The 57671-nt window shown below is 35.4% G+C and carries 42 protein-coding genes and 1 pseudogene (2 of these 43 running past the window's edge); 28 read left to right on the top strand and 15 right to left on the bottom strand.

Features of this window, described 5'->3' with window-relative positions; genetic code table 11:
• Together ACFSCX_RS23680 and ACFSCX_RS23685 are read left to right on the top strand one after the other, a co-directional pair.
• Positions 1 to 384, top strand: the 3' portion of a protein-coding gene (locus ACFSCX_RS23680; protein WP_377930726.1) for a glycerate kinase. It extends 753 nt beyond the left edge of the window; 384 of the gene's 1137 nt are visible here — the last part of the coding sequence; its start codon lies beyond the left edge, outside the window; the stop codon is at positions 382 to 384.
• A 1-nt stretch (position 385) separates the two neighbouring features.
• The gene (locus ACFSCX_RS23685; RefSeq protein WP_377930727.1) at positions 386 to 1741 is read left to right on the top strand and encodes a GntP family permease; all 1356 of its coding nucleotides are present in this window, start codon (positions 386 to 388) and stop codon (positions 1739 to 1741) included.
• Positions 1742 to 2008: 267 nt separating this feature from the next.
• On the opposite strand, the gene ACFSCX_RS23690 is transcribed toward ACFSCX_RS23685, so the two are convergent.
• Positions 2009 to 3907, bottom strand: coding sequence for a transglycosylase domain-containing protein (locus tag ACFSCX_RS23690; RefSeq protein ID WP_377930728.1), 1899 nt, complete (start codon positions 3905 to 3907; stop codon positions 2009 to 2011).
• A 514-nt stretch (positions 3908 to 4421) separates the two neighbouring features.
• On the opposite strand from ACFSCX_RS23690, the gene ACFSCX_RS23695 reads away from it, so the two are divergent.
• The 8 genes from ACFSCX_RS23695 (at position 4422) to ACFSCX_RS23730 (ending at position 13903) form a co-directional block, all read left to right on the top strand.
• A complete protein-coding gene (locus ACFSCX_RS23695; protein ID WP_377930729.1) occupies positions 4422 to 5000 on the top strand; it encodes a Uma2 family endonuclease in 579 nt (192 codons plus the stop codon).
• Between the two features lie 318 nt (positions 5001 to 5318).
• The gene (locus tag ACFSCX_RS23700; RefSeq protein ID WP_377930730.1) at positions 5319 to 6479 is read left to right on the top strand and encodes a YecA family protein; all 1161 of its coding nucleotides are present in this window, start codon (positions 5319 to 5321) and stop codon (positions 6477 to 6479) included.
• Between the two features lie 363 nt (positions 6480 to 6842).
• Positions 6843 to 7406 carry a Uma2 family endonuclease gene (locus ACFSCX_RS23705; protein WP_377930731.1) on the top strand — a complete coding sequence of 188 codons (564 nt, stop codon included), beginning with the start codon at positions 6843 to 6845 and terminating at the stop codon, positions 7404 to 7406.
• 478 nt (positions 7407 to 7884) lie between these two features.
• Positions 7885 to 8823 (top strand): EamA family transporter RarD, encoded by a 939-nt coding sequence (rarD, locus tag ACFSCX_RS23710; RefSeq protein ID WP_377930732.1) that lies wholly within the window; start codon positions 7885 to 7887, stop codon positions 8821 to 8823.
• A 938-nt stretch (positions 8824 to 9761) separates the two neighbouring features.
• Entirely contained in the window at positions 9762 to 10286 is a 525-nt protein-coding gene (locus ACFSCX_RS23715; protein WP_377930733.1) for an RNA polymerase sigma factor, read from the top strand.
• On the top strand, positions 10276 to 11616 hold the full coding sequence (locus ACFSCX_RS23720) for a DUF4179 domain-containing protein (protein WP_377930734.1): 1341 nt from the start codon (positions 10276 to 10278) through the stop codon (positions 11614 to 11616). The genes ACFSCX_RS23715 and ACFSCX_RS23720 overlap by 11 nt, the downstream gene beginning before the upstream one ends.
• A gap of 571 nt (positions 11617 to 12187) precedes the next feature.
• A complete protein-coding gene (locus tag ACFSCX_RS23725; RefSeq protein ID WP_377930735.1) occupies positions 12188 to 12412 on the top strand; it encodes a hypothetical protein in 225 nt (74 codons plus the stop codon).
• Between the two features lie 387 nt (positions 12413 to 12799).
• Positions 12800 to 13903, top strand: a complete 1104-nt coding sequence (locus tag ACFSCX_RS23730) for a hypothetical protein (protein ID WP_377930736.1) — start codon at positions 12800 to 12802, stop codon at positions 13901 to 13903.
• 91 nt (positions 13904 to 13994) lie between these two features.
• Here ACFSCX_RS23730 and ACFSCX_RS23735 read toward each other — a convergent pair whose 3' ends face one another.
• Positions 13995 to 14861, bottom strand: a complete 867-nt coding sequence (locus ACFSCX_RS23735) for a DNA-methyltransferase (RefSeq protein WP_377930737.1) — start codon at positions 14859 to 14861, stop codon at positions 13995 to 13997.
• A 512-nt stretch (positions 14862 to 15373) separates the two neighbouring features.
• Between ACFSCX_RS23735 and ACFSCX_RS23740 the strand changes: the two genes are divergently transcribed.
• From ACFSCX_RS23740 to ACFSCX_RS23755, 4 genes are all read left to right on the top strand, one after another.
• Positions 15374 to 15991, top strand: a complete 618-nt coding sequence (locus ACFSCX_RS23740; protein WP_377930738.1) for an EcsC family protein — start codon at positions 15374 to 15376, stop codon at positions 15989 to 15991.
• Positions 15992 to 16472: 481 nt separating this feature from the next.
• A complete protein-coding gene (locus tag ACFSCX_RS23745) occupies positions 16473 to 17018 on the top strand; it encodes a hypothetical protein (RefSeq protein WP_377930739.1) in 546 nt (181 codons plus the stop codon).
• A gap of 458 nt (positions 17019 to 17476) precedes the next feature.
• Positions 17477 to 18721 carry a DNA sulfur modification protein DndB gene (locus ACFSCX_RS23750; RefSeq protein ID WP_377930740.1) on the top strand — a complete coding sequence of 415 codons (1245 nt, stop codon included), beginning with the start codon at positions 17477 to 17479 and terminating at the stop codon, positions 18719 to 18721.
• Entirely contained in the window at positions 18705 to 20021 is a 1317-nt protein-coding gene (locus ACFSCX_RS23755; RefSeq protein WP_377930741.1) for a hypothetical protein, read from the top strand. The genes ACFSCX_RS23750 and ACFSCX_RS23755 overlap by 17 nt, the downstream gene beginning before the upstream one ends.
• A gap of 143 nt (positions 20022 to 20164) precedes the next feature.
• Here the strand turns inward: ACFSCX_RS23755 and ACFSCX_RS23760 are convergent, their stop codons facing one another.
• Genes ACFSCX_RS23760 through dndB form a run of 5 tightly spaced genes read right to left on the bottom strand, consistent with a single transcriptional unit; the run spans position 20165 to position 26360 of the window.
• Positions 20165 to 21283 (bottom strand): cysteine desulfurase family protein, encoded by a 1119-nt coding sequence (locus ACFSCX_RS23760; RefSeq protein WP_377930742.1) that lies wholly within the window; start codon positions 21281 to 21283, stop codon positions 20165 to 20167.
• 10 nt (positions 21284 to 21293) lie between these two features.
• Positions 21294 to 21665 (bottom strand): DNA sulfur modification protein DndE, encoded by a 372-nt coding sequence (gene dndE / locus ACFSCX_RS23765; RefSeq protein ID WP_377930743.1) that lies wholly within the window; start codon positions 21663 to 21665, stop codon positions 21294 to 21296.
• A complete protein-coding gene (dndD, locus tag ACFSCX_RS23770) occupies positions 21662 to 23647 on the bottom strand; it encodes a DNA sulfur modification protein DndD (protein ID WP_377930744.1) in 1986 nt (661 codons plus the stop codon). Before dndD (ACFSCX_RS23770) ends, dndE begins: the two co-directional genes overlap by 4 nt.
• Before the next feature lie 18 nt (positions 23648 to 23665).
• On the bottom strand, positions 23666 to 25261 hold the full coding sequence (gene dndC, locus ACFSCX_RS23775; protein ID WP_377930745.1) for a DNA phosphorothioation system sulfurtransferase DndC: 1596 nt from the start codon (positions 25259 to 25261) through the stop codon (positions 23666 to 23668).
• A gap of 1 nt (position 25262) precedes the next feature.
• A complete protein-coding gene (gene dndB, locus ACFSCX_RS23780; RefSeq protein WP_377930746.1) occupies positions 25263 to 26360 on the bottom strand; it encodes a DNA sulfur modification protein DndB in 1098 nt (365 codons plus the stop codon).
• A 236-nt stretch (positions 26361 to 26596) separates the two neighbouring features.
• On the opposite strand from dndB, the gene dptF reads away from it, so the two are divergent.
• From dptF to dptH, 3 genes are read left to right on the top strand one after another with little or no spacing between them, the layout of a single operon-like run.
• Complete coding sequence (gene dptF / locus ACFSCX_RS23785; protein WP_377930747.1) at positions 26597 to 28927, top strand: DNA phosphorothioation-dependent restriction protein DptF; 2331 nt, start codon at positions 26597 to 26599, stop codon at positions 28925 to 28927.
• A gap of 2 nt (positions 28928 to 28929) precedes the next feature.
• Positions 28930 to 30327, top strand: a complete 1398-nt coding sequence (gene dptG, locus ACFSCX_RS23790) for a DNA phosphorothioation-dependent restriction protein DptG (protein WP_377930748.1) — start codon at positions 28930 to 28932, stop codon at positions 30325 to 30327.
• The gene (dptH, locus tag ACFSCX_RS23795) at positions 30308 to 35512 is read left to right on the top strand and encodes a DNA phosphorothioation-dependent restriction protein DptH (protein WP_377930749.1); all 5205 of its coding nucleotides are present in this window, start codon (positions 30308 to 30310) and stop codon (positions 35510 to 35512) included. Before dptG ends, dptH begins: the two co-directional genes overlap by 20 nt.
• Before the next feature lie 35 nt (positions 35513 to 35547).
• Here the strand turns inward: dptH and ACFSCX_RS23800 are convergent, their stop codons facing one another.
• Genes ACFSCX_RS23800 through ACFSCX_RS23810 form a run of 3 tightly spaced genes read right to left on the bottom strand, consistent with a single transcriptional unit; the run spans position 35548 to position 38129 of the window.
• A complete protein-coding gene (locus tag ACFSCX_RS23800) occupies positions 35548 to 35919 on the bottom strand; it encodes a hypothetical protein (RefSeq protein ID WP_377930750.1) in 372 nt (123 codons plus the stop codon).
• A 3-nt stretch (positions 35920 to 35922) separates the two neighbouring features.
• Positions 35923 to 37932: a DNA sulfur modification protein DndD gene (gene dndD / locus ACFSCX_RS23805; RefSeq protein ID WP_377930751.1), complete on the bottom strand. Its 2010-nt coding sequence runs from the start codon at positions 37930 to 37932 to the stop codon at positions 35923 to 35925.
• Positions 37932 to 38129: a DNA modification system-associated small protein gene (locus tag ACFSCX_RS23810; protein ID WP_377930752.1), complete on the bottom strand. Its 198-nt coding sequence runs from the start codon at positions 38127 to 38129 to the stop codon at positions 37932 to 37934. Before ACFSCX_RS23810 ends, dndD (ACFSCX_RS23805) begins: the two co-directional genes overlap by 1 nt.
• A 205-nt stretch (positions 38130 to 38334) precedes the next feature.
• Here ACFSCX_RS23810 and ACFSCX_RS23815 point away from each other — a divergent pair, with 205 nt between their 5' ends.
• The 5 genes from ACFSCX_RS23815 (at position 38335) to ACFSCX_RS23835 (ending at position 45077) form a co-directional block, all read left to right on the top strand.
• A complete protein-coding gene (locus ACFSCX_RS23815; protein ID WP_377930753.1) occupies positions 38335 to 41487 on the top strand; it encodes a DEAD/DEAH box helicase in 3153 nt (1050 codons plus the stop codon).
• A 266-nt stretch (positions 41488 to 41753) separates the two neighbouring features.
• Positions 41754 to 42014: a helix-turn-helix domain-containing protein gene (locus ACFSCX_RS23820; RefSeq protein WP_377930754.1), complete on the top strand. Its 261-nt coding sequence runs from the start codon at positions 41754 to 41756 to the stop codon at positions 42012 to 42014.
• Positions 42015 to 42147: 133 nt separating this feature from the next.
• Positions 42148 to 42654: a competence protein ComK gene (locus ACFSCX_RS23825; protein ID WP_377930755.1), complete on the top strand. Its 507-nt coding sequence runs from the start codon at positions 42148 to 42150 to the stop codon at positions 42652 to 42654.
• 8 nt (positions 42655 to 42662) lie between these two features.
• A complete protein-coding gene (locus ACFSCX_RS23830) occupies positions 42663 to 43823 on the top strand; it encodes a hypothetical protein (RefSeq protein WP_377930756.1) in 1161 nt (386 codons plus the stop codon).
• 768 nt (positions 43824 to 44591) lie between these two features.
• The gene (locus ACFSCX_RS23835) at positions 44592 to 45077 is read left to right on the top strand and encodes a YehS family protein (protein ID WP_377930757.1); all 486 of its coding nucleotides are present in this window, start codon (positions 44592 to 44594) and stop codon (positions 45075 to 45077) included.
• Between the two features lie 78 nt (positions 45078 to 45155).
• Here the strand turns inward: ACFSCX_RS23835 and ACFSCX_RS23840 are convergent, their stop codons facing one another.
• Positions 45156 to 45620, bottom strand: a complete 465-nt coding sequence (locus tag ACFSCX_RS23840) for an aminoacyl-tRNA deacylase (protein WP_377930759.1) — start codon at positions 45618 to 45620, stop codon at positions 45156 to 45158.
• Between the two features lie 129 nt (positions 45621 to 45749).
• On the opposite strand from ACFSCX_RS23840, the gene ACFSCX_RS23845 reads away from it, so the two are divergent.
• The 4 genes from ACFSCX_RS23845 (at position 45750) to ACFSCX_RS23860 (ending at position 50929) form a co-directional block, all read left to right on the top strand.
• Positions 45750 to 46343, top strand: coding sequence for a hypothetical protein (locus ACFSCX_RS23845; RefSeq protein WP_377930760.1), 594 nt, complete (start codon positions 45750 to 45752; stop codon positions 46341 to 46343).
• 407 nt (positions 46344 to 46750) lie between these two features.
• Positions 46751 to 48709 carry an SEC-C metal-binding domain-containing protein gene (locus tag ACFSCX_RS23850; RefSeq protein WP_377930951.1) on the top strand — a complete coding sequence of 653 codons (1959 nt, stop codon included), beginning with the start codon at positions 46751 to 46753 and terminating at the stop codon, positions 48707 to 48709.
• Positions 48710 to 49183: 474 nt separating this feature from the next.
• On the top strand, positions 49184 to 49384 hold the full coding sequence (locus ACFSCX_RS23855) for a cold-shock protein (RefSeq protein ID WP_377930761.1): 201 nt from the start codon (positions 49184 to 49186) through the stop codon (positions 49382 to 49384).
• Positions 49385 to 49486: 102 nt separating this feature from the next.
• The gene (locus ACFSCX_RS23860; RefSeq protein WP_377930762.1) at positions 49487 to 50929 is read left to right on the top strand and encodes a DEAD/DEAH box helicase; all 1443 of its coding nucleotides are present in this window, start codon (positions 49487 to 49489) and stop codon (positions 50927 to 50929) included.
• Positions 50930 to 50988: 59 nt separating this feature from the next.
• Here the strand turns inward: ACFSCX_RS23860 and lsrB are convergent, their stop codons facing one another.
• From lsrB to ACFSCX_RS23880, 4 genes and pseudogenes are all read right to left on the bottom strand, one after another.
• Complete coding sequence (gene lsrB / locus ACFSCX_RS23865) at positions 50989 to 52029, bottom strand: autoinducer 2 ABC transporter substrate-binding protein LsrB (protein WP_377930763.1); 1041 nt, start codon at positions 52027 to 52029, stop codon at positions 50989 to 50991.
• Between the two features lie 14 nt (positions 52030 to 52043).
• Positions 52044 to 53045, bottom strand: a complete 1002-nt coding sequence (locus ACFSCX_RS23870; protein WP_377930952.1) for an ABC transporter permease — start codon at positions 53043 to 53045, stop codon at positions 52044 to 52046.
• Positions 53046 to 53148: 103 nt separating this feature from the next.
• A pseudogene (locus tag ACFSCX_RS23875) lies at positions 53149 to 54060 on the bottom strand (ABC transporter permease subunit); the annotation flags it as partial.
• Positions 54061 to 54068: 8 nt separating this feature from the next.
• Entirely contained in the window at positions 54069 to 55535 is a 1467-nt protein-coding gene (locus tag ACFSCX_RS23880; RefSeq protein WP_377930953.1) for a sugar ABC transporter ATP-binding protein, read from the bottom strand.
• A gap of 295 nt (positions 55536 to 55830) precedes the next feature.
• Between ACFSCX_RS23880 and ACFSCX_RS23885 the strand changes: the two genes are divergently transcribed.
• A complete protein-coding gene (locus ACFSCX_RS23885; RefSeq protein ID WP_377930764.1) occupies positions 55831 to 56775 on the top strand; it encodes a sugar-binding transcriptional regulator in 945 nt (314 codons plus the stop codon).
• A 1-nt stretch (position 56776) separates the two neighbouring features.
• A protein-coding gene (gene lsrK, locus ACFSCX_RS23890) for an autoinducer-2 kinase (RefSeq protein WP_377930765.1) crosses the window boundary here: on the top strand, positions 56777 to 57671 show its 5' portion. The gene runs 668 nt beyond the window's last position; only the first 895 of its 1563 coding nucleotides appear in the window; its start codon is at positions 56777 to 56779; the stop codon falls past the right edge of the window.

Below are 57671 nucleotides of genomic sequence, written 5' to 3' on the forward strand. Positions count from 1 at the left end.
GGACTCGGATTTGCGTTTCTTACAATTGGGGGAGAAATGATGTCTGGGGCCCAATTAATTGGCGATGCAGCCGGTTTACAAGAAAAGATAAAAAAAGCAGATCTTATTATTACAGGTGAAGGTCAAAGTGACTTTCAGACATTGTTTGGAAAGGTTCCAGGCTATATAGGGAAGTTAGCCGCTGAACATAATGTAAGAGCCCTTTTACTATCTGGCAGCTTAGGTAAAGGGTATGAGGAACTATACAAGTATTTTGTTGGCTGTGATTCTATTGTAACTGGGCCTATGCACTTACAGGAGTGTATTGAAAAAGCTGATACGTTGCTGTATCAAAAAGCAGTGAATATCGCTAGATTGATTAAACATTTTGAAGGGGGAAATTGAAATGGAAGGACCATTATTATTTTTCATTATATTACTCGGAGTCGCATTTATCGTGTTCGCCACGGCGAAATTAAAAATCCATCCGTTTTTATCGTTATTATTTGCTGCATTTCTAGTTGGAATACTAGCAGGTCTCCCATTAAATACAATTGTTGAAGCAGTAAATGGTGGCTTTGGTGGATTAATGGGTTATATTGGGATTGTCATTGTGGCAGGTACAATTATTGGTACGGTTCTAGAAAAATCGGGTGCTGCACTCCGAATGGCTGAAGTTGTTCTTCGTTTAGTAGGAGAAAAACGTCCTCAATTAGCCATGTCACTTATTGGTGCAATTGTAAGTATTCCGGTATTTTGTGATTCAGGCTATGTTATATTATCAAGTTTGAAAAAGTCACTTGCTAGACGTGCAAAGGTTGCCATTGCATCAATGTCAGTCGCACTTGCAACAGGTTTATATGCAACTCATACTTTAGTACCTCCAACTCCAGGTCCGATTGCGGCTGCTGGTAATATCGGTGCAAGTGATTATTTAGGAACGATTATTTTAGTCGGTTTAGTTGTTGCTATTCCTACTATTTTAGTAGGGTACTTTTGGGCAATGAAGGTAGGAACAAAGATTGAGGTGCAGGATGAAGGAGAATTACAGTTTGATTATGATGATATTGTAAAATCGTTTGGTAAGCTACCGTCAACAACAAAGTCATTTGCTCCTATTGTTTTACCTATTCTTTTAATTGGTATAGGTTCGGTCGTGAAATTCCTTCAAATGGAAGGATCATTTGCTAACTTCCTTGTTTTCTTAGGATCTCCTCTTGTCGCCCTTTTAGTGGGTGTAATTGCTTCCTTTTTCTTAATGCCTAAGTTAAATGAAGAAACATTAACAGGTTGGGTTGGCGACGGGTTAAAGGATGCTTCAACCATTCTATTAATTACTGGTGCTGGTGGAGCATTTGGATCAGTCATTAAAGCAACACCAGTAGCAGAATTGATAAAAGGCTTTGCAGATGGTGGATTATTCAGTGGAGCATTCCTTTTAGTAATTCCGTTTATCATTGCGGCAGCATTAAAAACAGCACAAGGATCTTCGACAGCAGCATTAGTCGTAACGTCTACGCTGATTGCACCATTACTACCACAAATGGGAATTGAAGGAGCTTTACCACTAGCGCTTGTTGTCATGGCAATCGGTGCAGGGGCAATGGCAGTAAGCCATGTTAATGATAGTTATTTCTGGGTAGTAAAAGAGTTTAGTGGAATGAAGGTAACAGACGCGTATAAAGCACAAACAATGGCCACTCTATTACAAGGCTTAGTTGCTATTATGACCACGATGTTATTATGGATTATTTTCGTTTAGTAAAATGAGAGATGTCATGAAAACTCGTGATTTTTGAAAACGTTTTTAAAAAAAATACAAGGACTTTTATCTTGCTAGGCAGAACATTTATTGTTGAATGTTTTGTCTAGCTATTTTTTTGGGGGACTTATGAAACGTCATGTGGTTTTTGCTTACATAGTATACTTATTTTTGTGACAAAATCTCTGTCCTATATCATGGGACGTGGGTGCTTGACCCCAATACGTTAATACTTAGTGTATTGGAAATCAGGCACCTTTTCCTCATTTAATCATCTTCATCATTCTTATCTCGCTTACCTTTGCCTTTCCCGTTCCCTTTTCCTCTATCTTTTTTATCTCTATCCTTGTCTCTGTCTTTGCCTCGCCCTTTTTCTTTCTGTCTTTCCTGTTCTTTTTCTTTTAGATACTTACCAACTAACGGTAAGTCGAACTCTTTTTCACCAAGTTCATCCATAGAACCGGAGATAATTTTTTGAAAGATGACGGCAGCAGTGGAGCCACTTGATGATGTTAAGTAGTGATTTTTGTCTGTCTTTTCGTATCCTAACCAAACAGCCCCCACGATTTCGGGTGTATAGCCGACAAACCAGTGGTCCTTTGAGCCACCGTTTGTTCCTTCAAAAGGTACTTGGGTGGTGCCAGTTTTACCGGCAATTTCAATTCCACGAACATTTGCGTTTTTTCCTGTTCCTTGAGAAACGACTCCCTTTAACATGAAGGTCATTTTTTGAGCAACACTTTCATCTGTCACTTTGCTTGCTTTTTCTTCCCAGCTCGTAATGACCTCACCATTGGCATTCTCGATTTTCGTTATGGTATGTGCCTCGATCATCACACCATTGTTGGGGAACGTAGAAAAGGCTTGAGCCATTTTTAATGGGGAGGTTCCCTTATGCAATCCTCCAAGTGCTAAACCATAGGAATGATCTTCTTTTTCTAAAGGAATACCGAATTTCCGGGCGGCCTTTACGCCATTTTCAAGTCCAATCTGGTATAACAACCAAACAGCAGGGATGTTATAGGATTTGACAACGGCTTCGTACATGGACACTTCTCCGCGATAGTTTCCATCATAGTTTTTAGGTTTATATTCTCCGATTCGAATCGGCTTATCTAGGAGTCGATTGGTCATTTCGTAGCCCTGTTCTAAGGCTGAAGTATAGACGGCAAGCGGCTTCATTGTAGACCCCGGTTGTCTTACCAAGTCTGTTGCATAATTAAAGTTTCCGTACGTGAAATCACCTCTACCACCAACTAACGCCACAATTCCACCAGTTTTAGAATCAATTAAGACCGTACCACTTTGGATCAGCTGGTCTGACGTACTCTCCGGAAAATTAGCATCATCGTTGTAGACCGATTCCACTACTTTTTGAATCGCAGGATTTAACTCCGTATAGATTCGAAGCCCGCCAGAGAGAACCTCATTTGCGGTCAGGTTATATTTTTCCGTTGCTTCGCTAATGATTTGATCAACATAATACGGATAGTTCCCCTTATATTTTTCCTGCCCTTTACCAATCAATTCGATAGGCTCAGCTTTTGCCTGTTCCATCTCCGCTTGACTAATATACCCTTCATTTCTCATGAGGGTTAACACCAGGTCTCGTCGTTCCTTGGCCTTCTCCATATTCTTGTAGGGAGATAGTTTAGAAGGAGCCTTAATAAGACCTGCGAGAGTGGCAGATTCTTGTAACGTTAATTCACTTGCATTCTTTCCAAAATAAATCTGAGCGGCACGTTCAATTCCCCAAGCACCTTCACCAAAATAGATTTGGTTTATATAGCGTTCCAGGATTTCATCTTTAGAGTATGTTCTCTCTATTTTCATCGATAAAATTAACTCTTTAAACTTTCGCGAATACGTACGTTCCTGATTAAGAAACGCATTCTTAGAGAGCTGCTGGGTAATGGTACTCCCGCCTGCCACCACTTCGCCCTCTATCGTATTTCGTAAAAACGCACGAGCAATTCCAATCATATCAATCCCATTATGCTTGAAAAAACGCTGGTCCTCTGTTGAGATCACTGCGTTAATGACGTGTTCGGATACTTCTTCCAAGCTAACTCCTTCAATTTTAGAGTTGGAGACCTTACTAGCTAACTCCCCATTTCGGTCAAAAATTAATGTGGGCTGCGGTTCAGGATTTTCTAATTTGCTCACATCCGCAGTCCAGATCATGAAATTTATAACCATGAGACTGACAAGCCCCAGGATGAGGAAGCCAAGGAGTATTTGTCGTTTTCGTTTGTATGTCAGATAACTTTTCCACAAGGAGTTCAATTCCTGTTTTCTTTGTTGTCGTCGTTCCGTTCTGTTCACAGATATTCCACCTTTTTTTCTCGTTAAGGGATCATACAGCTTTGTTTATGACCCTTCTGTTTCAAAGTACCTATATTAGTTCGGATGGTGGGTGGTTTTTTTGGTCGTTGGTTTTCTGAAAAGGTAAGTGTAGAGGCAATTAAAAGATGTGTCGTATTGGGGGTCAGGCACTTTTTTCTACAATTCCGCAGATAGGTCTTTACTTTTATGCCTGACCCCATTACTTTAAAGCGCTGTGAACGTACTACTCTATTAAACGGTGATTGTATGAAAAAATGTTTACATTCATTCTAGTTATTATCAAAGTTCAGGTCCACATGGTACAATTTAGATAAACAGTAGGAGGTTGCTACTAATGACGAGACCAAAGAATCCATCCCATCTGATCAAGGAATCTGGATGGACAGTAGACGATTACTACCAGCTTCCAGAGGACGGAAATCAATACGAAATAATAAACGGTGTGTTAGAATTAAAACCCTCACCGAGTACGACTCACCAACGAATTAGTCATCAGCTTGGAAAAAAGATCACTGATAGCTGCGATCGGGACTATATCATTCTTTATGCACCAGTTGATGTGATTCTATCTGAAAATGAAACAAGGCAGCCAGATATTCTGATGATTCATCGTAGCCGTGAACATATCATTGAAGAACATGCCGTTGTTGGAACACCTGATCTTGTAGTGGAAATTCTATCACCCAACAGTATCAAAAGGGACCGCTCGGTCAAACATGAGTCCTACGCACGTTTTGGTGTGCCTGAGTACTGGATAGTTGACCCAGGTAATCTTGTCATTGAACAGTATATACAAATAGAGGAAGGACAACCTTATCAGTTAATGAACGTCTTTACCGAAAAAGAGCAGGTTAATTCTGAGCGTGTACCGTGTCTATCTTTCACAGTAGGCGATGTGTTGCAAATTCGCTAGTCAGGAAGCAAGGTGCCTCCCCAACATACGTTATTGCTTTAAGCAAACTTGGGGGAGGCATCTTTTTGTGGAAACAAAAGTGAGAATTGCCTACCTTGAACTACCAATAAACTCAATTCACCCTTTTGGGATAGAAGGTACAGTGAAATGTCCCTTCTATTTTTTAAAAGGGACAAAGTCCATGTCCCTTTTGGATGTCTCGGTATTAATCACGTTATAACTGTTTTCGCTCTCTGAATGTATGTAGCATTTTGCAAAAAGTACTGAAAGAATAAACACCAAACAATCATTATTTTTTAAGAAGAAAGGGATTGAACCATGACATTTTTAGAAAAAATAAAACCTCATCTCGTCTCTGATGACTACCTCGTTCAGGAGACCATTCTTCATGCTATACATGATTATCCGTTTTTACCTGAAGAATGGACCGTTCAATTACTAGAAGAGGGATTTCGAAATCATGAAAAATTAACTACTGTTCTGATCTATATTGATAATCAACTGATCACTGAAGATGCTGTGAAGATTTTACTTGAAAATATCCCAAAGATGGATCAATCGAAGCTTCACCTGGCAATTCGATTACTACAATCCGTCGAGCCATCACTAGCTATCAAGTACAGGGATGAACTAAAGCCTTACATAAGACAAGACCTTTGGGAATTATATGACCTCATGCTTCATGGAGATGAGGACGAAATCCAAATGAAGTATGATGAAATCCTTCATTTACTAGAGACGGCTGACTCCTATCAGCATCAACTCTTTTTTAAGGCGAAGCTCCTTACGAAATGGATGGTCCAACATGAATGGTGGTCGGAAGAAGAAATAGCAAGAGATATGCAAGAGGAAGTAAAACCTGAATGGTTTACGTTTCATGGAATATTAACAGTCTATGCAATCGGGCTATTAAAGCTTGAATCGTATATTCCAACTCTTGCCAGTTTATTAGTAAGAGATGAAGATATTTTATTAGAGGAAGTAGCAACAGCCTTGATCGGGTTCCAATCCGATGCCGTCGTAAAGGAAGTACAGCCATACTTGCTTAAAGAGGAATCTGTTATTTTTGCGGCATCCGTTATAGAAAATATTAAATCTGTGTTTGCAATTGAAACGTTAAAAAAAGCGTATCCAGTTGTTGATGAGGAAGATCAGGAACTTATATTTGAAGCGCTTGCTCATCAATTATCCATAGATGCCCTTCCTGAAATTGAAGACTATATGGCAAAGAAATATCACTACAATATTGTTGATACTGACCAGGTAGCGTATGCGTATTACTCAATATTAGGCTTTGAGCATCCTGACTTACAGGCATGGAAGAAATCGGCTCTCGAAAAAGAAATGATATTCAAGGAAGAATCGAAAAAGAACTCTCTTCTTTTTCAAAGCCCCATTAAAATAGAGCCAAAGGTTGGGCGTAATGATCCATGTCCATGTGGAAGCGGGAAGAAATATAAGAAGTGTTGCGGGAAGTAGTAACTTAAAGATAAACCAATGGTAGAGTGATATTAATTGGATGGACAGGATGTCTCTAAGGTTTGGGACAAGGTCCCTGTCATCTACCAGATGACACTAGTTTTGGGTCGATGGTGATGGAGATACATCTTTCAATACAGATGACCAGATGGGCATATGATTTGCACTGGTTACTAAAAAATCTCTTGAATCAGGTGCCTGATCCTCAGTACGTTAATACTTTAGCGTACTGGGGGTCAGGCACCTTTATTCTCGGGGACAGAATTGAACTGTACCTATGTAATTCCTGGTCTATAATACGCTCTGGCTATTTAGAATGTGTTAGAATGTAAATAACGATATCGGGTTTAAGGAGTGGGTGTTGTGAGTCACTATCAGAAAGACCACGTTTCAGTAGATGAGTACTTTAAAATCCGTGAAAGTAGTGAAGATTTATTGGAGTATATTGATGGTACGGTGTATATGTCTCCATCACCATCAACCAGGCATCAACGAATATCAAGTAGACTTCATATCAAATTGGGTAATTTCCTTGAAGGGAAACATTGTGAGGTATTTCATGCCCCACTTGATATTGAATTAAAAAATGAAGAGATAGAAGGAACAAAAATTGTAATCCCAGATATTAGTGTATTATGCGATAAAAGTGGATTTACAGACCAACGATATGTAGGAGTTCCTGATTTAATAGTCGAAATCCTTAGCCCATCAAATCAATCCCACGACCTAATTACAAAATTAAATCTATATATGAATTACGGAGTCAAAGAATACTGGATCATTAATCCAATGCTAAATACGGTCACGGTATATTCACTAAATAATGATAAAATGTATGAACAGCATGATATGCAAACAAATGTTGGATGCGTCTCATCTAAGGTTTTAGAAGGATTTCAAATAGATCTAGAATATTTATTTTGTTAGGAAAAAATAAAGTGGACAGGTAAGTAAATGGAAAGATAAGTATATAGGTTGAATTACAAGTGCCAGACCCAATTTTACTAAGCGTTAATGATTGAGGGTCTGGCATCTTATTCTATAATGGGGTTTCATTGCCTGCCACTGGCACTATTAGAAAAACTATAATTTCAAGTGAAAACCAAAGGAAGGTCCTGCTGGTATTATTGTGTAAAATTTTACGATCGAAACTATACCTAATATAGGTGCCTGACCCTCAGAACGTTAATACTTTAGCGAACCGGGGGTCTGGCATCTTTCTGGGGATAGGTTATTTGTTTTGAAGTGTTAGCTATGTTAAATCACATTATTTAACATCATGACGGGTTAGGCTGTATAGTGAGAATATCCAATATTTTTATAGTGCTACATTCATTAGATCCCAATAAACTAGTAGTGAAGTTATAAAAAAGACGGGATAACTATAAAACAGAAGAGGTAGAGTATGGAACGTGAGAATACAATAGGTATTTCCTTTACAGCAAGTTCATTTCTTTTATGGGGGCTATTGCCCATCTACTGGAAATTTTTAAATCAAGTACCAGCACTTGAAATTTTAGCACACCGTGTCATTTGGTCGTTTGTTATTGTTTTGGTCATTGTGCTTTTCTTGAAAAGAAACCAGTTAAAGAATTTCTTTCAAGTTCAAATGAGTCAGAAAAAAACATGGTTTGCACTTTTCCTAGCTTCGTTGTTTATTAGTATTAACTGGTTAACTTATATATTTGCGGTCAATTCAAACCACATTGTTGAGGCAAGCTTGGGTTACTATATTAATCCGCTAGTCGCTGTGATGTTAGGGGTTTTTGTCTTGCGAGAAAAGATGAATAAATGGCAGGTCATTTCTTTTGTGTTAGCAGCGATTGGTGTTATCTATATGACAGTATCGCTTGGAAAACTTCCCTGGGTTGCACTTGTATTAGCTTTTTCATTTGGTTTTTATGGACTGTCTAAAAAACTAATAAAGGTAGATTCGATTCTTGGTTTACTGTTAGAAACTTTTTTTATTTTACCCTTTGCTTTATTGTTTTCAGCTTACTTAGGGGTAAATAGCCAGCAAAGCTTCTTGGCAGGATCTACCCAGCAGGATTTATTTTTACTAGGATCAGGCATCGCTACAGCCTTACCACTTCTTTGGTTTAGCATTGGGGCTCAAAAGATTCCCTTATTCATGGTCGGCTTCCTGCAATATATTGCACCATCCATTAGCTTACTTATCGGTGTATTCATGTATGGGGAACTCTTTACAACAGATCATGCTATCACCTTTACTTGCATCTGGACAGCACTCGGCATCTTTACGGTCTCTAATATTCGTCAGGTGATGAAAAAGAAAACAGGAAAAATAAATCTAGTAGGCGAACAGCTAGAAGAGACGACATAATTGAATCTAGGGATTAGACACTTTTATTCTGTAACAAGTATAGACTACCCCTTCTTAATGACAAGAGGATGGTATAAACTGTCACCTAAGAAAAAGAAAACCAAAAAGGAAAAACAGATCAAAGGGGATTTTGGGACTACGAACTTGTGTTGTGAAAAGTGCCAGCACGAGTTTGGGGTTTACTGGGAACTAATTTGGGAAATCCAAGAGTGTACGCATGGCTATGTTGGCTTTCATACGACTGTTGTTTACTTGGATTGTCCAAAATGTGAAAAGGTTATTGAGTTAGTTACTAAAATCTATTTAAAATTGGTGCCTGATCCCCAGTGCGTTAATGCTTTAGCGCACTGGGGATCAGGCACTTTTTCTGGAGGAGAAGTTAACAGAAAGGCTCTTATCCTATTGCAAGAGGAATGTATATAAGATAGAGCATCTATATCCATATTTAATAGAAGAATATCCGACTGAGGTTGCCAACCTATTTACTAACCATATTCATAAATATACAGAACAAAGCTCAAACCGAATCTGAATATAAGAAGGTATGCAAGGTCATTAAAACGTATAGGAAAGCTTGTCGAAATGCCCCTACTGAACAATTAATTAATGAGCTTTTGGAAAAGTATGTTAAGAGGCCGGCATTTTTGGGCGAACTTAAAAAGGTAAAATAAATAATATTTGGAGAGTCAGTTGGTTGGGACAAAATCCCTGTCCCCATGGATTCCTTAGACATGACTCTTTGACTAAGTGTTTTGTTAAGAATAAGAGGTAGCAAGACCGGAGAAGAAATAAGTAGAATGATAAACATAGAAGCACCCAAAAACCAACGATGACTAGCATTGTTTAAACGATATTCATTAATTTTTAAAAATTTGAAACCGTTTCCTACATAACGATGTCTCTATAATAGTTAACTTTTTTAAACAAGGTGGTGCACCATGGATAATGATTTCTTTCGTAAAGTGCGAAAGCGGGATGAACAGGCGTTTATAGATATGATGAAAGTGTATAAGCCTGCTATTTACTATACCGCTCTTACGTATTTTAAGAATTCCGACCAGGCAACAGAAGCGGTGCAGGAAGTGACGTTTCGTGCTTATAAAAATATTCACAAGGTTAAAAAGGAAGTGGCGATAAGAGCATGGCTAACCAAAATTACGATCAACTACTGTTTAGATGAAATCAAAAAGCGTAATCGGTTTGTACACTCGGACCAACCTGTGGAGTTTATTCAAACGTCGGAAGACCCGACAACTTCACTATTTATCACAGAAGCGATTCAGACTCTTTCACCAAAATATCAAACGGTCGTTATTCTTAAATACCAACAAGATATGACACTAACAGATATTGCAACTAGTTTAAATCTACCACTAGGCACTGTGAAAACGTATTTAAATCGTGCACTGAAAGAATTAAGAGGGTTCGCAGAGAAGGGAGGATTAATACCGGATGACTATTAAACATGAGGATCAAATTGAAAGAGAATTAAAATCCTTTACGAATCAACCACTTCCTGAAAAGTTAGATCAGCAAATTTATGAAGGGTTTGCTAACGGAAGGCGTTACAAAAATAGATGGGATGTGTTCAAGCATACAGGATTGTCCGTTGCCGCTTTATTTTTATTTTTTGTGCTATCGGTGAATTACATTCCAGGGTTTCAAAAGGTCGCAGGCGATATACCTGGAATTAAGAAATTGGTCGAAATGGTCACCTATGACAAAGGCTTACAAGATGCTATTGAAAATGAATATATCCAAGTGATTGATAAAGCTAACGAAAACGAAGGAATGACCATAACGATTGACAACATCATAGTTGATAAGCGACGTCTCATTATTTTTACTACCCTAGAATCAACAAAAGATTACCAAGAGGTTGGGTTTAAATCCATTCAGTTGCAAGATAAAAATGGAGTTACAATCGGCAACCATCTTCTAAGTGTTGGAACCTATCAACTGGAAAATAATAAGGGTTCCTTAATGATAGACTTTGCTTGGAATGAAGACCAAGATTTTACGAATGAATTGACCTTGAATGTTGAGGTTGGAGAATACAACTTTGAATCTAAAGAAGAAAGTGAACGAATAAAAGGGGCAGTCCCTCTAAGTGTCAAATTTCCAGTAGACTTAGAAAAAATCCAATTGAGTGAAGAACTAATCATCAATCAATCGGTTGAAGTTGAAGGTCAAGTGATCCACTTCGAAAAACTTGTGTCGTATCCAACACGCCAAGTACTCTATCTCTCTTATGATGAAAAGAATACGAAGGATATTTTACAACTCGTGGACCTTCGTCTTGAAAATGAAAAGGGGGAAGTGATCTCTAGAGAAGCTGGTGCTTCCATTAATGGAAATCACCGTACCATTAGTTTAACTGGCAGTTATTTTCAAAATCATAAAGAGCTAAATATTGTGTTTTCAAAGGTTATGGCCTTGGATAAAGACAAAACAAGCGTTGTGGTAGACCTTGAGAAGTCTACCTTGCTAGAGGCACCGGATCAACAATTAACACTTCGTGATGTGACAAAAACCAATATGTTTGGGTTGGAAAATACGTTAGCCATCAACTTTAATATCACACCAGGAATTGATGGAAATAACCATTTTAGTTTGTCGGGTTCTTTTACAGATGCTACTGGAAAGATATTTCATAGTGGCCAGCAATCATCAAGCTCAGGAGAGTACTCGATTTATATAGAAGACCAAGAATATAAAAGCCCTCTGACTTTTGAGGTGAATTATTATCCTGTTTATATAGAGGAAGAGGTTCGTGTTAGAGTGAAGGAATAAAAAAGACAGTTCTATGCTTCCGATGAGGGAGTGGTAGAACTGTCTTCTTTTGTAAAAGTAACTAAGGTTCGACTTCTGTCATTGGATGAAATGCGTTTTATCTTTACAGAAAAAATCCACGAAAAACCTCCTATATTTGCGGATACGTGAAAATTTTTACTGAATATGATAAATAGAAGATTTAGTAGATTAGGAAGGAGGTATAATTTGGGGAATCTACAAAAGAAAGAATGATTGTCATTGCTGTGGTCATAACCATAAGGAAAAACAGTGTGAATGTTCTGCTAGAGTTAATTTCAGGAGTGAATTTGTAGATGAACTTGCGATTATTAATGCTACTATTTGTCCCCATTGCCGTGTAAGTGGTAGTCGCGTTTTTGGTCATTTTAGAGATGAAGAAGTTAATTTTACGATTGCTTCAAGTACTGTTTTTCCTCCAAGTTGTTTTAATAATGAATCGGGCAGAGGGCTAACAGTAACAGGGCATGGAACAATATTATTTAATGATACACTAGTACCTGTTGCATCTTTTTCACTAAGTGTTTTTGATTCAGAACAAGGGTTTGATCAAGTGGTTTTAGTAGGAAGTGGACTTGATGAAGATGGAGATGTTGGTTTTGTATTTATTGGTCCCTTTGATGAAGTGTCTGAGGGTGAAATCAATGTAAGTTCATGTACCAATACAAACGGAAATTCTACGTCTAGTGACATGGTCAAAATAGCAAAGACGAATAGAAAAGGAACCATTATCTTAAATAAAAATGGAAAGATGTATGTAAAAGAGTTTAAATCCTAATATTTATCCTTCAAAAAACTGATTGGACGGTTCTTATGCAACTAGGTGTATGAGAACCGTTCTTAATGTTAATCGGTTTGCTTCGCCCAATTATCTCGCATTCTCATTAATGCATACCGCCTTCAAGACTTCACGGTCTCCAAACATACCCCTTCTTCTTCAGCAATTTGCATAGCCAGGGTGCCTGACCCCCAGTACGTTAATACTTTAGCGTACTGGGGGTCAGGCACCTTTATTGCATTTAAACTGATAGGCAACTTCTTGGACGAACCTGTCCTTGTAGCTCTAAAAGTAAACAAAACTTTGGTTAACCATAGTGTTTTGATTAAAAATATGAATAAATATAGATGTTTTTTGAGAACCTCTTCAATAGAGGTGTGTTAAATAATGGCTAATTTAAGGTCAAATGCAAAAGCTTTTATTCATGAAAGAGTTATCTATGAGTATATGATGAATAGGTTTGATGAAAGTAATTTAAAGATGAAACATATTGTTAAAGATGGACGTTTATTGCACAAAGAGAAAACAATAAGGGTTTCAGCTCTAGCTCCAATTGATACATTATTCCCTGATGTTAAGTATATGAAAATTGAGGGGGATGGAGGAAAGCATGGAAGACCAGGAGAAATTAAGTTTATAACTTCTGATTTTAATTACCATAAGGATGAAATAGAAAAATTCAATGAATTTAAGAAACAGCGTGGTTGTATCATCGTATTAAGGCATGATGAATTACCAAAAGGTTTGTTAGATGTTTACAATGAAATCGATGTATTTGAATTAGATAGAAATGACTTTGAAAGATATGTTAAAGCTAACTTTGATTGGTACTTCCATAAGCAGTTACAAAGTAGAGACCCTCAGCATTATAAAATATGGATAATGAGCCAATCTCGAAATTTTTATAAATGGAATAAGAAAAGTAATGTCGAACCAGCTTTTCTAAGTGGGAGATGGTGTCCAAAAGAAAAGGGTTTAACTGGTTATGATATATCAAAAAATGATAAGGTCATATTTGTAAAATTCGGTAGGGAATTCCAAATAAGCAATAAAGTTCAGAAATGCTGGAACGAAAGAGAAGAAATCTATCATAATTGGTATATTGATAATATTTACATTGCAGATGTAACACTTCCGTTAACTGATAGGAAAGATTATTGTGAATTTTATGGTAAGGATATAAATTCTCCACTTTGGATGAGTGAGGTAACAAGTAAAAAACTTTGGCCAAGAGTATTTGAATTCAAAAACAAATACACAATAGATTGTGATATTAATTTAAAGGAAATGTACAATGACCTTCCAAACATTGTACATCCAAAAATGTACTATGCTTTAACACAGCAAATGACAATGGAGATAAATGAATCACAGTACTCACAACTCCTGGAATATGTATTATATAAACAGTCGTATATAGAGTTGGAAAATAGAATTATAAATACTATGGTTACGAAAGAAAATAATCAAGTAGGTTTATATGAACATTAAAATGGAGAACATAACTTTGATTTCTAATTATTTGGTAAACGTAATAATGGGGATTTGTCGAAAAAACAGTAACGTATTGTTGCTGTTTTTATTAGGATGATAAGTTTTGAATGTATAAGTGATTATTGGTTAAAATATCTCCTGCTTGTTTTAGTCCATATAGATTGATTAATTCCTCTAAATAGTTTCTATTCAATTCGAATCCTATAGCATTTCTACCTAAGTCATTAGCAAGTCTTAGAGTAGTTCCAACACCACAAAATGGGTCTAATATAACATCGTTTTTTAAACTAAATAAACACACTAGCCTTTTTACTAATTCATCCGGAAAGACTGCTTTATGAATAGGGTGCTTACCTGCATTAATCTTCCAGACGGGGTTAAGCCAATCCTTAAGTAGCTCTTTAGGAATTCTGTTAAGTTCTTCGTCTTGCCTTTCAAAGATGGTTCCTCTGTCTCTATATCCAGGTTTTCTAAATACTAAAATGTGTTCAGCAAGCAGATCTGTATAAAGAAATGGCGCAACTCCGAATTTTTTATACTTCCCTTTTCCAACAGAACCTCGAATTAATGCAACTTTCTCACCTTTTTTAACTCCAAATTTTTCCCAAATGAAATGCTGTGATAAATCAAAGTCCATTTCTTCAGTAAAAAAACTAATTAAGTCTGACTGAATTGGATATAATCTTGGTCTTCCAGTCTGTTTATACTCTCCTGTCCTGACATCGGCAACATTAATACAAATATAAGAATCTTTCTTCAAGACCCTAATGCACTCATGGAAATGTACTTTTAATTGATTAATGTATTGTTTATAGGTCATATTAAATCCCAGTTGTTTGGGGTGGTCATAATCCTTTAAAAACCAATATGGCGGACTTGTGATTATTAAATCAATGCTACCATTCTCTAATTCTGCGATAGTTGAAGAATCTTTATTGTATACTGTTATATCCAAGGTCATTCCCCCTTTTTCTGAAATGAATATGCTTGGGAATGATTGTCCTATTACATAGAATCTGGTAAATTATTAATCTATAAGATTTAACCTCATTTTTTATTGGCTACATCGAGAATTCAAACTTCCGAAACATTGAAAAGGTCTGAATACTTAAACTGAGCAATTAATGTAACAAGGGCAAATCCGTTGGCAGCATAAATAATGATGATAGGAACTTTCTATTCCATCCGAAGCAAGACAACCGTCATCATGCTCAGAACAGATGCAGAAAAATTTGGTGCCTGACCCTCGGTACACTAAAGTAATAGTGTACGAGGGACAGGTATTTTTTTCTTCTGGGACAAAGTCCCTGTTCCCCATTGCTTATGTCAAACTTTGCAGAAAATTAAAATACTAAACTCCTAATTTTGTAATATATGGTAGAATAATGTAGAATTTATACAGGGAAATCTTAAAAAGAGTGAAATATTCAGAAGTTACTATTCTCATAGATAAAAGGAATGATTCCAATGTCAGCAATTACAGAGGGTAAAATAACACAAGTTTTGGATTGGGCATATGAGAAGGCAGTTAATGGCTTGCCTGGTACTGATACTGCTGCTGAATTAGCAGAAAGCTATCTAAGTAAGCATTCAAATGTTGAAAGTGCTATTGATAGTTTAATTAGATGGCAAAATGCAAAAGGTGCAACCAGTGGATTCCTTACTGGGCTGGGAGGATTAATAACTTTACCAGTAGCAGTACCTGCAAATATAGCTTCTGTAATGTACGTACAAATTAGGATGATAGCAGCTATAGCACATATGAGGGATTTTGACTTAAAAGATGATCAAGTAAAAACTTTTGTGTTTGTATGTCTAACAGGTCAAGCAGCGACAGATATATTAAAACAATCTGGCTTAAAGTTGGGTACAGCTTTAGCAACTCAGGCAATAAGGAAAATTCCAGGTGAAGTTATAAAAGCAATAAACAAAGCTGTTGGGATAAGACTTGTTACTAAGTTTGGTGAAAAAGGTATTATTAATCTTGGAAAGGCAGTTCCATTGGTTGGTGGTCTTATTGGTGGTGCTGTAGATGGAGTTGGAACTAATATAATTGGTAACATTGCAAAAAAATTGTTTGTCTAGATAAAGATGCTATCTGGTTAGGCTGGAGGAGAGAGTCACATATGGAATTGGAGAAGGAGAGGGCAATATCTAATCCAAAACAGGGATTTCATTGATATTTGTTTCCTATTACAATAATAATTTCATCAATGTTAATTTCAGGTTCAATCGGTTATACAGCTAATCAAATGGATGTCAACAATAGTGTTGGGGCCCCAACAGAGATTAATACTATGAAAAACCGAGTAAATGAAGCTAGAAATAATTCGTTAAAAGTAATTGAAACAGAAAGTTCAACGTTTTTTTCTTTTTGATATTCTTCAAATAAAAGATTTAACTATTGTTGAGATTCACCATTTCTTGCTTAATTACTGCTAAGTTATCCAACTCAACCATTATGCTATAAATTTCATCAAGTTGGATCTGTGTTATAGCTAGATTAGTACGTATATTATTAATTATGTTAGCATTTATGTTACCTACAATAGGAAGATCAACAAAAGTGCCGACTCCTCTAGCGACGGTAATTACTGATTCTGATTTGCCTATTGCATCTCTTATAATAGCTAAAACATCATTTAGCTCCTCAACATTTTCAACTAATAAATTTACATCCTGGTTGTATCTTTCTAGATCGCTAATTATTTTCGGTAGTTCATTTCAAATAGAACAAGAGTTAAACTCCAACTTGATCTATCAAATTGAAGATTTAAGGAATACTTCTACTTCTGTAGAAGCTCATAAAGTCCTTGAACTATCTTCAAGTGTTTTAATTACAGTAGATAAGACTATAGCCCTTTTTAATTCGATACAGAAAATTGGTGAAAATACGCTTAATGCGAATGCGATTCAATTTTGGAAAGAAAACGAATACAGTTCTGAAAATGGGCAAAGTATAAATGAAAGTATAGAAAAAGATTTAGATGCTTCTTTAGAGAAGGTACAAAAGATACCTAATGAATTGACTCAACGATCTAAGAGTAGTATTACGTCAATAAATGTTCAAAAGGAGCTACTGACTATAAAGATAGCACAAATGAAATCATAGGAAGTAAAGACTATTAAGGAAATCAATAAAGTCGTTAGTGGTACTACCAAAGATTTACATTTAAAGTTCCCAAAATTAAGTGAACAAGGAAACTCAATAAAGATTGCTAAAGCAATTAATACAAAAGAAGAACTTTTATATAATTCATGATTTGTATTGCAATCCTATAACATCAAATGAAACAAGACAAGAGACAAGAAATAGATAAGATTAAAGATCATATTAATAACATTAATTGGTTTTGAGAATTTTAACAGAACTATTAATTAATTACATAAAAGAAATGGATGCTTTTTTTATGATTTGGGCTGCAGAAGAGGAAGATATAATTCATAATTTAATCAAGAAAACAAATCGTATGGATAGGCGTTCTTCATCTTAGAAGAATTTAGTATATCAATCGTTAGTAAATGGTAATGTGTTAGGTTTATATAATAATTAATAAAGGATGAGAAAGTATGAAAATAAATGCTCTTAAATATGAGTGGCAAGAATACACTTGTTATATTGGAATAATAAATTACATTGATGTCTTGAATTTGATAAATGTGGATTCTGACTTATCTATGAATAGAGAGATTAATTCTTCAAATGTAAAGGAAATTATTAAGTATATAAAAAGCGAGTTAGAAGGATCATTTTTTCCACCAGTTATACTGAGCTGTAATGTACAAACTGAATTTGATTCAAATCAGCTTAAAATCTTAGACGGACAATTAACAATTATTGATGGACAACATCGTATTAAAGCAATTGGAGAAATAATAGAAGAAAGTGAAGGTGATAAAAGGCAAAAGTTAAATAAAGTAGTTTTACCAGTTTTAATAATTGAAGGACTTGAAAGTTCAAAACATAGAGAATTATTTAACATGATCAATGATAATGCAAAGACGGTTGATAGTAATATTTCAGTAAGATTCTCTTCAACTTTGGAAAATATACTTGGTTTAAAGTATGTGAAAATGAAAGGGATAAAAAGTGAAATTGAGTGGGAGGTAAAGCAATCAAAAAGTAAAGTAGTCTATTTACACATAGTAGAGAGTATTAAAGATCTAACTTCTACGTTAAGCGAATTTACGGAATCATTATATAGTCAAGAAACATTATTATATGATCAAGAAGACTATTATTTAGTAATTGAAAGTTTCCTAGATAGTATTTTCGAGTACATACTAAAGGAAAGAGAGTTAGATAATCCTAAGGAAAATTTGTTTAAAAAGAAAGTTTTTATTAGAGCGGTTACAGATGAGGTTTGTGAAAAGTTAAAATTATTTTTACAAAGGGAAGATGAAAAAGATTTAGGGTTAATAAAAGCTTTGATTGAGGAAACTCTAAGCACTTTATTAAAGGAATTTGTAATTAGTTATAGGGGTGTTAAAACTGTAAAAGAGTCTACCTATATATCAATTAGAAAGTTTTTAAGAGTAAATAGTACATTAACAGAATACACACATGAAGAATTAGAACCAATTCTACCAATAATAACGAGATTTGTGGAACAATACTATAACAGAGAAAATGAGTTTACCTATAGCCAAGATGAGTTTAATAATATAGAAAAATTTATTAAAGATGTGAATGAGCATAAAGAGGAAGTGATTAAGCTCGATCAGAGTAGTTTAAGTATAACAAAAGATACTTTAATAGATGAATTATTGGAACTACAGAGGGAGGAGCAGGTAGAAGATGAGGTCACAAACTAGTCCTTTACATTGTCATACAAGTTTTATTTTTCTACTAAAGAAGGGATATAAAATAGAATTAGTAGAAAGGTTACTTGAATTAAATACTCTTATAGAGGGTAAAGTCGATTCAAATTTCAACAATGTCATATTTTCTACAATATACCCAAAGCATGCTAAAGAGAATAAGTTTGAGCAGGCTAAAATAAGCTTTATTGAGCAGTTATATGATATTTGTGATTATATATCTGTCTTATTTGATTCACAGACTGTTATCTATATGCAAGAAATTTCTAAGGTTGTATATAATCTGGAGCGTGAATTTAGGGCATTAATAGAAATTTCTTTTTTAAAACAAAAAGGGAAGGACTGGTATAGAATCTTTTATCAAGATAATGAAAAAGAAAAGAACAGAATGGATAAACGACCGGACGTATTAAAAAAACTTGATAATCCATTGGATAATAGAGATTTTGTAGACTTGTCTAACTTTGTTAAAAGAAATGTAAGTACTTCTAAAAATACTATTTATCAGAAGCTTGAAAGAATTGAGTACTTATTTGCCCAATATAAAGAGGATACCCAATCATATCCTGATAATTTTATTCATATTCTGGATAACCTTGAAGAGATAAAAAAGGCAACAGACTTTAAGAATCAAGGATTATCTTACAATAACTTATATGAACATTTAACTCCGGCATTATCAGTTGAATGGAAGGAGCTATATGAAAAACGAAACTTATGGGCTCATAATTATTGTTTACTTACTATCGAAGAGTTGAATAGATTTATATACCTTTCTAAAATAGTACTTAGGAAAATCAGAACTGAAATCACTCTGTTAAGTATCTTATATGATGATAAACCATTTATTATATCTGGAGATGTAGTAAATGTAAACTTAAACAAAATGAAATCTGAAGGAACAACAATATGTAAGTTGAAGATAAAATTAAATATAGGTCCTGATGAAAACCATCTTATAGAAATTACAAGAGCCACGTATAGAGATATAATGAATATTATGAGGGTATTTGCGGATTTCAGTAACCAGAGAAGTCTTGGCTCTTTGCTAGAAAATATCAGCAATAATCCATTCTTAACAGTATTTCTTAGAGAAACCATTGAATCCATTATAAATGCAACCGATTTTAAAGGGAAATTGACATCAGAATTTGATGAGTTAAAAAAGGTGATTAGAGAGGAAATCTTTAATGAATTTGACTTAGAAAAGGTTAAACATAGTATGCAAAAGATTAATAAAAAAGAGTCTAAAATGGATGACGACTTAGATACCTTATTACAACAAATCTTTTAAAATATATTAATGACAGTGCAAAGATTTTTTGTTCAAATATGGACTATCTTAGGAAAAAAAGATAGTCCATTATTATTATTATTATTATTATTATTATTATTATTATTTTATATCGAACTAGTTTATTATACTGTTTATTTTCATTACAGTTGAAAAAATATATCTAGCTCTTCTTTCTTAATAAAGGTAGATAGGGAAATTCTCATAGTAGACCTAATCTCCTCGTCTGTTAATCCAATAGCATCCAAAACATGCGATGGCTTACTCGAACTACAAGCCGACCCAGTGGAAACAGCGATAACAGGTGCCAGGCTCTTTACTAATAATTCATTATTCAATCCTTTAAATTGTACGCTGATAATCCCTGGTATTTTGTTAACTTTATCATTATTAATAACAATTTGTTCGCTGAATTTTTCCTCAAGGATTGAAATAAGGTAATCCTCTAGTTCCTTGAGTTTTTTAATATTATTCTCTAAGTTATTATGAGCAATCTTAGCAGCTGTTCCTAATCCAACGATATTGTGAACAGCTAATGTACCGCTCCTAACATCATTTTCTTGTCCACCGCCATGAAGAAGAGGAGTGATTTTAGTAAGAATTCCATATTTATCTTTCCGTATATAAGTTGCACCAATACCCTTGGGGCCATGGAACTTATGGCCAGAACATGATAAGAAAGTAATTCCCGGATAATCCTCTAGGTTGACCTCAACTTTACCGATAACCTGCGTTGCATCAGTATGGAAAAACACATTCTTCTCTAAGCATAAATTTGAAATCTCTTTTATATTATTTAGGGAACCGACTTCATTATTACCCCAAATAATACTTACCAATATCGTACTTTCAGTAATAGAGGTAGAGACATCTTCTAGATTAACCCTTCCGTATTGATCTACTTCTAAATAGGTAACAACAATACCTTTAGTCTCTAAGTATCTGCATGTTTCAAGTACAGATGGATGTTCAACTTTACTTGTGATAATGTGATTCCCTTTTGAGGAATAGTAATCTGCAACACCCTTAATGATCATGTTATTACTCTCGGTTGAACCGCTTGTGAATATAATTTCAGAGTGGTCGCAGCCTAACAAAGAGGCAAGTGATTCTCTTGCTTCTTTAACTGCAACTTTCGCATTTTCAGCTAATGAATAATATTTACTAGAAGGGTTACCATATTCCTCCATTATAAAAGGAAGCATAGCCTCCTTTACTTCAGGATGTATTTTTGTAGTTGCACTATTGTCTAAATAAAGCATATAATTTCACCTAAATCTCCATTTTTAATAAGTTTAGAAGTAGTTTCTCATAGTTTCCCGCATGTTTGTACTCATTTTCTAATAGATTAATTCCTCTTTCTAAATGAGCATTAAACAGATCAGGAAAGTATTCCTCATCAGTTATGTTTCTTTTGGTGTGTTGGCGGATGAGAGCCTTATAGATATAATCATTTTCTCCTGTCATTACACTTCTAGGAATATCAATACCAGCTTTGTTACTGACTTGTTCAGGCATTGACGGGTCTCTTAAGGAAATAGCAACTGCAATTCGAGAGATGATATTCCAAGACAATCCAGTTGTACTCTGTAAATAAGTTAAACTTTCTCCTGTCTCTTTTGAGGTTTTTATTCTAAAATTCATTTACTCATCTCCATATCACTAAAAGAAAAGTATTTATTAATTATATTTGTTTCTTTTCTCTCAACGTTAAACTCCAACATGTACTGTTTAGCTACATGCGAAGCAAGTAACTCATAATGGTCTTTGTCAATTTCAGTATCAGTTGAAAGAATAATTGCTTGTCTTCCACAGTTAGGAATAAATTCTGTTAAGAGTGCATTCTTATGTGTCTTATCTAATCTACCTAGTAAAGTGTCAAAAATAAAAGGAACTTTACGACCAGAGCATTTAAAGATTGACCAAATTATTGAAATAAGTAATATTTGTTTTTCTCCTGCTGATAATGTTGCTTTCTCGATTTGGTCCTTTTGAGAGTCTAATAGGATTACATTATAAGTGTCGTTATCAATTAAAATAGAAGATATATAGTTATGTTTTCTCAAAATCCTTTTTATCATGGTTGATGCTTCTATCTGGACTTGTTGAAGCTTTTTCTTTAATTGTATTTCTCTAAAACGTCTACTTAAACTAATGATTTTTTGTGATTCTAAGAAAGAGCTTTTTGTCTTTTCATTATCTTTTAATATGCTTTGTATTTTATCAATGGAAGTTGTCAGTTCATCTAGCTCAATTTTTAATTCATCCAAGTGTAATTGTTCATTATTTAGTTCTATATCAATTTCCACTATTAGAGTTTGATTTTTTTCCATTCGTTGAATCATTTCTGTAAATTCGTTTGAAGAGTCATGGACATTCAACTTCTCTCTTAATTCCTGGTGCGCCATAAGTTTTTTCTTGTTTTCTTCTATAAGAGATAAACTTTCTAGATTATAATTATTAGAAAGTTTAAAATATATGTTTTCTATTAAGCCACTTTCTGAATTTGATGCACCATGAATTTGATATATTTCCGATTTAGGCTGCATTACTTTTAGAAATTGCTCTCTAAGCTCAGTGCTGAGTTTTGTATCCAAAGAAGAGGATGTCAATTGAATAATATTTTTCATAGTTTCATCTGACAGTTTTTGATCTAACTGTTTAAATAACTGTAATGATTCTTCGTTCTTGATCTGTTCTCTTGTTTCAGATAGAAGTTTTCTAGTTAAATAGAAGGGGAGTAAGTTAGCGACAAACTCTCTAATCTTCTCCTGGTTTTGTTTTCTCAATAATTCAATGTTATGCATTTCTTGAATTATTAAATCCCTCTCAGACTTAACGAGTCCACCATATTGTTCAAAATCTTGTTTCAACTGGCTATACTCATCACTAAGGTTACTTCTATTTTCTTCTAGGTGTTTAATCTTATTTGAAGAAGAGAAAATAAGAGCTCTAATCTCTTTATCTCTATTATTTAATTCAAATAATTCTTTTTCAATAGACTCCATTTTTTGTGGATCAATGGATTGGTTTGCGTAGGTTTCCAAATCATTCTCTAATGTTTCAAATAGATCCAGGTTAAATACTACTCTCGAAAGGGTATTTAAATAATCAGATAGTAAATTTTCATTAACAATTCTAGCAATTTCCTCACCGTCGAATAAACATAACTCTAATAGTTGGGGAGGCATAATTTCTTTTAATTTTGTTTGAAACAACTCTTTATCATATTCAGATAGATGCCTCTTGTTTGCTATAACTTCAAAGGATTCCTTAATAGAAGTCCCTTTCAAACTCCAATGACGGATCAGGGTATAGTCTACTTGTTCTAAATCTTCGGTTAAAGTAAAGTTTATCTTGATCTTATAATCATTTTCATTTGATTTCTTTGTACTATTATTTAAAAAACTATTAATTCTCTTAAAATACTCAGTGTTTTCTGTTTTATAACCATATCCATAAGCGCCGAATAATCCAAGTTTAATTGCATTTAAGAGTGTAGTTTTTCCTGCACCATTTTCTCCGCCTATTAATATAACATTCTTGTCTTGATTAGGACGAAAGTCAAACTTGTGATTTCCTTTATATGCTCCAATATTAGTCAGTTGTATTTCATTTATAATCATTTAACTAACCCTCATTTTTTATAATAAATGTAAATAGTCTTGTTTTAATGCCTTACCTAATTCCTCAGTTAAGCCACGTCTTACTTTATATCCCGAATATTCCTTTTCAATAGAGATTAGTTTTTTAACAACGTTCAGATCAACCTTGAATTGATCACATAAAAACTCAAGATCTGAAATTTGATCTTTATCAAATAGAGGTCGATCATCAATTTCCCAATCTAATGAATATCCTAAAACCTCTTCAAATAATGCAGGAATTGGGTCTTCCCATTCACCATTTTTAAACCATATCCTGCGTATCTCTTTTAATTCATCTACACTTATTAACTGGTAGTGAGGATCTTCCGGATGATTTAGTTCCCTTTGTATTGTTAATAATTTTATAAGGATCTCTTTTCTAGCTTCCATCGTAAAAGGTCCAAGGCCAAGCTGAGCGTATTTAGTTTCATTGACGCCCTCTAGGCTTGTCTCTGTATAAGTAACCAAGAGCTTTTGGTCCTCAGATGTACTTAGATCTATTTCATTTTCAGAGATGTAATTACTTAAATTATCTTTATCAACTATTGTATAGTCTTCAAAAGGTATTAGCTGTTTAGGTCTATTAGATTTTTTTGGTATTAATACATAGGATTTATTATTAATCTCTTGGATTTTAACTTCATTAAAATAAACTTGTCCGTGCTTTCGATATTTCATCCTTTTAGTTCGGTCATCTCTAATCCCTGCTAACCAATTTCGAAAATCTAAGAGTGGCTTCATCCAATCATGACCGCTCTGTATAAATCCATTTAAGGCTTTATCTTCACTTACAACTGTACAAACCCAGCAACCAAAACGGCTATTTCCGCATGAACCAGCCTTATCTTTAGTAGATTTATCAACTACAAGAGGGCACTCACCACTGCTTGAATCTTGGTATAAGCGATGAAGTTCAAAGTTGTCATCACCCCATGGTGATGGGTAGCTTAGTAAGTAATCCCATACATCATCAAGAGTAAAGTTCCTAATAGGTGCAAAAACATATGCATTTGAAAGGGTTGAATGCTTCATAAATGTTTTCCCCTCAACTGTGTGAGAACGTATTACATTGCCACGAGTAGCACTTTCATCTTCACGAACACCTAGAACCATAATCACTTCCCCAAATGCTGATACCTTATCCATAATGAATTGATTTGCTGGGTCAATTTTTAATCTGTCTGTACACCATCTAAATGATTGATTAGGGGAAGGATATCCTTTACCTATTATATTTACCCAGAATGACTGTTTAATCATAGGTTTTACTTTATGGGTTTCAATTGGTAAATCTCTACTTAATGCTTCATCCTGGATCCTTCTTAATGTCTTATTTATGGAATTAATAATCAAGGGTGTTTCAACGAGAGTATCTGATGAAATTACAAATACCTTTTTATGTAATTCTTCTTTTGGCAATTCGTTAATAGCCTCAAATACAAGTTGAACTACAACGGTAGAATCCTTTCCACCACTATAACCAACAACCCAAGGACGGTTATCTTCTTTATATGCTTTTTGAATTCGTTCCTTTGTTTCCTTTATAAAGGATTGTGATTTATTTAATTGGTTACTTATTAGACCATTAATCATTTTATACTACTCCTTGGAAAAATTTTTCTTCTAGTGTTAACTCTGATTCTGTTAAGGGTAAGTTAACTAGCTGCTTTATTCTATTTGAGGTGAGCTGTATTGTATATGAGGTTTTTTGTATACGACCATTATGATTGTAAGCTCTACCTAACCAATCCCCTGTATTACTTCTGTTCCAATCAATTTTAGAAAGTTTGTATATATAGCTTGTCCAATCATGTTCATGATAGTTTCGTAAATAATGTCCTACTAGTCCTAGTGACTCAATAAAAACCCCATGGCCAACTATAAAATTTGATCTTAACTCTCTTGGTGAAAGCTCTTTGTCAAAAACCATGTTCCATTCTGTTATTGAATCACACAGTACTATCCAAAACTCTCTTAAAAACTTATCTTCCTCGGATGTGATCTCATCACCCTTAGATTTTCCTAATAGTTTTAGATTCGTATTGAAGATATGATTTAAGGCTAAGATTTTAGGTGAATTCTTTGACAAGGAAACTCTCTCTTTATCTGTGTATCTATTCAGCAGGGGAATTGTTGCAATAATTTCCTTAGTAACCATTGCTAATTGGTCTCTATGGTCGTATAAAATTCCAATAGAAGAAGTAGTGTTGACTGCATGGCGGTTTAGATCTGAAAAAATTTGTTGAGACTTTCTAAGTCCCTCATCATGAAAGAACACTACCGAAATAGTTTCATTACCTAACTCGGGTGAGATTTTTAATGCTTCTTCAATAGCAGCCCGTCTATGCTGTCCGTCATTGATTAAGAACCTAGCATCTAAAGCTATTCTCAACTGTCCAAGGTCATTAGAAGTAGAATCATTATTATATGGAATAAATTTAATTTCTCCATCAATGGATGCTGTAATAGATGAAAAAACATAATCATGCTGATTATCAACTATGTAACTAGTCATTTCAGGTATCCTAGCTTTATTAAGTATCCTTTGTGATCTGTGCTCAGGTGGAATTTCCTCTTCATCAAATAGAAATATTTTAGGAATTATTCGTAGAGGACACATTGCAACATAATATTCTTTGTTGGCTTGAACACCTCTAATAGCGGGGAAATTATAACTAAAGGTAGAGTCCATATATTAACCTCCTATTACGTACGTAATCTATTAAATTGATTATAACTCTAATAGAATCAATATTCAATAAAAAAGACGAACCTTCATTCGTATTTTTCTAGAAACCTTTACATCGAGATTTAATATACAACTCATGTGATCAAACTTACATTTTATGTTAAAATCTTTATTAAGATAAACACTAAATTAATTTTAATAAAAATCTAAAAAATGATCTTCGATTGGAGATGAATTGTTTGGCTGTTGAACAATATCTATTTAAATTCTTAGAGAACCTAAATTATGTTGCAGCTGAAACTGCTAGAGATATTGAAGAACGGATTTTTGATGATCCCAAAAGTGCTGTGATGAACGCTAGGGTATTTGCAGAAGAGATTGTAAAAGATGTGTTTAGAAAGGAAGAGATTGACTATTCACATCTTACTACTCATTTTGAACGTATTAATTACTTGGCTAGAGAAGGATTTCTAGAAAAGGGTACTCAGCAGGCATTAGCGGAAATTAGATTAACAGGTAACAAGGCACTCCATGACGCCACATTTAGACCTGACATTCTAGAGGCTATTAAAATTTTTAAGGAAATGTATAAGCTTGGAACTTGGTTTGCGGAAGTATACTCATCAGACATTTCTATTCCATCCTATAAAGATCCAATTCCTCCACAAAAAGGCTTAGGAATGGATGACGTTCAAAATATGATTGAACAAGCATTATCTGGTAAATTGAGTCAATACCTAAATCTTAAAAACGAAGACAATAATACAGTTAAAGAACAAGAGGGCCAAACAGATAACGAATCAAAAGTTTCAGGGAATGATGATCAGCAAGAGAACAAAGTAATAACATTAAATCTTAATCTACCAGAAGGACGTAGTTATCTATTAAGAGAATTAAAGCGACTTCAAGAATCATCACAAGAAGCGGTTGAAAATTCAAACTCATTTAGTAAATTTAAGGATTATATGCATGTGGCACGAGAGATTCAGAAGGATTTTGAAGAAATGATCACTATTACTAAGGATAGTGATAGAGCAGAACTAATCTTACTAACCGGAAGTGTAGGAGATGGAAAGTCTCACTTATTAGCCTATTACAATGAAAAACAGCGAGAAGTTATGAATAAGTTTGAAATATTAAACGATGCTACTGAAAGTTTTAGCCCAAATAAAAATGCATTGGAGACTCTCTCCGAGCTCTTAGATGGTTTTTCTGATCAAAAAATTGAATTGTCAAAAGATAAAGTTATATTAGCAATCAACCTTGGGATCCTTCATAACTTTTTATCTTATGAACATGAAGGAAAGAGTTTCAATAAATTAAAGGGCTTTATTGAAGAAAGTGGTTTGTTTACACAAAAAGTAACAACGAAGTATAGTGAAGAATCTTTCCATTTAATAGGTTTTAGTGATTATCAATCCTATGAGCTTACAAATGGAGGTCCTAAGTCTTCCTTTTATTTAAAAATTTTCCAAAAGGTTTTCTCTAATGATTCTAATAATCCATTCTATATTAGTTACCAAGAAGACCTTAAGAATAATGTAAAGGGAGTAATACATGAAAATTTTGAATTTCTAATGGATAAGAACATTCAAAATGAAATTATTCAGTTAATCATTCAGGGTATAGTTCGAAATAAACTAGTTATTTCTGCAAGAGCCTTCTATAATTTCATTGCGGATTTAGTGATACCTGAAGGTTATTCTGAAATCTTAGATTTTGAATGGAACCATTTTGAAAAGATTAACAATACCGTTCCACACTTACTTTTTAAGAGACGCGAACGTTCTGTTATTTTAAAAACAATGTCAGAACTTGACCCCATTCATATTCGCTCACAAGCTATTGATCAGATCTTTATTGACATTAATACGTTAAATGATTGGGATAAGATTATTGAAAAATATTCAAACAACTATATCGCAAAAGAATGGCTTGGACCTATTGCTTATCAGTCAGAGAATTTTAATGGTTTAACTTCAGAGTTTAGCCAATTACTTGTTAGACTGGCTTATTTGACCAATAATTCTTTTGCTGAAGAAGTGATTCCATCCTCTTACAAAAATTATATGAAGTATTTATACTCATTTAACAAGGTTGAACAAAGGCAAATCGCAACTTTTTATAAAGAAATTATTCAAACAATTTTCAAATGGAGAGGTAGTCCCAAGACTGGCTATATTTATATAAATAAGCCAATTGAGAAATTTCGAATAGCCCAGGAGCTATCTTTAAAACCAAAGATGGATCATTTATCTCCAAATAATAATGATATATTAACTAGTTTTAAGCAAACTTTGACTATTGTGTTCTCAGACAAACAAGAAAGAGAGAATTTAACTCTTGAAGTTGATTATCCCTTATACGAGCTCTTATCCAATGTACAAAGAGGGTATTGTCCAAATAAGAAGGATGAAGAGGATGCTATTAAATTTGTTGAGTTTTTAGACCAAATTATGAAATTTGGTAACAAGTCTAATGAGGTGTTAGTTCATATACCAACAGAGAACAAACAATATGTTCTATCAAAGGGTCTCTTTGATGGATATACATTTGAAAAGGTGCTGTGAGAATGAGAATTTTAGTAGAAGAATTAGACAAATTACTAAAAGAGAATAAAGATAAAACAGGTGTGGTGCATGATACGGGGAGAATAAAGGGGGTACTCCCTTTTAATTCTAGTAAAAGAACAACGGTGATGAGAGACAGGTATGATAAAGTACTTGGGGAATTCACTAGAATTATATCTAATGTTCAACTTCCAGAATTAGATGATGAAGCTGAAATTGAGTATGAAGAAATTAATCCTATAGCCTCAAAGGTTTCAGATGAAGTAGAGTGTGATAATGAAGACATCCGTTTAGATCTTAATCTTTTCTTAAACTCATATCTATTTAGCGAAGATAATGAATTCAAGTCTATCCATCCCTATATATTTAATTACACTCCTTTGTCAAAACAGAAGCCTAAGAGGAGTGAAGAGGAAAGAATTGCTAGGTTTATGATAAATGCTTTAATCGACGATATAACAAACTTCCAAAGTTTATTCTTTGATAAACAGGGAGAGGATATCCTAACTACCCTAGTTTTGGATAACCTAGGAGAATTGAAAGAACGTAAAACTGAGAACATAAAATATAAATCGCTACTACCAATTCTTATAGATATGTTTAAAGAAGATTTTGATTTCCTAAGTAAACGTCGCGATTATTTCATGGAACAATATCCTCTACTTGTTAAGTATTACTACTTCTTATATATTTCCCAGCTTGCGTTAAAATTTCATAAGTATGAAACTGCTGACTACGAGAAGGTGGATCCGTCCTATTTTGCTCTTGATTGGGAAACAGGAGTTAACAAGAGAAGGAAAGCTGTATCTGTTGGGGGATATAAAACTCTAAGGGAGAGATCAAAAGAGCTCTTTATCCATATACATGTTATGTCTCACTTAAGTTATAACTCTAAAAATGAAGATGAATTTCTAACGTATGTAGATATCCTGGGTGAGCTTAAAACTGCAGATGAGAAAAGACAATTTATTGGAAGTCTAAATAATTGGATCAAAATTTATCATGAAAAGGCTAAATTAAACTTGCCACTCAAAGATATCACTACTCTATCTGAAGGTTTTTCCCAATTGTTTAAATGTTTAGAGCAAGGGATGAATAAGCAAGTATACGAAAGATATGGTGAATCAATAGAAGATCCTGCAATTAAGAGTTTCTTAAAACATAGAGGAAGTCATGGATATACATTAAATATTACTCAGGAATTGTTGTTATTACTTACTGCTATTAGTGTTAAGGACCAAAGGATTCCCCTAAAAAAGTTATTTGAAGAATTTGAAAAGCGCGGAATAGCTTTAGACCGCTATTCAATGAAAGAAGTTACAGACCTTTTAGACAGCTTAAATTTGATTGAAAAGAAAAGTGATAGTGGTGATGCCCAATATGTTAAACCAATACTATAAATATTTAAGCGGGTTAATCTTAGATTTTTTCAAAGAAATTGAGATCAAATCCGGTGATCGGTTTTATTTGCAATTAGATACATTAGAAGAAATAAACAATTTAGTAGATGCATTAGAAGATAATCCAGAAGTTAACGTATTCACCTACACACATGATAAAGGGGAGCCATATTTAACTTTCTCAATAAAGATAGGGGAGGTAAATGTCGTATTTGCTCATACCTCTTTAGATGTAACACCTGATTTCTTGGTTACGCTGAGGAATCAGGTAGGTGAACAAAAGGAAGAATGGCGAGATACTGCTCTATTTAGTATAGTTTCGGAGCAACTAGATAGTATTGAAGGTGGGAGTAGTAATCTTCAAAAAGAAGGAATGCCTTTACATCCTAATTCATTGTTCAAAAAATTAAAAGAGGATATTGAAGATAGTAGACTTAGTAAGACTGAGAAGATTATCTTAACTGATAATCTAAAACGTTTAATGGATGACCATTACCTACAACAAGTTAATTTACTTGACTTTGAAGAGATTTTTGAAGTCCTTATAAAGGGGAAGATTGAAGATTGTGATTATAAAAAATTCGGATTATTTAAAGATTTAGAGCTAGCCTCTATTCAAGGAAATAAGAATAAAGTATTTGAAAGAATTGAAAGAAACAGAGAATTATTTGAGTATGTTCAAAATGTCCATGATTTTGGTAAATTAGATGATGACTTAGATCGTAGATTTGTCTCTAAAGGGGCTCACGAACTTAAAAAAGATGATTGGACAGATATTCCATTTGCTAAGGTGGCAGTTTATGCCGAAGAAAAGGAAAAAGAAAATAAGAGTACAAAAGTTGAGTTAACCAAGATTAGTATTGACCCTTCATTAACTATGTGGGATAAGGCACTTTCGGATACAACTGCTGGAAAAAGAAAGCGTCAAATTATCGTATTTAATCCTAACTCTGAGCCGACTATTACTATAAAAACAAACTATGAAATTGAAGGTAGTCAAGTAAAGAGCCTAAGTAGAGACTATTTCAGTTATTCTAAGGGCTCTGATCTCATTATCAATGTTGGTAGGGTAAATGCATCTTTCGAGATTATGACAAATGAAGATGAGCCAACCTTTACAAAAATAACTTATAAACATGAAGGTAAGTCTTCTTTAGGTTCTGAATTTCACATTGCAATTTTTCCTTGCAACGAGTTTTTGTTAAAGGACCTTAAAACAAAATATTTTGTCAATGTAAGAGAAAAGTGTATAGAGTTAGAATCAGATATCACCGAGATTAAATTTGGTGACGGCTATGATACTGATTCTATTGAGGTTATCAGTGCAGATGAAGTAATTCAAGTACCAGATGATACAGAGGTCACTGTTTTACCCCAACAAGAAGCTTTTGATGATAATGATCAATTAATGTTTTATGTAGAAGAAAAAGGTTGTAAGATACCGATACTATTAAAAAATGATCTTCCAGAAGCAACTCCGATTAATGGGATGAGAATATGGAAGATGAAACGAGAAGAGGCACAAGACTTTAAGTTAGAGAATAACAGGCTACTTATAGGAAATAGTGAATTTTATACTCATAAAGAATATAAGTCATTTTTTGAATGGGAAACAACATGGGTAAATAAAAATATCCAATTTGCGATACTTGATTCAGAGGAGATACTTCCTAAAACTCTAGATCTAGATGGAGACCTTCGAGAGGCTTATAGTAGATTCATGCAATATTTCCGCACACACAGTATACCTAGTTTATGTTATTACTCAGATGAGCTAAAGCATAGAGCTAAGGAATATCTCAGTGAATATATTAAACAGATAAAGAGTTTTGAAGAAGGAAAAGCCCCTGGAAGTAAGGGGCGAAACCTAATGAAGTTAGGTATGATGAAAGCTTCGAAGGAGCTTTTCTTTACACCGTTTCATCCGTTAGTTGTTGCATATCAATTAATGATATCAGAACAATTAGGGAAAGAAGTGTTAGATAATACTATAATGAATCGCTTGAAGCCCGATTCACTTATCCCCTTCATCTATAGTGAAAATGACCAACTATATAAACCGGATAGTCAAAGTGAAGCACTCGAGTGGATAAGATTTAAACCAGTTCAAGAAGTCACTGTTTCTAATGCAAGTCACTATCTAGCCAAAGTCGTTCTTGAAAAAATCGATCAGTTTGAAGAGCATTTTAAATATTTGTTTATGAGAGAATCTAAAGCTCCTCTTCAAATAAACGTAATCAATATTACAAATGATAAAGAAGTATTAAGAGGAATTGTTAACTGGATTATAAATAAAATTAATGAATCTGGACCTGAAGAGTTAAAAGCTGTCGAAGTATCATTATATATGAATGAAGGACAACTAAGTGCATTCGATATATTTTCTCGGATGGAGTCAATCGACCAAATAAAAAGCTTTTTAAAAATTAATAATTTCAAGTCTTCAAAGTATGATGAAAGTGATGTTCTACGACTTATAAGAGAGAATTTGTTTTATTTTAAGCATAATATTAATACTAAAGAATATCGTTATGGTCATATAACATTCTATAAAATGCAGGCTCAACAGCAACATGCTCACCAACCAATGGAAGATATGATTACTGGTTTATCATTAGATGGTATAGTATCAACGGTACCCTCTATGAAAGGTGAGGAAAATTATCGAAGTGGATTCGGTATTAAGGGTTGTAATATAAGAGAAGATAACTTATTACTTGAGACTTCTATATATACTAATGAGTTAGCTGCTAATATGCGTAATGATGGTAATGACACCTATAAGAGAGGTGAGTCAATTGTGTCTAGAACCGATACAGATGATGAAGAAACCTTATCTAGAATTTTTGACTCATCATATTGGGTAACATTTATTGATCCTAACGTAGACTTAGAATTTTTCCAGAAGTACGATCGTAATCTTGTAGTGATACATTACAATGATCAATTCACATCATCAAGTAGATATGATGCAATTACTGTAACGGATAAATCCGATCAATTTAATGCTGTCATAAAAGAAATTCTTAAAGAGAAAGAAATAGAAATATCAGATGAAAATGTAAACAGTACTATTAAAGCATTTAATACGTTTAACGGTGAATGGTTATTACGAATCATTGGTGGTAAGGGGCATTTTGATCGAGAAAAATTAAGTATTATCTCAGCTATTAAATATTCTTTAGCATATTTTAATCATCAAAACATCTTATGGGTCCCAATCTCATTAGAAGAGATACTGAGAGTTGCTGGGGCAGTGAGCTTAAATAAAAGAGAAGGTATTTTTACTGCGAAGAACTTGGGTGTGATAGGTAAGCATAGTGACGATTTATTACTAGTTGGACTAGAGTATGGGGAAAAACTTAAACTTCATTTTTATCCAGTTGAAGTGAAAATTGGAATTAATTCGACTAATGTTTATGATAGAGCTAAAGAGCAAATTATGAATACTAGAAAGTTGCTTGATGAAGAATTAAGCTTTAAAGAAATTGACGGTAAACCAGCTTTCCGTAATCTTTTCTATCGTAATTTCTTTAGCCAAATATTTATCGCTAATGCTAAAAAAATAGCTCAAAGTGAGCTCTGGCCTGAATGTGACTACCATTTAACAGATGATGTTGTTGAAAAGCTTTTATCAGATGTTTATGAGGTATCAACTGAACTAAAAGGTCTAATAGGAAATGGAGCCATTTTATCATTTAAAAAAGATGCCTATTTACGTTCGTCTTCATTAGAAGATAATGTGATGATCATAAACTTAACTTTAAACGATGGATTTAATGGTATTGTCGAATCAATACAGCAACTAACAGACCGAATACAATCGGGTAGGTCAGATTTTGTTAAAGAGAGATTAATTTCTTATAACTATAAATATAAAAGGCCAGAAAAACTAGAGGAATTACAGGAAACAGTTGGACCAGTTGAGATAGAAGAACAAGGTATTATGAAAGAGGAAAGCTCTGTGAAAACAGAGCCGAATTCGAAAGTTGAGACTACTGAAAATACAACCAAAGTTAATAATGAAAGTGATGGTAAAAAAGAAGTAAATCTAGAAGATATCCGAATATTAATCGGGAAAGCTCTTAACTCTAACCGAGAGATTTATTGGGAATATGGGAATAAAGAACTTTCAAATAGACACTTGTTAATTTCAGGTACATCAGGTCAAGGGAAAACCTACTTTATGCAGTGTTTACTTCTAGAAAAAGCAAAGAAAGGTATTTCTAGTATTGTTATTGATTACACTGAAGGATTTTTGCCAAATCAATTAGAACCTGAATTTGTTGAGTTTTTAGGAACAAATTTAAAGCAATCTATTGTATATAATGAAGGATTCCCGATAAACCCTTTCAAGAAAAATGAAAGAGAAATAGGTGGTCTAAAACTTCCTGAAAGTGTAACAGATGTGGCAGAACGAATAAAAAGTGTTTTTGGAGCTGTTTATAGTTCATTAGGTATTCAGCAATTAAATTCAATTTATGAAGCAACAATTAATGGTTTACAAAAATATGGAGATAGTATGGACTTGCAAAAGCTAAAAATAGAGCTAGAGACTGATACTTCATCTAATGCAAAAACAGCTCTATCTCAGATACGTCCTCTAATTGATCGTAATCCTTTTACATCTAATGCTGAATTAGATTGGAAAGAAATAATAAATAGTGATGGTCAAGTTTTTGTTGTCCAGTTAACTGGATATCCAAGAGATGTTCAGTTAATGATTACTGAGTTTATTTTGTGGGATTTATGGAACTTTTCTATACGTAACGGATCAAAGTATATCCCTATGCCGGTTCTAATGGATGAAGCTCAAAACTTAGATCATACTGAAAATTCTCCGTCAGCGAGGATTTTACAAGAGGGTAGAAAGTTTGGATGGTCAGCCTGGTGTGCGACCCAGTTTTTGAAATCCCAACTAGATGCCAGTGAGTTGGCGAGACTCCAGATGTCTAGCGAAAAGGTTTATTTCCTACCGCCAACTCAGCTTGAGATATCATATATAGCTGGAAGTTTGTCTCAGGAACCAAGTGAGAAGAGAGAGTGGGAGTCAAAGTTAGCTTCTCTGAAAAAAGGGCAATGTATAGTTCATGGTCCCGTCCTAAATGAACGTGATGAATTAACTAAGCCAATTGTTACAATTGTAGATATTACACCACTTCACGAGAGAATAAATAACATATAATAAGAATGCGGGTACCTTTAAAGGTACCCGCATTTTTAACCTAAAATTTTTATTCGATAATCTTCCAATGATGTTAGAGATTCAATTTCATTACTTATTATTCTCAAACCTAATTCAATAAAGTGCAACATTTGTTGATTGATAGTCTCTTCGTTTAGAGGAGCTCTAATCTCCTCAATTATTAAATGCTTGAATAATAAATATTCTTTATCCCTAATGATATTATCTGGAATCGTCCATTTTGGCTTATTATCCTTAAACTCGTCAGGACAAATATTGGTTGTATTAGAAAGTCCTTTTGATAATGCTATTTTTACACCAAAAGGGCGATCAATTTCTAATAATTCACATAGGTGATCAAGAATTTCTTTTCCTGTACCTGATAAATTCATTTTTCTGTTCGACATGTATTACACCCTCACGAAATTAAAGTAGCCATCTCTTATTACTGTATATTTCTTATCCTCATCATAGTCTAACATGTATTGTTTGTATGAATTTTGTTTCATTATATTTATATATTCTTGTGTTATCTCTGTATCAGTTGATAAGATAATTACCTGTTCACTTAAGTCCTTATAATAATGGTTTATTAAATGATTTCGATGATAACTATCTAGTCTACCTAGTGGTGTATCTATGACCATAGGTAGAGATAAATCAGATGCTTTTGTAAGTGCCCAGATAAATGCAGAGGATATCATTTGCATTTCTCCTGCTGATCTTTCTTGGATACTTATTTCTTGATTTCTATCGTTATATAAACGGATAGAATAAGTTTCAATGTCAAACTCTATTTTCCCAAATTCGTCTTGCTTCCTAAATAGCTTATTTAAAATACTTGAGAACTCTGATTTAATGTAATTAGCTTTCATGACAGTGTGCTCTACTAAATATTTGTTAATTGCTTTTATTGTACATGTAACATATTCTAACTGTTCTTTTGTCTCATCGTAATCTGAGTGCTGATCAGACAATCTTGTAAACTGGTTTAGCAGTGCAGCTCTCTTGTCTTTAGCGGTAGAAAGCTTTTTTGAGTGATTTTTATAAATTAGGTTCTTTTCACCGCATTTTGCAGAAAGGATATCAATTCTTTCATTTTCTTCGGTAATATCAACTGATTCAGGAGCATTCCTAATTTCTGTCTCTAGTGCTTCAAGGCTCTTCTTCAATTTTTCAATTTTATTAATTAATGTAACAACGTGATGTTTATCTTTAAGTTGTAGATTTGTAATAAAATTATAATCTTTATTTGATATATCATGCCTTTCTACGAAGTCATGAGGAACGATTTGTTTTATATCATTTTCCTTAATCCAAATTTCTTCTCCAATCTTCTTTATTTGAATTAATTGACTATTATTAAGTGCAGGCTCAATTGGTGTGTTTAAAAGTTGCTCAATAAAGTTTTTATAGGGCTTTAGAGAAGCTTCTTGGACAGTTTGTTTTAATTGGATGTCATGTTCTAATTTTAGTTGTTTTTTTAGCTTTGCTAATTGGGTGTTTAAAATAATTGTTATTATATTTTCTCTATAATAATTTTCAAATTCAGCACATGCTATTTTTAATTCTGTACTTATTTTAGATTGTTCTTTTATGATAACCTCTCTTGATTTAGAGTTCTTTGTTATTTTCTCATTTCTATCAGATTTTGCTTTACCAATAAGTTTCTCTAAATGTTGGCTTTCTTCAAGAGCTTTATTTTTCTTTAATTCTAGTGAGTCAATCTCTTTTTCTATAACTTCTAATTCTGTTTTTATATTATTCAGTTTAGATTTACTAACTGCTTTAGATAGGGTTTGTTCTATGTTACTTTTTATTTGATTTAAATCATCAATTAATTGTTTATATGCATCCATACCTGTTATTTTATGTATGGCTTCTTTCATTTCGGCACTGTTTTGTCTTAGAATTATTTCTTTAACCTCTTCTCCGTCAAAAATAAAGAAGGGGGATGCATAGTAGGGAATTATTTTATCAATAATATGATTATAGCTTTCAATATTATCAATTTTTATTTTTCTGCCATGCTGATTTCCAGCTTTTCTAACTGTTAATTCTCTAGACTCGCTAATTAACCTCTTATAGTTATCAAAACTCCACTTAACCTGTATTTCCCAATCTTCGCCTTTATCTGTTTCAATTACAAGGGTTGAGGAACAATCTCTTCCCCCCTCATCAAAAAACGTATTGTTAATTACATTAGAAAAGATCTTTTGCTTCTCTTCTTTAGAGATTCCTCTTTCTCCGTATAGAATATACAATATTGCTTTTAAAATAGTTGTCTTTCCTGCACCGTTTAATCCACCCAATAAGATAATATTTTTTTCTTCTCGTTCGTGAACAGGTATATAGAAATTAATTTCTTGATGGCCGTAATAGGTTTTATAATTGTCAAAGATTAATCTTTTAATCAACATTACTGATCACCTTTTACTTGTTTTCTATGAAAGTTAATTAGATTTAAATATTCTTTTTTTCTGGCGCTCGCAGATTGATTTTCGTACGAGAACTTTTCGGCAGTTTTTAATAGTGTGTGGACTAGTTTAATAGGAATGTTATTTTCTTTTGAAACCTTAGCCAAGAGTTCTAGTTCTTGATCCTTAATATTGCTCATTTTAACCACCCTAATTTATTTAATTTAGTCTAATTTAACTATACCAAAATGTTTGTAAGAGTTAGAACCTAAATTTTACAAGTTTTCTCACAATACTCTTGGAATACTGTGGGTTTGTGAACTTATCTATTTATAATCATATTGGGGTAACTATATATGGTAAAATAGGTATAATTTGGGGAGTCTGAGGAGAGTGAGCTGATTTATGTTGAAACAAGGAATCTACGAAGAAATCATCAACCAAAAACTAAAAAATGAACTTGATAAACTAGAATCAACACAATTTGAAATAGAAAAAGAAAAACTAGATGTAGAAGAAGCTAGAAAGCTACTATCCTCTTACATTACCCACATTACTAGGAAGGCATTGAAATATGTAAGGGAAAATGAACGAGATGAAAATCTGGCTCTATTGCAGCAGATAAAAACCTGCAATGACATAATTGCCTTGTTGAGTGAACAACTGAATGACGGGGAGTTTAAAAGCTTACATATAGAGGAAGAAGGGGAAATTTTAACCTCCATTTATTCGCGGCTAAACTCTATAAAAGCGATTCGTAAGGGTGAAACGGTTCGACCTATTACACCTATATCTCAAAGTTCCTTATTTACGGGGTCTAACTATGAGCCAAATATGTTAGGTGAGCTAAAGAAGGAAATCCTAACTTCCGACAATATAGACATGCTAGTTTCCTTTATAAAGTGGAGCGGATTACGTTGCATTATTGAAGAATTAAAAACCTTCACTGAGAGAGGGGGAACCCTTAGAGTAATTACCACCTCTTACATGGAAGCAACAGATTATAAAGCAATAGAGGAGCTAAGCTATTTACCTAATACACAAATAAAAGTTTCCTATGATGTGGATCGAACTAGATTACATGCCAAAGCGTATTTATTCCAAAGAGAGACGGGATTTAGTACAACATACATTGGATCCTCAAACCTATCAAATCCTGCACTAACTTCAGGACTAGAATGGAATATTAAAGTAACAGAAAAAGATTCGTTTGATATTGTTAAAAAGTTTGAAGCAACCTTTGAGAGCTATTGGAACGATAATGAGTTTAAGACGTTCAATATAACTAATACAAATGATCAATTACTGTTAAGGGAAGCATTGTCAAAAAGTAAAAAACAAGAACAACAGTCTATTCATTTTGCTTTTGATGTTAGACCGTTTCATTATCAAAAGGAGATTCTTGAAAAGTTGCAAGTGGAACGTGAGGTTTTTGGTAGAACAAAGAATCTTGTGGTGGCTGCAACAGGGGTAGGTAAGACTGTAATATCTGCCTTCGACTATAAAAGCTTTTTAAAGAAGCATCAGAATCGTGCAAAGCTACTATTTGTTGCTCATAGAGAAGAAATTTTAAAACAAAGCAGAGATACATTCCGTGCTATTTTAAAAGATGCTAACTTTGGAGTGTTGCTTGTTGGTAATCATCAACCTACCTCTATTGACCATCTGTTTGTTAGTATTCAAAGCTTTAATAGTAAAAAGCTTCATGAAGTTACTACATCAGACTATTATGATTTCATTATAGTAGACGAATTTCACCATGCTGCTGCAGAAACTTATCAGAGGTTATTAAATCATTATCAACCTAAAATACTGTTAGGATTAACAGCAACTCCGGAAAGAATGGACGGTAAAGATATTTTAACTTATTTTGACCATACTATTGCTGCTGAAATGAGACTTACTGAAGCCGTAAATCAAAAGTTACTCTCACCGTTCCAGTACTTCTGTGTTAGTGATCAAGTGGATCTTTCAAAACTAAAGTGGAGTCGTAAGGGTTATGATATACGTGAGTTAGAAAATGTTTACACGTCAAACGATTTAAGAACAAACCAAATAATTAAAAGTATATATAAATATGTTACAGATTTAGATGAGGTAAAGGGTCTAGGGTTTTGTGTTTCTATTGAGCATGCAAAATATATGGCAGATTACTTTAATCAAAGTGGAATACCTTCTATATCGTTATATGGGGATGTAAATCATACAGTTAGAAGTGAAGCTAAGGAAAAGCTAGTTAAAGGAGAGATTAAGTTCATATTTGTTGTCGATCTCTATAATGAGGGAGTCGATATCCCTGAAGTTAACACCGTACTATTTTTACGACCTACAGAGAGCTTGACTGTTTTCTTACAGCAGCTAGGAAGAGGTTTACGTCTCTCAGAGGGCAAGGATTGCTTAACAGTTTTAGACTTCGTTGGACAAGCACATGCTAACTATAATTTTGAAGGAAAGTTCCGAGCACTAATTGGTAGAACAAAGCATTCTGTACAGCATTATGTTGAAAATGGCTTTTTCAATCTACCTAAAGGGTGTTTTATTCAGCTCGAACGTCAAGCAAAGGAATATATATTGCGAAATATAAAGAGCAGTACTAACACAAAGGGTAATCTTATCGCTAAGATGAGATATTTTACAGAAGATACAGGTCTATCACTAACTCTAAGTAACTTTTTAAAGCATTATAACCTTTCTATTTATGATTTTTATGGGAAAAGTAAAGACCGTAGTTTTGTACGAATGATGGTAGAGGCTGGTGTTAAAGAGGATTTTTCTTGCGAAAATGAAAAGATGATTACAAGTCGTCTTCCGAACTTGTTCCACCTAAATTCTAGTACTTTATTAAAGTTTTTTATTAACTACATCGAAGGTGGGCACATAAATTCTGAGGAAGAGAAATTAATGCTTGGGGTTTTATATTATAGCTTCTATCACAATCATCCTGAAAAGGAAGGATTTACTTCATTAGAGGAAGGAATCCATAGGATTTTATCGAACAAGGATTTCAAACAGGAAATTACTTATATTCTATATTATTTATATCATTCCTTAGAGACGATGGAATTAAATAATGAGTTTACGTTTCCTTGTCCTTTAAAGGTCCATAGCAGGTATAATACCTCTCAAGTTCTTGCTGCTTTAGGATACTTTAATGAAACTTCAAACCCATCCTTCCGTGAAGGAGTTAAGTATTTTAAAGATAAAAACTTGGATATCTTTTTTACTACGTTAAATAAATCAGAGAAGGATTTTTCACCATCCACTTTATATGATGACTACGCTATTAACGAAACTCTATTTCATTGGCAGACTCAGTCTAAGGTTTCTGAGGAAAGTGAGACAGCTAAGCGTTATATTGAACACAGGCAGAGAAAGCATCAACTTGCGTTATTTGTAAGGGAATATAAAACAGAGCATGGGTTAACATCTCCATTTGTCTTCTTAGGTTGTGTTGATTACGTAAAACACTCAGGTAATAAGCCAGTGAGTTTTATATGGAAATTGCATGAGGAGATGCCATCCTATTTAGTTCCAAGGGCGAATAAGAATATTTTGTAATTAAAGGCAAGAAATTAACTGATTGTTAGTTTGATGAATGAAAATTCATTCGGAGAGTGAAGTAAGAATTTACCAAATTTAATTATTACTTTATCAAAAGCAAAATAGTCAAATGGAACAATACTTTACTACTAAGTGGGACATTTCTCTTTCTTCAAATATGAAGTAAGAAAATGTCCCACTTTTTTTCTCTGAAGGTGTCCCATAGGACGTGTTCATCTCCTTGTTCCATTTAGATAATGGTCTTAAAAAGGAGCTTGGCTCTCTTGGAAGACAAACATTTGATTGAACAGGCGATTCGAAAAGTTATTAGAGAACAACGAAATGAGTCAGGGAAAACACAAGCAAAGCTTGCAGAAGAAGCGGGTCTTAGTGAGAAACATTTAAACAAAATTGAAAATGGTAAGAAGAATACATCAGGTGCATCCCTTTTCCAGTTACTTTTAGCGCTAGGAAGTCAAGATCCCATGATCCTGCGTATCGCAGAAGTTTATAGAGAAATTAAAAGTAAGAACACAAATGATTAGCAGAAATTCCTCTATAGTTAAATCAACTTCTTCTAGTAACCTATTTAATTACTTGGCCCCGATTGTTATCTACCAATACTTCAATTTCATTTTTTATCCTCAAACAAATAAAAATTTATGGAGGTATTATACATTGACCGTAAATAATCACTACGAAATCTCCCCCACAACTCTCGCGATTCTGCCTGCATACCACATTACGTATCAATCCCGCATTTACGACCTTAAAGGTGAAATCTACTGTGAAAAGCCACCCATTAAGCTTATCGAAAAAGCTTGCCTAGAAGGCGGTTCATCCTTCGATGGAAGAAAGAAAGCCCTTCAGTACAAAAAGTCATTCTACCAATGTCCTCCGATCCCGATTAATCCTCTTGAAGATATTTACGCATTTCCGACTTGTTCGCCTACTTCTCATGACTGTATTTGGCTATTTTATGAGCATATTAGCGGTTTCCATTCGAGACTAGATTCAACCGTCATTACCTTTTATAATGGTCAATCCCTCGAAGTTCCAGTTTCCCTAGCTGTGATCAGAAACCAAATGGCACGAACAGAGTCCTGTATCGTCTCGTTTAGTAAGCCTAAGAAAAGAATGAGAATGTATTATGAGACCCCCTCGTTAACCTCAAAAGAAAGGTGAAGAAATTGATGAAAAAAAAGAAGAAACCTAGACAAAGAGTCCGGATCTACGGTTTTAAATTCCCTCAAAATCTCCTTGAATACCTCCGAAATTACCAAACCGAGCACAACCTTCAAATTCCAGCCAGTGCCTATGCAGCCCTCTTAATTATGTTAAAGCAAATCCACCGTGAAAAATCATCTCAAGGGAAGGTGCAGGAGCTGAGTCTCCCGTCAAATGCTAGAGAATGTAGGTTAACCTATTCTACTTTACATATTGGATTCAAGTTTCTTCTAAAGCACGGTATCATTCAGGAAGAGGTAAATATAGACGGTAAGGATGTGTATTATCTCCCTCACTACGAGCAGTCCTGTTCGTCTGAACAACCTGAAGACCTCAACTATTTTCTCATTCCACACTCACTCTTTGAAACGAATATCCTCGCTGAGCTAGTACGTACCTCCAACAGTAAATCCTTTGAATTACTCTTTTCCCTTCTAACTCAATTCCGTCATGGCGTCGCCACAATCGACCATACGAATAAAATTGATGAATTGAAGCAAGTCCGAAATATGTCTACGTTAAAACAGCAGCTTGGTAAGCGCTCCAAAGGGGTTCGAGAAGCACTTGAAATGCTCGAGCCTTTATTTTACATTGAGTTTGTCGGTCTTAAGTACCGTGGTACACAGGTGTGGGTGCATCAAGTCCATTTTTCTTTGAAACCTGAATGTGTGATTGAGAACTCTGATGCCTTCGAAGTGTATCCACTAGTAGCTGAGTTCAGCAAGGAAACGGAGAGGATTTTAACCGATTTAAACATTCGCTATAAACCGAGGGACCTTTTTGACATTATGATCTCATTTAAGCAGGAGGTCATTGAGGTATTAAAATATATTGCGAAGAATGATGGAGAGCATGCTAACTATTCAGCCCGTGACAGCTGGATCGAAAGCTACTTCTATCGTTGTCTTGGAAACTTTGAAAACAAGATACGGGATCAGTATGAAGAGCGTCCTGATTTTACATTCACAAAGTCTATTGGGGCTTATTTTCGCACGGTGTTTCGCAATAACTTAAAAGCATTTGTCGAGCGTGTGATTCCAGTTGAGATGATTCGAACGGCAAATATGAGAGAGTTTGTAGAAGCGGGACGAGTGCCTGTGCTGCATGAGGTATTAACGAAATACTAGTTTGCTTTTCAAAGCCCTTTAGTGGGCTTATTTAGCGTTGTAGGAATTTTTAAAGAGAATAGATGCTTAGTAGCTGTTCCTTTCTTTTTAGAGAGGGGCTATTTTTTTGTCCTATTGGTAATATAAATGATTGCTAGTGGCAAAGGTAAAACTATAAATGTTAGCAAGTCTCCTCGTAAATATTGAAATCATTGCCTCTAGTGCTTCTTTGATTTAAATGAGCGTCACTGATTGTAGGACTAGTTGAGATGAACGTCACTGATAACGAGCTGATTTCTAAATGAAAGCAAGAGAAAATGGAGATTATCGAAATGTTGGGTTGTTAAAAGTGTGTAGAAGTGTTGATATGTATGGAGTGGTAGCATGAAAATAAAATGTTCTTACTCTTTTAACATACTTACCTATCTGAAAAGTCTCTTATATCTCTAAATGGTTTTTAAATCCTTGAGTATTTTTTATTGAATTTACTTTTTAATTCATTTACTCCAATACCAGACAGATGGAAAACGTAATTTATTTCAATGGGGTAAGTTAACAATGAGAAGAAGGTTCTTAGTAGAAAATAATAGGATATAGCGATATAGTAAAAAGGTTATACTTGTCACATAAAGTGAAACTTCAATCAGTGGGGGTTTTCTTCATGCCACTGATTGTTAGTTGAACCAATCGGGTTCTTACTGGCGCTTATCCCCCACTTACTTCTCGATCATCTGAATTTTTGAAGTGAGGGTCTTAGCGCCAGTTAGAACGGGAAAAGGAGGATTACGAATGACGAACAACGATATATTAATTCGATTGCGATATGCGCTTGATATACGAAATACAGAGATGGTAGAGATTTTTAAGCTTGGCGGTGTTGAGGTTACGCAAGAACAAGTACTCAATATTCTTACGAAATACGATGAAGAAGCCGATATCCCGGAGGAAGCGGCTTGTAGTAATAGTATGGTTGAGTCATTTTTAAATGGCTTGATTATGTTTAAAAGAGGGAAACAGGAGCCAAAACCAGGACAACCTGAAACCCCGGCCCTGACACATGAGCATGTGAATAACCTTCTATTAAAGAAAGTGAAAATCGCCCTATCCTTAACGAGTGACGATATGATGGATACGTTCGAGGCAGCAGGAGTGAAGATTGCCAAAGGTGAGCTGAGCGCCATCTTGCGAAAGGAAGGCCATAGTAATTATAGGCAGTGCGGTGACAAATTCGCTCGTAACTTCTTGAAGGGATTAGCGGTGAAGTATAGGGGATGAAAGTCATTAAATTAGGCACATATTTTACATTACATATTAAATATTGAAACGAAGGGACAGTTCATAAGGGTGCAGGTTTTACTTCCTTACCCTAACCACTGTCCCTTTATTTACTTCCAGTAAATCCTTGACTTGAATACGAACGAGCGAATTTTCAGACCCTCCACCTGTATAAATGTAATCCATATCAGTCACTTTAGGATCGATGAGGAATACAGCATCATACCCAAATGATGGGACGCCACCAGGTGGGAAGCCTGTACGTTCAAGAACCTCTGAGTCGGTTGCTAGACGTGGTGCCTCTATTTCCAAAGCCTTTCCCACTCGCTTCGTACTAGCTCGATCTTCTCCTTTTACAATCGCAACAATGAATCGGTTGTCATGATCCATCATACAGATGTTTTTGACAAAGACAGTCTCATGTTCATTCACAGCCTCGGCTGCTTCTTTGACGGAATGGCAGGATTGTTCGAATAAAAGGTGGTTAGCCTCAATACCCGTAGTTTTCAAATAATCGTTTATTTTACTTTCATAGGAATTCATCCTTTTCACCTTTTTCATGTATCAAAATAGTGGAGTTCAATATATGTAGTTATGATATATCATAAAGGGATTTTTTGTAAAATGCAGAATGTTAGTTATGTAATGTAGATAAAAGAGGAGAGATCTATTTTGAGAACAATAGCTTTGTGGTTGTGCATAATTGGAGGATTATTATGGGGGCTAAAACCTTTATATGATGTGTTAGTTTTAGACAGAAGAATCAACACAGGGTATTTAGCTTCTGATGTTACGGATTATATCAAGTTTCTCTTTCCGCTTTTTTGTCTAGGAGGTGTATTTGTTCTTTTCTCTTTGTATAAAAAGAAGGTTAGAGCGTCCATCAGCATCCTTGCAGTGGCGGTACTTTTTCATGGCTTATTTCATTTTTCTGAAATGTATTTTCCGAATTCAGACATTCCCTTTGGATTATTATTTATGTTCTCTGGATTGGTCCTATTATTGATAGGTGCAGCATTTCTTGTTGTTCAACTACGAAGAGAGAAGGATATTCCTCGCCTACTGTTTCGATTAGCGGTAGTTTTATTTTCCATTACCTTTTTGTTTTGTTTGTTGCCTTTTGTTTCGGGTGTTTTTACAGCTGAACTACTAACCGGTTTAATGGTCGGCTTCATGTTGGGTATTGGAATTACTTGGTCAGCCATAGGTATAGCCCTTCTTATAATCGTTAAGAGTGACCCTTCTAATTTAACAACTAGCATTTAACCCAGAATTAAATCATCAAAGTGAAGCTATAAGGCTTCTAAAAGAATCCATAACTGGCGGGTAGTTTAAGAAACGTTAATATGATAATATGAATAACCACTAGTAGAACAGCGACGATTCTTATACTTCCACATGGAAGCACGGGATTCATCCTAGTTTACATACAAAGGCTCTACGCTTTCTCGATCACTCTCGTTATAATGACAATATGGTGGGGTACTTACAAGCTGAATGGAGAAGAAACTAGATCGAAAAAAAAGGTATGCTTATTGCTATCTACATGTAAGTTTTATCTTAAAAGTGTGCATGATAGAAAGGGAGACTGTTAACACTAGTAAATTTGAAGATTGAGTTATTGTGTAAATAGATAGTGGAGTAGATTAGAGGAGGGAGATTTGTTGACTCAAATGATAGGAAGAAATGAATTATGTCCCTGTGGAAGTACTAAAAAGTATAAAAAATGCTGCGGGAAGACTTCTAACGTGATAACGATTACTCAATTAATTGATAGTGAAATAATAGAGTTACAAAAACAAATAGTAGATTATGCTTTGTTTCATTATACTATGGAAATTGAAGATCATTTTGAGCAAATGATGGAAGTGTTACATATACACGATGATGAAGTGGAATTTTATACATTTCTACACGTCGTTTGGTTCAGTTTATTTTACGAGCTTAATGAAGGAACAACGGTCATAAAGCAATTTATCGAGAGTGAAAAAGGTAGAATAAAGCGACCAAAGCTACGTCAAATTCTTGAAGGTTGGACAAGTCCAGTCATCTTGACAGGTGCTGTGAAAAAAATCGAACGTAATGTTGGAATAGTATCTGATTCATTTACCTCGAAAGAGTATGAGGTGAATTTTCTAGAGTATAACCCTAGCTTAAACACTTTTATTCTAGGAATGGCTTTGCCGGTTGATCATCAATATGTTTTCTTCCCAATGCCTTTAGAGTTGAAGGATGTCGATATAGAAGGTATTTATCATTACTTGTCAGAATCATATGATCACTCAGGTTATGAGATAAAACAAGAATATATCATCCATCATTTTCTGGATATTGTTACTACTCTTCCAACAATCGGTCTAGGGATAGATGTTGAAGAATTAAACTGGAAGGAACCTGCCCATTTTCAGGTAGCGGAATTGTTTAAGTATAAAATGGAAGAAACAGGAGAGTCATTGGAAAATATTGAGATCGGAATAACCACTTGGTTTGCCTATTGTCAGAAGAAAGATAAACGTGTAAAAAATCCTGCTATTTATGCAGCTGCTCTGCATTATATGATATCTACTAATTTTCCTACCGTACAAAGCTATACACAAAAAGATCTTGCCAGCATGTATGATGTAAACCCATCGAGTATATCTTCGGTATATGGAGATTTACTTCATTTTATTCACCACTTTTATGGTGATGAAAAGTATGATCATGATGATGGTTACTACGACAGCTGGAACGAGGAGGATGATATGGATATTGTTCTTCCCAAAGCGGCGTCTTCGTCCAATCTTTTTACAGAAAAAGTGCTAAAAGATGCCATGAAATCAATAGAAGGGAAGGATTTTGACAGTATTGAGGATATAACAGAGTATTTAAATCATACGTTGCAACAACCATCATTTGAATTTGAACAAAACGAGAAATCTGACGAGGACCTTGCTCAAGGCTTAATCTATGAAGCGTTTGAATCAACCGGTGCAACACGATATCGACTGGCTAAACAAGCCCTAGAGCTGTATCCATATTTACCTGATGCTTACATCATTTTAGCCGAGAAGGAAAAAACGGTACAGAAGAAACTCGAGCTTTATGAAAAGGCCATGCAGATTGGTTACGACCGTTTAGGTGGAGAGAAATATGTTCAAAAGCAGAAAGGTCACTTCTGGGGATTGATTGAAACTCGGCCCTATATGCGAGCGAAGCTACATGTTGCTAACACTTTAGTACAGTTAAAGCGGACAGGTGAGGCCATTTCTCATTATGAAGAACTGCTACAATTAAATGAAATGGATAACCAAGGAGTACGATATCTATTATTTCCAGCCTATATAGAGGCTGAGGAATATGATAAGGCCAACCAGCTGCTTCAACAATTCGGGGAACATTCAACTCATTCTACTTATAACCAACTCTTACTAGAATTAATCCTAAAAGGAAAAACGAAAAAGGCCGAAAAACTCCTTAAAGAGGCTAAGAAAGCTAATCCTTATGTCAGTAACTATCTATCCGGAAAAAGAAAGCTTCCAAAGAGGGAACCTGATTATTATTCGTTTGGTGACGAGAATGAAGCCATTATTTATGTGAGTGGACATCTTCATTTATGGAACCGTTACAGTAGGAAAGAGTTTTGGAATTAGGAAACGACGTCTTTTCCTTCAAATGAGCATAGATAGTTAAAGGAATTAGGACGATGAGTTTCTAGGTGTCATCTATTTACCACTTCCTGAGAAATCTCATCCAGCGTACAGCCATGATAGTCGTCGCAATTTCATCCTTTTCGAGGGAAAAGAAAAATCACTTACTCTTTCGTTAAATACCCTAGGCGTGTAAAAGGGAAAGTGCTAAAATGGTCGGCTTCATGATGGGGATTGGTTTTACTTGGTCGGTCATTGGTGGTGTCCTTCATAACATAGTAAAACAAGAATCCCTACTTTCCAAAAAAAAATAGTTACATAACCATTTGCTAATAATGCCAGGATGTGTTAAGATAAAGACTAACTAATTTGTTCGGTCGGTTTAAGAGATAAGAGTATTTGTACTTGCTTCTTTATTATCTATTTGAGCAATGATGTAATAAGTAGTGGGAGATACCCACACAGGAGGATATATACATGCAACAAGGTACAGTAAAATGGTTTAACGCAGAAAAAGGTTTTGGATTTATCGAAGTTGAAGGCGGAGCAGATGTATTCGTACATTTCTCAGCTATCCAAGGTGACGGATTCAAATCTTTAGATGAAGGCCAAAAAGTTACATTTGAAACAGAGCAAGGTCAACGTGGACCTCAAGCTGTTAACGTAAACAAGGCATAATGACGAAAGGACTCTAGGAATAGAGTCCTTTTTTTATGTAAAAACTTAAGTATATATTCATTATGAAGTCGTAGAGAATCCTAAAAAAAGAGGTTGCGGACTATGAGTACAAGTCAATTTCACGAATTTTCACTAAGTGAGGAAATAAGAAAAGCCCTAGATATTTTAAAGTATAAGACCCCAACAGAGGTTCAGCGTGAGGTTATACCGAAAGCATTGGAAAATCAAGATCTTGTTGTAAAGTCTCAGACAGGGAGTGGAAAAACCGCTGCATTTGGTATACCGATTTGTGAATTAATCAGCTGGGAAGAGAAGTATCCTCAAGCATTGATTCTGACTCCTACTCGAGAGCTTGCGGTTCAGGTGAGAGAGGATATTACGAATATCGGGCGGTTCAAGAGAATCAAGGCCGTGGCTGTTTATGGAAAAGAACCTTTTTCCAAGCAAAGAGATGAATTAAAGCAAAAAACACATGTGGTTGTCGGGACGCCAGGCCGAATGGTGGATCATATTGACCGAGGTACATTGGATCTAAGCCAAATCAAGTATCTGATCATTGATGAAGCAGATGAAATGCTAAACATGGGCTTCATTGAACAAGTGGAGGAAATCATTCATCAACTTCCTACGGACAGAGTCACGATGGTATTTTCAGCTACACTGCCAACTGATGTGGAGAAGCTATGCCATAAGTATATGGATACCCCTATTCAGATTGAAATTGCTTCGAGCGGGATTACAACTAATACCATTGACCATCAATTAATAAAGGTGGAAGAAGAAAACAAGCTCTCCTTGCTGAAAGATATAACAATTCTTGAGAACCCTGATAGCTGCATAATTTTTTGCAATACAAAAGAGCATGTCGATTACGTCTATACGGATTTAGAGGGAGCTGGCTATTCCTGTGAAAGGCTTCATGGAGGACTCGAACAAGAAGATCGCTTTGCTGTCATGAATGGTTTTAAGCTGGGGAACTTCCGTTATCTCATTGCAACAGATGTTGCAGCAAGAGGAATTGATATTGATAATGTGACACTTGTGATCAACTACGATGTCCCAATGGAAAAAGAAGCCTATGTTCACCGTACAGGTAGAACGGGTCGTGCAGGGAACAAAGGAAAAGCCATTACGTTTAGTGCTAACGATGATAAGTATGTGAAGTCGATTGAACGATATATTGGTTTTGAAATCCCAACTAGGGAAGTGCCTTCTAAACAAGATGTTGCTTTAGCAAAACCAGCTTTTGAAGAAAAAATTGGTGGTCGCCGCGTCGTCAAAAATAACAAAACGGCACGAATTAACAAAGATATTATGAAGCTTTATATTAGTGGTGGAAAGAAAAAGAAGATAAGAGCAGTCGATATTGTCGGAACGATTTCGAATCTGCCTGGAGTGACTGCCGATGATATTGGTATTATTACTATTCAAGATCAGTTTTCGTATGTGGATATCTTAAATGGCAAAGGTTCAGTTGTTCTGCAGGCGATGGAACATACGACCATTAAAGGAAAGAAGCTGAAGGTAAGTGTGGCGAATAAGTGATGCAAGGGGACGGTTCTTTTGCTTCCAAAAGGAAGCATGAGAACCGTCCCCTTGCTCTTTTAAAAATCGTAATTATCAATATTATCCTTCGTAAAGATGACGCGCTCTGGTAGAAGAATGATTCCACTATCCTCTGCTGTATACTCATAGCCTTGAATCGTATTGGGCTCGATTTTTACTTTTCCAATATTCGGTACTTCGAACTCGTCGCCGACTTTCAAGTCTTTTCCTTCTGCTGTCATTAGGTAGGCAACATAGGCGGCAAGAGCTCCTTGTTGTTTTACATCCCACAGTCCGAATTGTTTTACGGTGTCTCGCTTTACGTAGTCACGCATAACGTTTGGAGTTGAGAATCCTGTAATGACAACATCTCCTGCTTTGCCTTGGTTTTCAGCAGCTTGTGCCATAGCAGGTAGGGCTGTTGCATCTGGACAAATAATCGCGTTAATGTCAGGGTAAGTATTTAAGATGCTTTCTCCTACTGATAAGGATTTTTGAGCATCATTTTCGCCGTATTGTGTTGTGACAATTTCCCAACCTGGATAGTCGGCCGCGATCATTTCTTTAGCTTTTGTTACCCATTGGTTTTGGTCAGTAACAGTTGGGCTGGAATAGAAGAAGGCAACCTTTCCTTTATCACCGATTTGATCAGCTGTCATCTTAATTAAAAGCTCAGCTAGCTGTTCAGGTGTTCCTTGGTTGATGTAGAAAGAGCGATCCTCTGGGTTCACATCGGAATCCCATGTGAGGATTTTGACGCCTTTGTCTTTTGCACGCTTTAATGCTTGGCTCAAGCCATCAACAGATACTGAGGATACCATTAACGCATCATAGCCTTGATTGACGAAATTATTAATGAATTGCACTTGACCGGCTACGGTTGCTTCCGTTGGACCGTCGTATTTCAGCTGAACGCCTAGCGAGTCGGCCATTTCTTTGGCCCCTTGACCACCAGATGTAAAGAATCCAACTCCTGTTAGCTTCGGGATAAACGCTAGCTTCACATCTTCCTTGCTTTTCTGTCCGCCGTTACATGCGGCTAAGGCTATCACTAACACGATGGATAACATAAACACACCGAACACTCTTATACGTTTCATCTTCTAGTGCCCCCTTATTTTCTGATTACCAATTTACTCGTTTTCAAAACATGCTTACCGACAAAGTGATGAAAAGAATGCCAATTTGAATCTCGTAAGAAAACGGACAGGATAAGGATGGAGCCAATCACCACGCTAATGTGCTGGCTTGAGAGTCCAGCCATTTGCAGACCGTATTGCATAATGCCGATAAAGATGCTGGCAATGGCCGTCCCGAGTACACTTCCTTTCCCACCAAAGATTGATGTACCACCTAGAACAACCGCTGTAATCACAGGTAATACAGCTTCTGCTCCTAAATCCGATCGTGCCGAACTAAAATACGATGTAAGGATGATACCTCCAATACCACCTCCAAGGCTTGATAACATGTAGGTACTCATGACCGTCCATTTTGTATGAACGCCACTATACCTAGCGGCTTTTATATTAATCCCCACTAAAAACACGTTACGTCCATACCGTGTAAAGTGGAGTAAACCACCGAAAAGGATGATACAAGAAAGTAGGATGAGAATCGGGTTTGGAATACCTAGCATCTGACCATTGGCAATTTCGACGAATGGGTTTGGAAAGCCACTAATTCCTTCATAGCCTGATGCGCTCGATCCACCAGAAATAACAAGCGCAGTCCCGGAAAAGAGAAACATTCCGCCAAGTGTCACAACAAGTGGTTGGACATTTGTGTAGGCGACTAGAATGCCATTTATACTACCGGCTAAAACTGCAACAATAATCGCAAGTAACAAAGCTATCCAAACAACCATGCCATTCATCCATAACACGCCTAATACAATTGAGGTTAATCCCATAATGGAACCGACCGATACGTCAATACCTCCAGTAATGATCACAAACGTCATCGGAATCGAAGCTAGTGCGATATAGGCAAAATCATTCATACTATATAGGAGATTGCTAACATTTAAGAATCCAGGTGAGATAATGCCAAATAAGAGACATTCTAACAGGATGAATAGACATAGGACAGATTCCCATCTAATGAATGGCTTTATTTTGTTCATCAGGCTGGGCACCTCCCTTTAAGACAGTGGTGGATTCAAGCAAGTCTGTTTGACGCTTTTTAAAACTATAATTCTTTAGAAATCCTTGGAACTTTGAATCTCCGACAACGATTAGGAGTAGTAGTAGCCCAGAAATCGCATTGTTCCAATAGGCTGGAATTTTTAAATAAATTAATGAATTGTTAATGATGGTAAAGAATAGAGCTCCTAGACCTGCACCGATGACACTACCCATTCCGCCGGTTAAGCTCACTCCACCAAGAACAGCTGCTGCGATGACTTGTAATTCAAGTCCAGTACCGGTTTGATTCGGGACAAAGCCAATATTCATGACGAATAATAAGCCAGCAATGGCGGCGGAGATACTAGTTAGGATAAAGGCAAGAACAGTCACTTTTTGTACGGGAATTCCTACTAATCTAGCACCATCGACATTGTCACCTACTGCATAAAAGTAACGACCAAACCTTGTTCGTGTGAGCCATATGTGGGCGAGTACAAGGAGGATGAGAACAATCCAGACCGGAAAATTCAGCCCTAGAAACTTTATGCCTGACAGCTTCTTATAAAAGTTCGGAATATCTTCGATCCACATTCCCTTTGTGTAAATTAACATCGTTCCTCGTATAATGCCGAGCATCCCGAGTGTCATAATAATAGAAGGAATTTGTAAATACGATACCCCGACTCCATTTAGTAAACCAACGAATGCTCCGACAACAATGACAATCACGACAACGAGCCAAACATTGACACCTGAGGTTAACAGGACTCCGCACACAGCCGCTGATAATCCCATAACAGAACCGACCGACACATCAATATTCGAGGTGAATAAGACAAACGACTGTCCAATTGCCATGACGAGTAAAATGACACTCGCTTTGATTAATAGTGTGAGGGAAGACCCTGTAAGAAACTCGTGGTTGAATGAGCCGACGAATAACATGTAGGCAATCATTAAGACGAGAATGGACAACTCTCTTGCTTTCAAAAGGCGGATCATGGAAGTCATTATGTGATCACCTCTTTATTTACGCCAAATGCGATGCGCGTGATGGTGTCGGATTGGATATCATGTTTCTCTAAGGTTTGAACGATTTTTCCTTCATGCATGACAATCACCCGGTCACTTAATGTTTCGATTTCTTCCATATCAGATGAGATTAATAGCACAGCTAAGCCTTGTTCTTTTAATTCTTGAATGATGCGGTAAATATCTTTTCTGGCACTTGCGTCAATGCCTCTAGTTGGTTCGTCTAGGATGATGACTTTTGGAGTTGCCGCTAAATATTTGGAGAGAACGACCTTTTGCTGGTTACCACCAGACAGATCTTTCAGTTCTTGATGAATGTTAGTTGATTTTATTTGTAGGTCTGTTACAAAGTTGGAGGCTAGAATTTTTTCATGATGAAAGGGTAGAAAGAATTTGCTAAGCCGATGAAGAATAGTGGAGGATATGTTGTTTTGAATAGAAGTAAGTGAGAAAATACCATTTTTATGGCGGTCCTCAGGGACATAAACGAGCCCTTCATTTATACGCTGCCGAATTGACAGCTTTTGGATATTCACTCCCTTTAAGAAAAGTTCCCCTTCGTCTGTTGTCGTAAGACCAAAGATCGCTTCCGCTAGCTCGGTCCGACCTGCTCCAACGACCCCAGCGATTCCTAAAATTTCTTTTGAATGAAGGGTGAAGGAAATGTCCTTGAACCGCTTACCAGACAGATCTGTGACCTGTAAGACAGCGGGTCCGGTCTGGGTGTTTACAGGCGTTTCTTGCGGTGCTTGCTTCTGATGTTGAACGGAATTTTCAGGCATAAGCCCTGCAAGTAATCGATCATACGTAAATTCGGATACATTCCCTTGGGCAGAAATAATCCCGTCACGTAAGATAGACACGTAATCGGCTAGCTCAAAAATCTCAGGAAAACGGTGAGTAATGTAGAACACACCAAGTCCTTCCTTTGTGAGCCGTTTAATCGTTTGAAACAGCGATTCGATTTCACCAAATGTAAGAGCGGAGGTGGGTTCATCAAGAATGAGAATCTTTGCCTCCCTTGCAAGTCCTCTAATGATTTCAATAAGCTGCTGCTCGGCAATTGAAAGGGTAAAGGCACTTTGCTGAAGATTGAGGTTCCACCCAAGTTTTAATAGGATGCTATCAACTTTTTCCTTCAAGCTTGCTTTCGAACCCGGAAGACCAATTGTTATATTTTCTTCAACCGTCATGTTTGGAAAGATGAGCGGTTCTTGGGGAACTAAATACACCCCTGCAAGGTGAGCTTCATGTGTCGATGAGAATTGTACGTGTTCTCCATTTATGCTCATCGATCCATCGTCCGCTTTATATAACCCAGTGATGATCTTCATTAATGTTGATTTACCCGCACCATTTCCTCCAACGACTGCATGCACCTCGCCATGATGAAGGGACAAGGAAACATCCTTTAGTACGGTATTTCCTGCAAATTGCTTCACCATTTGTTCAAGTTGTAAAAGGGGAGTCGACCTTTTATTCACATTTTTCACCACCAATAGTAAATTCCTATAAAAACGCTTACATTTTGAACAAAAAATTTTTTCCCCTGAAAATGTTCAAACAGGAAAAAATGCTTGTTAATTATTTACACAGTTGATGTATCAATTATTCCGGGTATTTATTAAATTTTCAAAATATTTTAAAAGTGGTTCTTTTATGGAAATGGAGTGGATATATTTTTGGTAAAGTCCGAACAAAAAATGACGTAGTGAACATTTGTTGAGGAGTGTAAATCAGATGACGAATGATATCTATACAGAAAACATGCTGATTAAAGTAGCATGGTACTACTATAAAGAAAATTTAACTCAAAACGAGATTGCTGATTTGCTTGAATTATCAAGAACAAAGGTTGTAAGGCTGTTGGAACGAGCCAGAATCGAAGGGATTGTTCAGTTTCAAATAAAAGGACAATCAACAAATTGCCTTTCGATTGAAAAGGAATTTAAGGATGCTTTTTCACTACCCAATGCCTTTATCATTCCTACTCCTTTAAATAAACGTGATGTAAGTGACAGCTTATCAAGAGCAGCTGCCCAATATTTACACCATAAGCTTCAACCAAATGATCTTGTTGGATTAGGGTGGGGAAGGGCGGTATCGAGAACGATTGATTATTTAACGCTCGAGCCGAACAGTCAAATATCGGTTGTCACCCTAACGGGAGGAGTAAACTACTACCTTCATAACCGGCGTTCACAGGATGGAGGTATGGAAAGGTTCCATGATATTCATGTGATTCCAGCACCGTTTCTCGCTTCCACAGAGGAAATGGCCGAAAGCTTTTTATCTGAACCTTCTATTAAAGAAATATTAGAACTGGGAGGTTTAGCTAAGTACATTGTCGTGGGAATAGGCGGTATTTCTCCTGATGCGACAATTATTCAGGAGGAAAAAATGACCTTGAATGAGCTCACCTATATTAAACAGCAAAATGCTGTTGGGGATATATTAGGTCAATTTTTTGACCGAAATGGTGACATTCTTCCTTTACCACATCATAAACGACTCATCGGCATGAACTTATATTGCCTAAAATCTCAAAACAATGTGATTGCCGTTGCAGGAGGTGAACGAAAGATCGATGCGATATATGGTGCGTTGAAGGGTGGCTACATTCACACGATGATTACGGATGAAACAACCGCTGTTTCGTTAATGAATATGGAGGTGAAATCGTAGGATGGACTACATTTTAGCATTTGACGCAGGGACTGGAAGTATAAGAGCCGTGCTGTTTGATCGAGCTGGAAATCAAATTGCTGTCTCTCAATATGAATGGTCTCATTTAGCAGACGAAAAGTACCCAGGTTCCATGGATTTTGATTACGTCTCAAACTGGCAGTTGGTGATAGAGTGCATTCAAAATGTGCTAGAGTCTTCAGGCGTGAATCCGAAGGATATTAAAGGAATTAGTGCCACAAGTATGCGAGAAGGCTTTGTTTTATATGATGAACAAGGACAGGAAATTTGGGCGTGTGCGAATGTAGATGCTCGTGCTTCAGTGGAAGTGAAGTACTTAAAAGAACTTGATGAAAAACTAGAATCTAGCATTTACTCTGTTTCTGGTCAGACGTTTGCATTAGGAGCTCTACCAAGACTATTATGGCTCAAATCTCATAAACCAAAAATCTATGAACAAGCACATACCATTACGATGATTAACGATTGGATTCTATATAAGCTATGTGGAGAACTTCAGGTAGACCCATCGAACGGGTGTACAACTGGAATTTTTGATTTAGCCAAGCGAGCATGGACAGAAGAAATTGCCTCTTCTTGTGGTGTGAAAACGAGCCTGTTTCCGAAAGTCCATGAAGCAGGAACGGTGATTGGTGCGGTTACAAATGAAATCGCTTCCATCACGGGCTTGCAGGAAGGTACGCCTGTTGTATCTGGGGGCGGAGATGCGCAAATGGCTTCTGTTGGTGTGGGGGCTGTGAAAGAAAAGCAAACGGTTGTTTCTGGTGGGTCGTTTTGGCAGCAAGAAGTGAATGTAACCGCGCCACTTGTGGATCAGCATGGTCGAATCAGGGTCAATTGTCACGCCGTATCTAATCTATGGCAGCTAGAGACGA

This window comes from Bacillus salitolerans (assembly GCF_042680805.1).
Classification (GTDB): Bacteria; Bacillota; Bacilli; order Bacillales; family SA4; genus Bacillus_CJ; species Bacillus_CJ salitolerans.

Coding starts and splice junctions, on each gene's coding strand:
- ACFSCX_RS23685 (WP_377930727.1), top strand. CDS start 386: ATGGAAGGACCATTATTATTTTTCATTATATTACTCGGAGTCGCATTT.
- ACFSCX_RS23695 (WP_377930729.1), top strand. CDS start 4,422: ATGACGAGACCAAAGAATCCATCCCATCTGATCAAGGAATCTGGATGG.
- ACFSCX_RS23700 (WP_377930730.1), top strand. CDS start 5,319: ATGACATTTTTAGAAAAAATAAAACCTCATCTCGTCTCTGATGACTAC.
- rarD (WP_377930732.1), top strand. CDS start 7,885: ATGGAACGTGAGAATACAATAGGTATTTCCTTTACAGCAAGTTCATTT.
- ACFSCX_RS23715 (WP_377930733.1), top strand. CDS start 9,762: ATGGATAATGATTTCTTTCGTAAAGTGCGAAAGCGGGATGAACAGGCG.
- ACFSCX_RS23720 (WP_377930734.1), top strand. CDS start 10,276: ATGACTATTAAACATGAGGATCAAATTGAAAGAGAATTAAAATCCTTT.
- ACFSCX_RS23730 (WP_377930736.1), top strand. CDS start 12,800: ATGGCTAATTTAAGGTCAAATGCAAAAGCTTTTATTCATGAAAGAGTT.
- ACFSCX_RS23740 (WP_377930738.1), top strand. CDS start 15,374: ATGTCAGCAATTACAGAGGGTAAAATAACACAAGTTTTGGATTGGGCA.
- ACFSCX_RS23750 (WP_377930740.1), top strand. CDS start 17,477: ATGAAAATAAATGCTCTTAAATATGAGTGGCAAGAATACACTTGTTAT.
- ACFSCX_RS23755 (WP_377930741.1), top strand. CDS start 18,705: ATGAGGTCACAAACTAGTCCTTTACATTGTCATACAAGTTTTATTTTT.
- ACFSCX_RS23760 (WP_377930742.1), bottom strand. CDS start 21,283: ATGCTTTATTTAGACAATAGTGCAACTACAAAAATACATCCTGAAGTA.
- dndE (WP_377930743.1), bottom strand. CDS start 21,665: ATGAATTTTAGAATAAAAACCTCAAAAGAGACAGGAGAAAGTTTAACT.
- dndD (WP_377930744.1), bottom strand. CDS start 23,647: ATGATTATAAATGAAATACAACTGACTAATATTGGAGCATATAAAGGA.
- dndC (WP_377930745.1), bottom strand. CDS start 25,261: ATGATTAATGGTCTAATAAGTAACCAATTAAATAAATCACAATCCTTT.
- dndB (WP_377930746.1), bottom strand. CDS start 26,360: ATGGACTCTACCTTTAGTTATAATTTCCCCGCTATTAGAGGTGTTCAA.
- dptG (WP_377930748.1), top strand. CDS start 28,930: ATGAGAATTTTAGTAGAAGAATTAGACAAATTACTAAAAGAGAATAAA.
- dptH (WP_377930749.1), top strand. CDS start 30,308: ATGTTAAACCAATACTATAAATATTTAAGCGGGTTAATCTTAGATTTT.
- ACFSCX_RS23800 (WP_377930750.1), bottom strand. CDS start 35,919: ATGTCGAACAGAAAAATGAATTTATCAGGTACAGGAAAAGAAATTCTT.
- dndD (WP_377930751.1), bottom strand. CDS start 37,932: ATGTTGATTAAAAGATTAATCTTTGACAATTATAAAACCTATTACGGC.
- ACFSCX_RS23810 (WP_377930752.1), bottom strand. CDS start 38,129: ATGAGCAATATTAAGGATCAAGAACTAGAACTCTTGGCTAAGGTTTCA.
- ACFSCX_RS23815 (WP_377930753.1), top strand. CDS start 38,335: ATGTTGAAACAAGGAATCTACGAAGAAATCATCAACCAAAAACTAAAA.
- ACFSCX_RS23830 (WP_377930756.1), top strand. CDS start 42,663: ATGAAAAAAAAGAAGAAACCTAGACAAAGAGTCCGGATCTACGGTTTT.
- ACFSCX_RS23835 (WP_377930757.1), top strand. CDS start 44,592: ATGACGAACAACGATATATTAATTCGATTGCGATATGCGCTTGATATA.
- ACFSCX_RS23840 (WP_377930759.1), bottom strand. CDS start 45,620: ATGAATTCCTATGAAAGTAAAATAAACGATTATTTGAAAACTACGGGT.
- ACFSCX_RS23850 (WP_377930951.1), top strand. CDS start 46,751: ATGATAGGAAGAAATGAATTATGTCCCTGTGGAAGTACTAAAAAGTAT.
- ACFSCX_RS23855 (WP_377930761.1), top strand. CDS start 49,184: ATGCAACAAGGTACAGTAAAATGGTTTAACGCAGAAAAAGGTTTTGGA.
- ACFSCX_RS23860 (WP_377930762.1), top strand. CDS start 49,487: ATGAGTACAAGTCAATTTCACGAATTTTCACTAAGTGAGGAAATAAGA.
- lsrB (WP_377930763.1), bottom strand. CDS start 52,029: ATGAAACGTATAAGAGTGTTCGGTGTGTTTATGTTATCCATCGTGTTA.
- ACFSCX_RS23880 (WP_377930953.1), bottom strand. CDS start 55,535: ATGGTGAAGCAATTTGCAGGAAATACCGTACTAAAGGATGTTTCCTTG.
- ACFSCX_RS23885 (WP_377930764.1), top strand. CDS start 55,831: ATGACGAATGATATCTATACAGAAAACATGCTGATTAAAGTAGCATGG.